This is a genomic window from Bradyrhizobium sp. AUGA SZCCT0431, assembly GCF_018131065.1.
Taxonomy (GTDB): domain Bacteria; phylum Pseudomonadota; class Alphaproteobacteria; order Rhizobiales; family Xanthobacteraceae; genus Bradyrhizobium.
Genome location: NZ_JAFCLR010000045.1, coordinates 1 through 54,636 on the forward strand (window position 1 = coordinate 1; position 54,636 = coordinate 54,636).

At 63.2% G+C, this 54,636-nt stretch carries 60 protein-coding genes and 1 other RNA gene (1 of these 61 only partly in view); 22 read left to right on the plus strand and 39 right to left on the minus strand.

What is annotated here, in order from left to right; translation table 11 throughout:
- Window positions 1-521 precede the first annotated feature (521 nt).
- A complete protein-coding gene (locus JQ567_RS31470) occupies window positions 522-1,289 on the minus strand; it encodes a serine acetyltransferase (RefSeq protein WP_212442433.1) in 768 nt (255 codons plus the stop codon).
- A 96-nt stretch (window positions 1,290-1,385) separates the two neighbouring features.
- The gene (locus JQ567_RS31475; RefSeq protein ID WP_212442434.1) at window positions 1,386-2,279 is read right to left on the minus strand and encodes a LysR family transcriptional regulator; all 894 of its coding nucleotides are present in this window, start codon (window positions 2,277-2,279) and stop codon (window positions 1,386-1,388) included.
- Between the two features lie 148 nt (window positions 2,280-2,427).
- Here JQ567_RS31475 and JQ567_RS31480 point away from each other — a divergent pair, with 148 nt between their 5' ends.
- Window positions 2,428-3,591 (plus strand): mandelate racemase/muconate lactonizing enzyme family protein, encoded by a 1,164-nt coding sequence (locus JQ567_RS31480; protein WP_212442435.1) that lies wholly within the window; start codon window positions 2,428-2,430, stop codon window positions 3,589-3,591.
- A gap of 124 nt (window positions 3,592-3,715) precedes the next feature.
- On the opposite strand, the gene JQ567_RS31485 is transcribed toward JQ567_RS31480, so the two are convergent.
- From JQ567_RS31485 to JQ567_RS31515, 7 genes are all read right to left on the minus strand, one after another.
- Window positions 3,716-4,201 carry a DUF2852 domain-containing protein gene (locus JQ567_RS31485; protein WP_211999528.1) on the minus strand — a complete coding sequence of 162 codons (486 nt, stop codon included), beginning with the start codon at window positions 4,199-4,201 and terminating at the stop codon, window positions 3,716-3,718.
- A gap of 107 nt (window positions 4,202-4,308) precedes the next feature.
- On the minus strand, window positions 4,309-5,037 hold the full coding sequence (locus JQ567_RS31490) for a TetR/AcrR family transcriptional regulator (protein ID WP_212442436.1): 729 nt from the start codon (window positions 5,035-5,037) through the stop codon (window positions 4,309-4,311).
- A 168-nt stretch (window positions 5,038-5,205) separates the two neighbouring features.
- Complete coding sequence (locus tag JQ567_RS31495; RefSeq protein WP_212442437.1) at window positions 5,206-5,631, minus strand: YciI family protein; 426 nt, start codon at window positions 5,629-5,631, stop codon at window positions 5,206-5,208.
- A gap of 146 nt (window positions 5,632-5,777) precedes the next feature.
- Complete coding sequence (locus tag JQ567_RS31500) at window positions 5,778-6,194, minus strand: YciI family protein (RefSeq protein ID WP_212265583.1); 417 nt, start codon at window positions 6,192-6,194, stop codon at window positions 5,778-5,780.
- A gap of 141 nt (window positions 6,195-6,335) precedes the next feature.
- Window positions 6,336-6,707, minus strand: a complete 372-nt coding sequence (locus JQ567_RS31505) for a nuclear transport factor 2 family protein (protein WP_212442438.1) — start codon at window positions 6,705-6,707, stop codon at window positions 6,336-6,338.
- Window positions 6,708-7,361: a glutathione S-transferase family protein gene (locus JQ567_RS31510; RefSeq protein ID WP_212442439.1), complete on the minus strand. Its 654-nt coding sequence runs from the start codon at window positions 7,359-7,361 to the stop codon at window positions 6,708-6,710.
- Between the two features lie 71 nt (window positions 7,362-7,432).
- The gene (locus tag JQ567_RS31515) at window positions 7,433-7,984 is read right to left on the minus strand and encodes a dihydrofolate reductase family protein (protein ID WP_212442440.1); all 552 of its coding nucleotides are present in this window, start codon (window positions 7,982-7,984) and stop codon (window positions 7,433-7,435) included.
- Window positions 7,985-8,076: 92 nt separating this feature from the next.
- Here JQ567_RS31515 and JQ567_RS31520 point away from each other — a divergent pair, with 92 nt between their 5' ends.
- Together JQ567_RS31520 and JQ567_RS31525 are read left to right on the plus strand one after the other, a co-directional pair.
- Window positions 8,077-8,571, plus strand: coding sequence for a helix-turn-helix domain-containing protein (locus tag JQ567_RS31520; RefSeq protein WP_212442441.1), 495 nt, complete (start codon window positions 8,077-8,079; stop codon window positions 8,569-8,571).
- 286 nt (window positions 8,572-8,857) lie between these two features.
- Entirely contained in the window at window positions 8,858-10,525 is a 1,668-nt protein-coding gene (locus tag JQ567_RS31525) for a PAS domain-containing methyl-accepting chemotaxis protein (protein WP_212442442.1), read from the plus strand.
- Between the two features lie 126 nt (window positions 10,526-10,651).
- Here JQ567_RS31525 and JQ567_RS31530 read toward each other — a convergent pair whose 3' ends face one another.
- Window positions 10,652-11,035 carry a cupin domain-containing protein gene (locus JQ567_RS31530; RefSeq protein ID WP_312017498.1) on the minus strand — a complete coding sequence of 128 codons (384 nt, stop codon included), beginning with the start codon at window positions 11,033-11,035 and terminating at the stop codon, window positions 10,652-10,654.
- Between the two features lie 153 nt (window positions 11,036-11,188).
- On the opposite strand from JQ567_RS31530, the gene JQ567_RS31535 reads away from it, so the two are divergent.
- Both JQ567_RS31535 and JQ567_RS31540 read left to right on the plus strand, forming a co-directional pair.
- Complete coding sequence (locus JQ567_RS31535) at window positions 11,189-11,977, plus strand: SDR family NAD(P)-dependent oxidoreductase (RefSeq protein ID WP_212442443.1); 789 nt, start codon at window positions 11,189-11,191, stop codon at window positions 11,975-11,977.
- A 69-nt stretch (window positions 11,978-12,046) separates the two neighbouring features.
- The gene (locus JQ567_RS31540) at window positions 12,047-12,478 is read left to right on the plus strand and encodes a hypothetical protein (protein ID WP_249165857.1); all 432 of its coding nucleotides are present in this window, start codon (window positions 12,047-12,049) and stop codon (window positions 12,476-12,478) included.
- Window positions 12,479-12,598: 120 nt separating this feature from the next.
- Here JQ567_RS31540 and JQ567_RS31545 read toward each other — a convergent pair whose 3' ends face one another.
- From JQ567_RS31545 to JQ567_RS31555, 3 genes are read right to left on the minus strand one after another with little or no spacing between them, the layout of a single operon-like run.
- Window positions 12,599-13,015 carry a VOC family protein gene (locus JQ567_RS31545; RefSeq protein ID WP_212442445.1) on the minus strand — a complete coding sequence of 139 codons (417 nt, stop codon included), beginning with the start codon at window positions 13,013-13,015 and terminating at the stop codon, window positions 12,599-12,601.
- A gap of 55 nt (window positions 13,016-13,070) precedes the next feature.
- Window positions 13,071-13,607 (minus strand): SRPBCC family protein, encoded by a 537-nt coding sequence (locus tag JQ567_RS31550; protein ID WP_212442446.1) that lies wholly within the window; start codon window positions 13,605-13,607, stop codon window positions 13,071-13,073.
- A gap of 23 nt (window positions 13,608-13,630) precedes the next feature.
- The gene (locus JQ567_RS31555) at window positions 13,631-14,056 is read right to left on the minus strand and encodes a DoxX family protein (RefSeq protein WP_212442487.1); all 426 of its coding nucleotides are present in this window, start codon (window positions 14,054-14,056) and stop codon (window positions 13,631-13,633) included.
- A gap of 697 nt (window positions 14,057-14,753) precedes the next feature.
- Here JQ567_RS31555 and JQ567_RS31560 point away from each other — a divergent pair.
- Together JQ567_RS31560 and JQ567_RS31565 are read left to right on the plus strand one after the other, a co-directional pair.
- Window positions 14,754-15,179, plus strand: a complete 426-nt coding sequence (locus JQ567_RS31560) for a globin family protein (RefSeq protein ID WP_212442447.1) — start codon at window positions 14,754-14,756, stop codon at window positions 15,177-15,179.
- 81 nt (window positions 15,180-15,260) lie between these two features.
- Window positions 15,261-15,557: a hypothetical protein gene (locus tag JQ567_RS31565; RefSeq protein WP_212442448.1), complete on the plus strand. Its 297-nt coding sequence runs from the start codon at window positions 15,261-15,263 to the stop codon at window positions 15,555-15,557.
- On the opposite strand, the gene JQ567_RS31570 is transcribed toward JQ567_RS31565, so the two are convergent.
- From JQ567_RS31570 to JQ567_RS31580, 3 genes are all read right to left on the minus strand, one after another.
- The gene (locus tag JQ567_RS31570; protein WP_212442449.1) at window positions 15,558-15,785 is read right to left on the minus strand and encodes a hypothetical protein; all 228 of its coding nucleotides are present in this window, start codon (window positions 15,783-15,785) and stop codon (window positions 15,558-15,560) included. It lies immediately after the preceding gene.
- Between the two features lie 86 nt (window positions 15,786-15,871).
- Entirely contained in the window at window positions 15,872-17,146 is a 1,275-nt protein-coding gene (locus JQ567_RS31575) for an RNA polymerase sigma factor (protein WP_212442450.1), read from the minus strand.
- Window positions 17,143-17,511, minus strand: coding sequence for a YciI family protein (locus JQ567_RS31580; protein ID WP_212442451.1), 369 nt, complete (start codon window positions 17,509-17,511; stop codon window positions 17,143-17,145). Before JQ567_RS31580 ends, JQ567_RS31575 begins: the two co-directional genes overlap by 4 nt.
- A 281-nt stretch (window positions 17,512-17,792) precedes the next feature.
- Between JQ567_RS31580 and JQ567_RS31585 the strand changes: the two genes are divergently transcribed.
- Entirely contained in the window at window positions 17,793-18,758 is a 966-nt protein-coding gene (locus JQ567_RS31585) for a glyoxylate/hydroxypyruvate reductase A (RefSeq protein WP_212442452.1), read from the plus strand.
- Between the two features lie 138 nt (window positions 18,759-18,896).
- On the opposite strand, the gene JQ567_RS31590 is transcribed toward JQ567_RS31585, so the two are convergent.
- The gene (locus JQ567_RS31590; RefSeq protein ID WP_212442453.1) at window positions 18,897-19,619 is read right to left on the minus strand and encodes a TetR/AcrR family transcriptional regulator; all 723 of its coding nucleotides are present in this window, start codon (window positions 19,617-19,619) and stop codon (window positions 18,897-18,899) included.
- A gap of 132 nt (window positions 19,620-19,751) precedes the next feature.
- Here JQ567_RS31590 and JQ567_RS31595 point away from each other — a divergent pair, with 132 nt between their 5' ends.
- Complete coding sequence (locus JQ567_RS31595) at window positions 19,752-20,396, plus strand: glutathione S-transferase family protein (RefSeq protein WP_212032922.1); 645 nt, start codon at window positions 19,752-19,754, stop codon at window positions 20,394-20,396.
- A 159-nt stretch (window positions 20,397-20,555) separates the two neighbouring features.
- Here the strand turns inward: JQ567_RS31595 and JQ567_RS31600 are convergent, their stop codons facing one another.
- The 11 genes from JQ567_RS31600 to JQ567_RS31650 form a co-directional block, all read right to left on the minus strand.
- Complete coding sequence (locus JQ567_RS31600) at window positions 20,556-21,116, minus strand: TetR/AcrR family transcriptional regulator (protein WP_212442454.1); 561 nt, start codon at window positions 21,114-21,116, stop codon at window positions 20,556-20,558.
- Window positions 21,117-21,123: 7 nt separating this feature from the next.
- Window positions 21,124-21,591, minus strand: a complete 468-nt coding sequence (locus JQ567_RS31605) for a nuclear transport factor 2 family protein (RefSeq protein WP_212442455.1) — start codon at window positions 21,589-21,591, stop codon at window positions 21,124-21,126.
- 71 nt (window positions 21,592-21,662) lie between these two features.
- Window positions 21,663-22,112, minus strand: coding sequence for a tol-pal system-associated acyl-CoA thioesterase (gene ybgC / locus JQ567_RS31610; protein WP_212442456.1), 450 nt, complete (start codon window positions 22,110-22,112; stop codon window positions 21,663-21,665).
- 78 nt (window positions 22,113-22,190) lie between these two features.
- Window positions 22,191-23,102: a metallophosphoesterase gene (locus tag JQ567_RS31615; protein WP_212442457.1), complete on the minus strand. Its 912-nt coding sequence runs from the start codon at window positions 23,100-23,102 to the stop codon at window positions 22,191-22,193.
- Window positions 23,103-23,193: 91 nt separating this feature from the next.
- Window positions 23,194-24,063, minus strand: a complete 870-nt coding sequence (locus tag JQ567_RS31620; RefSeq protein ID WP_212442458.1) for a DUF6869 domain-containing protein — start codon at window positions 24,061-24,063, stop codon at window positions 23,194-23,196.
- A 187-nt stretch (window positions 24,064-24,250) separates the two neighbouring features.
- Window positions 24,251-25,300, minus strand: a complete 1,050-nt coding sequence (gene ruvB / locus JQ567_RS31625; protein WP_212032928.1) for a Holliday junction branch migration DNA helicase RuvB — start codon at window positions 25,298-25,300, stop codon at window positions 24,251-24,253.
- Complete coding sequence (locus JQ567_RS31630; RefSeq protein WP_212442459.1) at window positions 25,297-25,851, minus strand: hypothetical protein; 555 nt, start codon at window positions 25,849-25,851, stop codon at window positions 25,297-25,299. The genes ruvB and JQ567_RS31630 overlap by 4 nt, the downstream gene beginning before the upstream one ends.
- Window positions 25,848-26,165, minus strand: a complete 318-nt coding sequence (locus JQ567_RS31635; RefSeq protein WP_212442460.1) for an NIPSNAP family protein — start codon at window positions 26,163-26,165, stop codon at window positions 25,848-25,850. Before JQ567_RS31635 ends, JQ567_RS31630 begins: the two co-directional genes overlap by 4 nt.
- Before the next feature lie 25 nt (window positions 26,166-26,190).
- Entirely contained in the window at window positions 26,191-26,808 is a 618-nt protein-coding gene (ruvA, locus tag JQ567_RS31640; RefSeq protein WP_209837862.1) for a Holliday junction branch migration protein RuvA, read from the minus strand.
- Complete coding sequence (ruvC, locus tag JQ567_RS31645; RefSeq protein WP_212442461.1) at window positions 26,805-27,332, minus strand: crossover junction endodeoxyribonuclease RuvC; 528 nt, start codon at window positions 27,330-27,332, stop codon at window positions 26,805-26,807. Before ruvC ends, ruvA begins: the two co-directional genes overlap by 4 nt.
- A gap of 209 nt (window positions 27,333-27,541) precedes the next feature.
- On the minus strand, window positions 27,542-28,288 hold the full coding sequence (locus tag JQ567_RS31650; protein WP_212213163.1) for a YebC/PmpR family DNA-binding transcriptional regulator: 747 nt from the start codon (window positions 28,286-28,288) through the stop codon (window positions 27,542-27,544).
- A gap of 217 nt (window positions 28,289-28,505) precedes the next feature.
- Here JQ567_RS31650 and JQ567_RS31655 point away from each other — a divergent pair, with 217 nt between their 5' ends.
- The 3 genes from JQ567_RS31655 (at window position 28,506) to ppk2 (ending at window position 32,899) form a co-directional block, all read left to right on the plus strand.
- Entirely contained in the window at window positions 28,506-30,284 is a 1,779-nt protein-coding gene (locus tag JQ567_RS31655) for a methyl-accepting chemotaxis protein (RefSeq protein ID WP_212442462.1), read from the plus strand.
- Window positions 30,285-30,437: 153 nt separating this feature from the next.
- Window positions 30,438-31,862 carry a methyl-accepting chemotaxis protein gene (locus JQ567_RS31660; RefSeq protein WP_212442463.1) on the plus strand — a complete coding sequence of 475 codons (1,425 nt, stop codon included), beginning with the start codon at window positions 30,438-30,440 and terminating at the stop codon, window positions 31,860-31,862.
- 116 nt (window positions 31,863-31,978) lie between these two features.
- Window positions 31,979-32,899, plus strand: coding sequence for a polyphosphate kinase 2 (gene ppk2 / locus JQ567_RS31665; RefSeq protein ID WP_212442464.1), 921 nt, complete (start codon window positions 31,979-31,981; stop codon window positions 32,897-32,899).
- A 29-nt stretch (window positions 32,900-32,928) separates the two neighbouring features.
- Here the strand turns inward: ppk2 and JQ567_RS31670 are convergent, their stop codons facing one another.
- The 7 genes from JQ567_RS31670 to JQ567_RS31700 form a co-directional block, all read right to left on the minus strand.
- Window positions 32,929-33,570 carry a hypothetical protein gene (locus JQ567_RS31670; RefSeq protein WP_212442465.1) on the minus strand — a complete coding sequence of 214 codons (642 nt, stop codon included), beginning with the start codon at window positions 33,568-33,570 and terminating at the stop codon, window positions 32,929-32,931.
- A gap of 21 nt (window positions 33,571-33,591) precedes the next feature.
- Window positions 33,592-34,419 carry a TIGR00282 family metallophosphoesterase gene (locus tag JQ567_RS31675; RefSeq protein WP_212442466.1) on the minus strand — a complete coding sequence of 276 codons (828 nt, stop codon included), beginning with the start codon at window positions 34,417-34,419 and terminating at the stop codon, window positions 33,592-33,594.
- Window positions 34,420-34,422: 3 nt separating this feature from the next.
- On the minus strand, window positions 34,423-34,998 hold the full coding sequence (locus tag JQ567_RS31680; RefSeq protein ID WP_212442467.1) for a 5-formyltetrahydrofolate cyclo-ligase: 576 nt from the start codon (window positions 34,996-34,998) through the stop codon (window positions 34,423-34,425).
- A gap of 117 nt (window positions 34,999-35,115) precedes the next feature.
- Window positions 35,116-35,276, minus strand: a non-coding RNA gene (gene ssrS / locus JQ567_RS31685) — 6S RNA.
- Between the two features lie 119 nt (window positions 35,277-35,395).
- Window positions 35,396-35,599, minus strand: a complete 204-nt coding sequence (locus JQ567_RS31690) for a hypothetical protein (protein ID WP_212442468.1) — start codon at window positions 35,597-35,599, stop codon at window positions 35,396-35,398.
- Between the two features lie 132 nt (window positions 35,600-35,731).
- Entirely contained in the window at window positions 35,732-36,115 is a 384-nt protein-coding gene (locus tag JQ567_RS31695) for a cell division protein ZapA (RefSeq protein ID WP_212442469.1), read from the minus strand.
- Window positions 36,112-36,432, minus strand: coding sequence for a DUF4164 domain-containing protein (locus tag JQ567_RS31700; protein WP_192736870.1), 321 nt, complete (start codon window positions 36,430-36,432; stop codon window positions 36,112-36,114). The genes JQ567_RS31695 and JQ567_RS31700 overlap by 4 nt, the downstream gene beginning before the upstream one ends.
- Before the next feature lie 284 nt (window positions 36,433-36,716).
- On the opposite strand from JQ567_RS31700, the gene tkt reads away from it, so the two are divergent.
- The 8 genes from tkt (at window position 36,717) to JQ567_RS31740 (ending at window position 46,506) form a co-directional block, all read left to right on the plus strand.
- Complete coding sequence (gene tkt, locus JQ567_RS31705) at window positions 36,717-38,699, plus strand: transketolase (protein ID WP_212442470.1); 1,983 nt, start codon at window positions 36,717-36,719, stop codon at window positions 38,697-38,699.
- Between the two features lie 423 nt (window positions 38,700-39,122).
- Window positions 39,123-40,130 carry a type I glyceraldehyde-3-phosphate dehydrogenase gene (gene gap, locus JQ567_RS31710; RefSeq protein WP_212442471.1) on the plus strand — a complete coding sequence of 336 codons (1,008 nt, stop codon included), beginning with the start codon at window positions 39,123-39,125 and terminating at the stop codon, window positions 40,128-40,130.
- A gap of 187 nt (window positions 40,131-40,317) precedes the next feature.
- Complete coding sequence (locus JQ567_RS31715; RefSeq protein ID WP_212442472.1) at window positions 40,318-41,514, plus strand: phosphoglycerate kinase; 1,197 nt, start codon at window positions 40,318-40,320, stop codon at window positions 41,512-41,514.
- Window positions 41,515-41,573: 59 nt separating this feature from the next.
- The gene (fba, locus tag JQ567_RS31720; protein ID WP_212442473.1) at window positions 41,574-42,641 is read left to right on the plus strand and encodes a class II fructose-bisphosphate aldolase; all 1,068 of its coding nucleotides are present in this window, start codon (window positions 41,574-41,576) and stop codon (window positions 42,639-42,641) included.
- A 110-nt stretch (window positions 42,642-42,751) separates the two neighbouring features.
- Window positions 42,752-43,777, plus strand: a complete 1,026-nt coding sequence (locus tag JQ567_RS31725; protein WP_212442474.1) for a class I fructose-bisphosphate aldolase — start codon at window positions 42,752-42,754, stop codon at window positions 43,775-43,777.
- 2 nt (window positions 43,778-43,779) lie between these two features.
- Entirely contained in the window at window positions 43,780-44,487 is a 708-nt protein-coding gene (locus JQ567_RS31730; protein ID WP_212442475.1) for a thiamine phosphate synthase, read from the plus strand.
- An 8-nt stretch (window positions 44,488-44,495) separates the two neighbouring features.
- Window positions 44,496-45,626: a tetratricopeptide repeat protein gene (locus tag JQ567_RS31735; RefSeq protein ID WP_212442476.1), complete on the plus strand. Its 1,131-nt coding sequence runs from the start codon at window positions 44,496-44,498 to the stop codon at window positions 45,624-45,626.
- 91 nt (window positions 45,627-45,717) lie between these two features.
- Window positions 45,718-46,506, plus strand: coding sequence for an inositol monophosphatase family protein (locus JQ567_RS31740; RefSeq protein ID WP_212391542.1), 789 nt, complete (start codon window positions 45,718-45,720; stop codon window positions 46,504-46,506).
- 79 nt (window positions 46,507-46,585) lie between these two features.
- Here JQ567_RS31740 and JQ567_RS31745 read toward each other — a convergent pair whose 3' ends face one another.
- The 4 genes from JQ567_RS31745 to JQ567_RS31760 form a co-directional block, all read right to left on the minus strand.
- Window positions 46,586-49,732 (minus strand): multidrug efflux RND transporter permease subunit, encoded by a 3,147-nt coding sequence (locus JQ567_RS31745; protein ID WP_212442477.1) that lies wholly within the window; start codon window positions 49,730-49,732, stop codon window positions 46,586-46,588.
- 5 nt (window positions 49,733-49,737) lie between these two features.
- Complete coding sequence (locus JQ567_RS31750; RefSeq protein ID WP_212442478.1) at window positions 49,738-50,943, minus strand: efflux RND transporter periplasmic adaptor subunit; 1,206 nt, start codon at window positions 50,941-50,943, stop codon at window positions 49,738-49,740.
- Between the two features lie 311 nt (window positions 50,944-51,254).
- Complete coding sequence (locus tag JQ567_RS31755; protein ID WP_212442479.1) at window positions 51,255-52,283, minus strand: cyclopropane-fatty-acyl-phospholipid synthase family protein; 1,029 nt, start codon at window positions 52,281-52,283, stop codon at window positions 51,255-51,257.
- Between the two features lie 32 nt (window positions 52,284-52,315).
- Complete coding sequence (locus JQ567_RS31760; RefSeq protein WP_212442480.1) at window positions 52,316-52,597, minus strand: hypothetical protein; 282 nt, start codon at window positions 52,595-52,597, stop codon at window positions 52,316-52,318.
- A gap of 175 nt (window positions 52,598-52,772) precedes the next feature.
- Here JQ567_RS31760 and JQ567_RS31765 point away from each other — a divergent pair, with 175 nt between their 5' ends.
- Entirely contained in the window at window positions 52,773-53,771 is a 999-nt protein-coding gene (locus JQ567_RS31765) for a flagellar motor protein MotA (protein ID WP_212442481.1), read from the plus strand.
- A 12-nt stretch (window positions 53,772-53,783) separates the two neighbouring features.
- Window positions 53,784-54,636: the 5' portion of a peptidoglycan -binding protein gene (locus JQ567_RS31770; RefSeq protein ID WP_192736884.1), read on the plus strand. The gene runs 179 nt beyond the window's last position; the window shows 853 of its 1,032 coding nt (coding positions 1-853); its start codon is at window positions 53,784-53,786; the stop codon falls past the right edge of the window.

Below are 54,636 nucleotides of genomic sequence, written 5' to 3' on the forward strand. Positions count from 1 at the left end.
AGGGAAGACCGGGTGCGCGCTGCACCCGCGGTCTCGCGTGCGGTTTGCACAAAACAAAATGCACACGAGCATACAGGTCCAGCGGAGAACACCCGGCCTTCCCTGCGCAATGGCTCTACGGCTTATATCGTGCTCTCCCTGGTGAACGGGCTTTCTTGCCACCATTGCCCGCAAGAAGCGTTTGGCTCCTCACGAACGTGACGCCAGCAACGGGGCGCCAGGACCACACGACTTCGCCGTACGCTTCAGTGCCGTTCGTCGCCAGCACTTCAGCGTCCACCGCAACCCGTCCAACGTCCGTGACGACGGCCGACGCCCTCTGAGTGGGACGGGACGGCGATATATGTGCCCCTGATTTGCCTTCGGGAAAAGCGAAATATTTTTGATTCTTGGGCTTGACACGATTTCCGGAAAACAGAACTGATTTGCCCGTCGGGTTGATTTGTCGCAGCCTCTGCACGAGATCGTGCTTGCGCGAGGAGCGACGCAGTTCCCAGCGCGTCCCTGCGCAAACGCTTTGCTCAGGCGGAAATCTTCGACGGCGGGCAGTTCGTCAATCGCACCGGCATGCCGACGGCGGTGCATCCGGCCGGAACGTCTTGCTCGATGAGCGCGCCGGCGCCGATCTTGGCGAAGTCGCCGATGCTGACGTCGCCCAGGATCGTGGCGCCGGTGCTGAGCAGCACGCCGCGGCCGATCCGCGGCGCGCGGCCCGGCAGCGCCTGCTTCCGGCCGATGGTGACGTTTTGCAGGATCGTCACCTCGTCGCCGATGACAGCGAATGCACCGACGATGATGCCGGTCGCGTGATCGAGAAACACCGAGGTGCCGATCGAGGCGGTGGGGTGAATGCTGACCTGAAGCGAATCCGACGACAGGCTTTGCAGCAACAAGGCGAGGTCGGTTCGCTCGTGACGCCAGAGCCAGTTGGACACGCGCCAGGCCTGCAGCGCGACGTAGCCCTTGAAGTTGAGCAGCGGCGGCAGCAGCCCTTTGGTCGCGGGATCGTGAACGGCGATGCTTTGCAGATCGAGGCTCGCTGCGTCGATCAGGTCGGGCGAAGCTTCAAATGCTTCGCGGGCGACGCGGGCGAACAGTTCGCGGTCAGCCGAATGTTTGCCGAGCCGTTCGCCGATCTGATAGGCGAGTGCGCTGCCGAAATCGGCATGATCGAAGATCGCTGATGACAGCGAGGCGCCGAACAGCGGATCATTGGCGAGGACGCTTTCGGCCTCCCGGCGAACGGATCGCCAGAGCTGGTCGACTGGTGCAATTGCGTTCTGGATCATCGCCATCACCTCGGGTGCGCCGGCCCGAAATATAGGTCGTCCGGGGGACTTCGCCAGCGCAAGCGGTGCACCAGAAGCAAACCGTTCGTCGAAACGTCAGGACTGTTCAAAGGCAGCCCACGCCGACTCGGCGGCCTGGCCTTGCCGCGCGATGGGGCGGAAAAGACGAATTTCGATAGGGATCTGCAAATCCGCAGCGCCCGCTTCAACCAGTCGTCCAGCAGAAATGTCCTCTTCGGCCAAAGTCCGCGGCAGCCATGCCACGCCGTCTCCAGCGCGCGCCATCGAAAGCAGGGTCGCAGCCAGATGGGAGGTAAAGATCGTTTCAAGCGCAAAGGCTCGATCTTTCGTTCCCCATTGGGCGGCCACGATGCGTCCCAATCCCGACGGCGCACTATAAGCAAGGTATTTGACCCGCTTGCTGCCGCGAAGCCGCCAGTGCGGAGCTCCGTTTTTGCCGGGCGCGCTGAGCGGAACGAGCGTATCGGATCCGACCACGATGCTCCTGAACTGGCGGGACTCGAGCCGGCTGCTCATTTGCCGGTGGTAGTGGCAAAGCAGAAACTGCGCATCGCCGCGCAGCATCATCTGCTCGCACGCCTGCATGCTGTCGGAAATCAGGTTGAGATTCCCAAGGGCCAGAACCCTTTCATTGCTGCGAACCCACTTTGGAAAAAAAGTGAAGGAGAGCGCGTGCGTCGCCGCGATCGACAGGAGCTTTGCACCGCGGCCGGAAACTTCGAGCGTGTCGCGGCGCAGTTGATTCAGCGCGCGGGTCAGTAGCTCCGCCTGATTGTGGAAATGTTCGCCCGCCGGGGTCAGCGCGACGCCATGCGTCGTGCGGGTGAACAAGTCAGCGCCGACCCAGCTTTCGAGCGCGCGAATCCTGCGGCTGAAGGCCGGCTGGGTGACGTGGCGTGCCTCGGCCGCCCTTGAGAAGTTCAGGGTTTCGGCAAGCGCCAGGTAGTCCTCGAACCAGGTCAGCTCCATTGGTAATGCCGTATCAACATAACCAGTTCAGGCAATAGCATTGGCCTTGAAGCAAATCCAGCCTTACTAGCCCTTCCGAACGGGCTTGCTGCTGTCGTTATCAGCATGACCAGCGCCTCCAAACAACGGCCGATGGAAGGAAAACATCATGCGTATCGTCGACGTCGTCGAAATCACCAAGCCGATCGCCTCTCCGATCCGCAACGCCTATATCGACTTCTCGAAAATGACGGCGAGCCTCGTCGCCGTGGTAACGGATGTCATGCGCGACGGTCGCCGCGTCGTCGGGTACGGCTTCAACTCCAATGGCCGCTATGGCCAGGGCGGTCTGATCCGGGAGCGCTTCCGCAATCGCATCGTCGAGGCCGAGCCTGCAAGCCTGCTCGACGACACCGGCACCAACCTCGACCCGCATCGCATCTGGGCGGCGATGATGTCCAACGAAAAGCCGGGCGGGCATGGCGAGCGCTCGGTGGCGGTGGGCACGCTCGACATGGCGGTCTGGGACGCCGTCGCGAAGATCGCCGGCAAGCCGCTGTTTCGTCTCCTCGCCGAAAAGAAGGGCCGTGAGGCCAATCCCCGTGTCTTCGTTTACGCGGCGGGCGGCTACTATTATCCGGGCAAGGACAATTCGGCGCTGCAAGCGGAGATGCGCGGCTATCTCAACCGAGGCTACAACGTGGTGAAGATGAAGATCGGCGGCGCGCCGATCGACGAGGACCGCGGACGGATCGAAGCCGTGTTGAAGGAGATTGGCTCGGAAGCGCGGCTTGCCGTCGACGCCAACGGACGTTTCGATCTCGAGACCGGTATAGCTTACGCGAAGATGCTGCGCGATTACCCACTGTTCTGGTACGAGGAGATCGGCGATCCGCTCGACTACGCGCTGCAAGCCGCCATGTCGGAATTCTATCCGGGTCCGATGGCGACCGGCGAAAATCTCTTCTCGCACCAGGACGCGCGCAATCTACTCCGCTATGGCGGCATGCGGCCGGATCGCGACTGGCTGCAGTTCGATTGCGCGCTGTCGTACGGGCTTGTCGAATATCTGCGGACGCTCGATGTCCTGGCACAGCATGGCTGGTCGCCGTCTCGCTGCATCCCCCATGGCGGGCACCAGATGTCGCTGAACATTGCGGCAGGTCTCGGCCTCGGCGGCAATGAGAGCTACCCGGACCTCTTTCAACCGTATGGCGGCTTTCCCGACTCCGTTCGCGTCCAGGACGGCCACATCGTCATGCCCGACCTTCCCGGCATCGGCTTTGAGGGCAAATCCGACCTGATCACGGTGATGCGCGAACTGGCTGAATAGTGAAACGCCGCATCACGCGCATAAAGCAAACCGCCCGTCTGTGCTGATCACAAACGGGCGGCTCGTTAGCCTTCAGGCGCTATGGGGGCACATCGCCCGAGGCGTTAGCTCACGACTTGAAGTTTCAGCTTTGCGGCTGATCGTTCGGCGGGGTCGGACGCGGCTTGTGCTGCGCCATGAACTGGTCGAACTCTTCCTTGTCCTTGGCGTGACGCAGGCGATCGAGGAAGTCGCGGAATTCGACCTGCTCTTCTTCGAGGCGCCGCAGCGTTTCGGTGCGGTATTCGTCGAAGGCGCGGTTACCGCTCGAGGGCGGGCCAAAACCGCCGAAGCCGAAACCACGGCGCTCCATGCGGCCGCGCATCCGGTCCATCTTGTACTGCATCCGCTCCATCTTGTTCTGCCAGCGATCCTGGTGACTCCAGCAACCCATTTTTCTGCTCCCGAGTGTGAAAAAGAGAAGGGCAAGCCCGATCGGCCACCAGATGATGAAGCCGAGGATGGTTACGGCGATCCAGCCAGGATGCCAGGGGCTATCCAGCATATGCGGGGGCCGACTGGTTTCTTCAGCGGGGCCGCGCCATCGATTGACATCTGCGGTGTAGGCCATTTCCCTCTCCATGATGGCGATCACGCCGTTGTGAATGTAAATAACATTTACATACCTAAGCCATCCACGTTTTTTGTCAAGCGGGCGGCAAGCGGGCGTCGTTAAAATTATTTTGGAGAGCCCCAAGGACCCGCCGGCGGAACCGGCGGCGGACCGGACGGCTTCTCGCTCGCCGGCTCCTTCGCGGCAGGCCTGCGATCGGTCGGGAAGCCGAGACCGCGCAGATAAATCAGCACTTCGGCTTCCAGGAGATCCTCGGCCGACATCGGCAGCTTGCGGCGCGCCGCATCGCCCCGCGCAAACAGCGACGCCACGCCGTGCGACATCGACCAGATGTGCAGCGCCATCATCATCGCCGGCGGCCGCGGCATGCCCGGCGGCACCAGCGCAGCAAGACGCTCGGCTGCCGCCCTGATCACGGCGAAGGCGCGTTCGCTCGCCGCCTGCAATGTGGGGCTAAGATCGACCGGAAGGCCGGATTCAAACATCGCCGAGTAGAACGCCGGCTCATTGCGCGCGAAGGCCAGATAGGCTTTGCCGAGCCGCTCGAACGCCGTGACGGTGTCGGGACGGCCGTCGTCCCAGGCCTGCAGCAGGAGCGCCTCGAACTGCTCGAAGCCGCGCTGCGCGATCGAGGACAGCAATTCATCGCGGTCGCGAAAATGCCGGTAAGGCGCCGCCGGGCTGACGCCGGCCATGCGCGCGGCGTCGGCAAAGGTGAAACCGGCCGCGCCCTTTTCGGCGATCAGGCCGAGCGCCGCCTGCAGCAACGCCTCTTTCAGATTGCCATGATGGTAGCCGCGCTCGGCGCGGCGCTCTTCCTTGCGCCAACTCATGTGAAAGGCTTTTACATGAGTTGGCTATAAACGTCACTTATTTTGCGCGTTCAGGAAGGTTAACGGGCGGAAATGCGTGGGCCCAAGCTGCTCCACCGCCTCAAACGGCGCGCTTCGCTCGTAAAGGACGCAAAGGAGCGCGCGCAAGCCGGGAGAGGTTCCCGTGCCTCACCGCGCTTTGTTCGCATTTGCCTTCTGCAGTTCCTCAAACCCTTTGGCGGCCTGCTGCACTTCCTCCGACCAATCGGACATCTCCTGCACCTGGCGGATTTCGATGATCTCGTTCTCGGAAGCCGGGCATTTCTTGGCCCAGGCGATCGCCTCCTCGCGCGACGCGACGTCGATCATCCAGTAGCCGCCAAGCACTTCCTTGGACTCGGTGAAGGGACCGTCGGTGACGACAGGCTTGCCGCTCGCGAACGACACCCGCGCGCCCATCGACGGCGGGTGCAACCCGTCGAGCGCGATCAGGACTCCGGCTTCACTCAGCGCCTCATTGTATTTCATCATCGCCGTGACGCGCTCGGGATCGAGTTGCACGTCCGGCGCCGCGGTCTCATAGCCCAGGGGGATCATCAGCATCATGAATCGCATGGTGGGATTTCCTTGGTTTGGCGTCATTCCGGGGCAGCCCGCAGGGCTGAACCCGGAATCTCGCGCAACAATCTCCGGATTCCCCGATGTGCAATAGCACATCTGAGGTTCGCGCTTCGCGCGCCCCGGAATGACGGTGGTGAGATTTATTTCTTTCCGGCCTGCGCGCGCAGGCGATCTTCCTGCTCGCGCAGTTCGGGGGTGAAGGCTTCGCCAAAATCCTCGGCCGCGAACACCTGGCGGATTTCGATCTCGGCGCCGCCGTCGAACGGCGCGCGCTTCATCCACGCGATCGCCTCATCGAGCGATTTGGCGTTGATCAGCCAGAAGCCGGCGACGAGATCGCTGGTCAGGGGGAACGGCCCCTTGGCGGCACTGCCCTCTCCGCCCTGGTATTTGACCCGCGCGCCCTTTGAAGACGGATGCAGGCCCTCGCCCGCCTCCATCATGCCGGCCTTGACCAGTTCCTCGTTGAACTTGCCCATCGCGGTCAGCATTTCCGTGCTCGGCATGACACCGGCTTCGGTATCCTTGCTGGCCTTCACAATCACCATGAATCGCATCGTTTCGCTCCGTTTGTCTGTCTGGCCGGTCGGCCGGTACCATCGCTCGTCAAGATGACGAACCGGGTTTTGCGGCACCGACATGGCTTGCGAAATTATTTTGGAGGCCATTTTCCTCGGACCAGATGGGACCGGAGGGACTTAGCTGTCGCCCTGGCGAACGAAGACGCCGTTTTCATAGGTCGCGCCGAAATAGACGTCGATGCGCCTGATCCTGTCGTCCGCAAATGCGAAGAACTCCGTATTGCGGAAACTCTTGCCTTCCTTGGCGACACATCGATAGGTCACAAACGCCGCCTCGCCCTCGACCATGATCGTTTCGAGATCCTGCCGTTCGATCCAGTCGCTGTTCTTCCAGCACCGCTCGAAATAGGTCGCCTTGTCGATTTCGTCGTCATAGGGGCTTGTGAAACGGAAATCGTCGGTGAAGGCGGCTTCAACTGCCTGGCGGTCATTCGACAGATAGGCGGCGAACAGGTTGCGGATGATTTCGGTCTTGCCGGTTGAGGTCATTCAGCGCTCCTTCGGCACCATGCCAAAATAGGGCTCGGCCTCCTTCAGCACGCGCGCAAACGACGGCCGGGCCTTCAGGCGCCCGAAATAAGCAGCAAGGTTGCTCTGGTCCTCGCCGAACGGCACCACCATGCTGCCATAGAACAGCGACGGCGCCGCGGCGCAGTCGGCGAGGCTGAAATCATCGCCCATCGCCCAGATGCCGCTGATCATTTGGTGCTCGATCATCGCGTATGAAGTGCGCAGCTGCGCCCGCGCCTCCTCGACCCCGTGGGGGTCCTTCCTCCCTTCAGGGCGAAGCCGGTCGATCATGATCTTCTGCATCGGCAGATGCACATAGAGATCGAAGAAGCGGTCGCGCAGCCGGGTCTGCAGGGCTTTGTCAGCGTCAGCCGGAATCAATCGCGTGCGTCCGGGATAATGGCGGTCGAGATATTCGATCACGATGCTCGATTCCGGGACAATCTCGCCTCTCGCATCGTCCTGCAGCACCGGAAATTTTCCGATCGGCCACAGTTGCAGCAGTGCAGCGCGTTCGGCCGGATTTCCGAGATCGACCAGCTTCGGCGTGAATGGGATGTCGTTCTCATAGAGCGCAATCAGCGCCTTCCAGCAGAACGACGCCAGCGGGTGGAAATGCAGGGTCAGTGACATCTGGGCTCCGGAGTGTTTTGGGCACGTCAGCAAGACGAACCAGGTTTTGGCCAACCGACATTTGCGGCGAATTACTTCGTAGCTGCCGGCGCGTAGCGCAGGATCACGATCCCGGTCGACAACGCCCGGCTGTCCAGCAGCTTCAGCTTGATCCGCGGGCCCTGTTTGAACAACGGCGTTCCGCCGCCAAGGAAGATCGGATTCACCGCGATGCGGAACTCGTCGATCAGGCCGTGCGGGATCAGATGCGACGCCAGATCGGCGCTGCCGAACAGAAAGATATCCTTCGGCGCATCGCGCTTCAGTTTCGCGACGGTATCAGCCACATCGTCCGCGAACACCCGCGTGTTGTTCCAACCGGATTGTTTCAGCGTGCGCGAGAACACGTATTTCGGCGCCGCGTTCATGAAGTCGGCGACTTCGCCGGTCGCATTCGGCCAATGGTTCGCCATCAGCTCATAGGTGACGCGGCCGAACAGCAATCCGCCGGCGGCGTTGAGTTGCTCGATCGACAATCGCTCCAGCTCCTCGCCCCAGACGTCTTCATGCCAGGAGATGTCCCGGTTCGGCCCTTCGACGAAGCCGTCCAGGGTCATCAGGTTCCACATGATCAGCTTTGCCATCTCGGCGCTCCCTTAACTGATTGCGATTTGCAACTGGTTGTATCCTGAGACAACCGGTGCAATATTGCAAGCAGTTTTTCGGAGACGCTTCCATGACCGACGACCAACGCTCCGGCTGCCCTATCAACCTCACGCTGGAAGTGGTCGGCGACAAATGGAGCCTGCTGATCATCCGCGACATGATGTTCGGCAACCGGCGGCATTTCCGCGAGCTCCTGACCAAGTCCGAGGAAGGCATCTCCTCCAACATCCTCGCCGACCGGCTGAAGACGTTGCTCGACGCCGACATCATCACCCGCGAGGACGATCCCAGCCACAAGCAGAAGGGAATCTATTCGTTGACCGAACAGGGCATCGAACTGCTGCCGGTCCTCGCGCAGATGGCGGCCTGGGGTTACAAATATCTCCCGGTTTCCGAAGAACTCGGCATCCGCGCCAGGCTGCTCAGCGAGGGCGGGCCTAAAATGTGGGCAGAGTTCATGGACGAGTTGCGCGAGACGCATCTCGGCGTTGCCAGACGCAAGAAGGGGCCGTCAGTCGGTGAACGGCTCCAGGCGGCGTATGAGAGTGTCGTAAACCGGACATAACGTTCAAAAAGCTCAAGAATTCGCTCCGTATGAATACGTAGGCCAGCAGGCATGGTCGGCGGCATTCACTCCGCCCATCAAGGTGCGCACGCGACAAATTATCGCGGTGGATGAGACACATAGGAAATTCACACCCGACCAGCGCGTCGCGCGATTTTCATCAGGCGAAACATTCGCGGGCGACATGGTTTACGGTTGCTAAACCGGTCTCTGCAACTTTTTCCCGAGTTTGGATTCGTTCATCAATTTCATCGTTCCGTTTTGGAACCAGCGCGTGGAGCCCGACGTGTTCAATCTGCAAAGAAAAACAACTGTTCAAAGTGCAGTCGCCCAAGCCGCCGCCATCAACAAGTCGCAGGCCGTGATCGAGTTCAAGCTCGACGGCACCATCGTCACCGCGAACCCGAATTTTCTCGGCGCCGTGGGCTACACGCTGGCCGAAATCCAGGGCAAGCATCACAGCATGTTTGTCGATCCGGCCGAACGCGAGAGCGCGGCCTATCGCGAATTCTGGGCGCAGCTGAACCGGGGTGAATTCCAGGCGTCGCAATACAAGCGGTTCGGCAAGGGCGGCCGCGAGATCTGGATCCAGGCGTCCTACAATCCCATCCTCGATAGCGGCGGCAAGCCGGTCGGGGTCATCAAGTTCGCGACCGACATTACGGCGCAAAAGATCCACACCATTGAGGACGCCGGCAAGATCGCCGCGATCAGCCGGGCCCAGGCCGTGATCGAATTCAACATGGACGGCACCATCGTCACCGCCAACGAGAATTTCCTCGGCGCGGTCGGTTACGCGCTCGATGAGATCCAGGGCAAGCACCACAGCATGTTCGTGGCCCCGGAGGATCGCGACAGCGCGGCCTACCGCGAGTTCTGGGCGCGGCTGAACCGCGGCCAGTACGAAGCCGCCGAATACAAGCGCCTCGGCAAGGGCGGCAAGGAAATCTGGATCCTCGCCAGCTACAATCCGATCCTCAACGAGGCCGGCAAGCCGTTCAAGGTGGTCAAGTTCGCCACCGACGTCACCGCGCAAAAGCTGAAAGCCGCCGACAATGACGGCCAGATCGCCGCGATCGTAAAATCGCAGGCCGTGATCGAATTCAACATGGACGGCACCATCCGCACCGCCAATCCGAATTTCTGCGCCGCGCTCGGCTATTCGCTGCCGGAAATCCAGGGCAAGCATCACGGCATGTTCGTCGATCCGAACGAGCGTAACGCACCGGCGTATCGCGAATTCTGGGAAAATCTCAACCGCGGCCAGTACCAGGCGGCGGAATACAAGCGGATCGCCAAGGGCGGCCGCGAAATCTGGATCCAGGCGTCCTACAATCCGATCCTCGACCTCAACGGCAAGCCGTTCAAGGTGGTGAAATACGCAACCGACATCACCGCCCAGGCGATCGCGCGCAAGAAGGCCGAGAACGCCCGCGGCCTGATCGAGTCGGTGGCGGCGGGCAGCGAGGAGATGAGCGCCTCGATCCGCGAAATCTCCGAGACCATGACCAAGTCCAAGGCGAATGCCGCTAACGCGACCGCCCGGGTCGAAGCCGCGGACGCGCAAGCCGTGAAACTCAGCGCCGCTTCGCAGGCCATGAGCGGGATCGTCGAACTGATCGGCAACATCACCGGACAGATCAACCTTCTGGCGCTGAACGCCACCATCGAATCGGCCCGTGCCGGCGAAGCGGGCCGCGGCTTTGCCGTGGTGGCCTCCGAGGTCAAGAACCTCGCCAATCAGGCCAAGCACGCCACCGACACGATCTCGAAGGAGATCGAACAGCTCAACGGCGTCGCCAGCGAGGTCGTGGGCTCGCTCACGGCCATCAAGGAGGCGATCGCCAGCGTCAACGAGTTCATCGCCTCCACGGCTGCTGCCGTGGAAGAGCAGAGCGCCGTCACATCGGACATGTCGTCCAACATGCAGCGCGCCTCCGCCGAATTGGCCTGATACGGGATAGCCCACTCGTATCGGTTCAATCAGCCTTCGGGAGCCATTCCGAAGGCGAGCTTAACCGGCACCGCAGGCGCAGAAGCGCGGCGGTGCCGGACTTTTTTTCTGGGCATCGGCGTTCGCTCAGACCTGGTCCCACCGCCGCGTCACTTCCGTCGCGCCCTCCAGCGTGGCTTCGAACACCGGCGACGCCAGTACGGCGTGGATGTGCAGCATGGTGGTGCCGGAATTGCGGAAGCCGTGCAGTTGCCCGGCCGGCACGATCAGGGATTGCCCCGATGTGACGATGCTGCGTTCCCCGCCGATCCACATCTCGGCCTCGCCTTCGCGCACGGTGAGCACCTCCTCTACGGGGTGGGAATGCGTCGGGGCGCCGGCGCCGGGCGCGATCCATTGCTCGAAGATGCACAAATGCTTGGCGCCGTTGCGTGCTGAAACCAGCATGCGGGTTTCCACGCCCAGCCGCCATTGCTCCGGTGGCATATCCCTGACGTCGACCACCATCATTGCCGGACCCTTTCGGTTGCCGTGACCTCGCGTGGTTTGAGAACGTGCGCCGGATGCGGCGCAGCATGCAAGCGCGGGCTACCGGCAGGTTCGAGACACAATGAACGGCGTAGGGTATAGAGCCAAGGAATCAATCACCAGCGGACCCCCTCCATGCCTCCTTCCCTATCAAAAGTCGCACTTGTCACCGGCGCCGCGCGCGGTATCGGGCTTGCGACCGCAAAACGCTTTCTCGCCGATGGCTGGCGGGTGGCGCTGCTCGACATCGAGGGCGAATTGCTGCGTGGCGCGGTCGCGGCGCTGGCCAATCCCGACAACGCGCTGGCGCTGCATTGCGACGTCAGCGATGCCGGCGCGGTGGCCTCCGCGATGGCGACCGTGAGCCAGCGCTTCGGCCGGCTCGATGCGCTGGTCAACAACGCAGGTGTCGCGGTGTTTGCACCCCTGCTCGAGACATCGGACGAGGACTGGAACCGGATACTCGCGGTCAATCTCACCGGGCCATTCATCTGCACCAAGGCTGCCGCCCCCCTGATGCGCGAACATGGCGGCGGCGCAGTGGTGAACATCACGTCGATCTCGGCGGTGCGCGCCTCCACGCTGCGTTCGGCCTACGGCACCAGCAAAGCGGGGCTTGCGCATTTGACAAAGCAGCTCGCGGTCGAACTGGCTTCGCTCGGCATCCGCGTCAACGCCGTCGCGCCCGGCCCGGTCGAGACCGCGATGGCAAAGGCGGTTCACACCCCGGAAATCCGCGCCGATTATCACGACGCCATTCCGCTCAACCGTTACGGCCTTGAAGAAGAACTGGCGGAAGCGGTGTTCTTCCTGTGCAGCGACCGTTCCAGCTATATCACCGGGCAGGTCCTGGCCGTCGACGGCGGTTTTGATGCCGCCGGCATCGGCTTGCCGACGCTGCGCGGCGAGCGGCGGAATGGCTGACGAAGCCTTGCCGGCCGCGCCGAGGTTGACTAGTTCAACAGGTCCGGGACGAAGGAGCCGCACATGCGAATGGCGCTCATCAAGGCAATTGTTGTTGCGGCGGCGCTGTGCGCTGCGGTTTCATCTGTTCGTGCCGAGGTGCGCATCCTCGCCAGTCCCGGCGGACGGGTCGGCCCGTTTCTCGACCTGTTCGAGCGCCTCCGCGCGTCCGGCGAGCGCGTCGTGATCGACGGGCCATGCCTGTCGGCCTGCACGCTGGTGCTGAGCACGGTGCCGAACGAACGCATCTGCGTGACGCGCCGCGCGGTGCTCGGCTTCCACGGCGCGCGGTCGATCGACCGCCGCGGCCGGATGTATGCCGAACCGGAAGCGTCGCAGGCGGTGCTGGAAGCCTATCCGGAGCCGGTCCGTAACTGGATCAGCCGCCGCGGCGGATTGACGTCGCGGATGTTATTGCTGCGCGGGCGCGAACTCGCCGCGATTTACCCGTCGTGCAGGTGAAGGATTTCCGGCCTTGTAGGGTGGGCAAAGGCGCGCTGGCGCCGTGCCCACCATCTTTGTCGCACGTTAGTTGGTGGGCACGCTTCGCTTTGCCCACCCTACGAAGTCAAATACCCACCGTCATGACGACATCTCCGCCGGGCAGTTGACCATCCAGGGCGTGCCGAACTTGTCGACGCACATGCCGAAACCATTGGAGAAAAAGGTCTTGGCAAACGGCATCTTCACGGTGCCGCCATCGGCCAGTGCCTTGAAGCGGCGTTCGGCGTCGGCGGGATCATCGACCTGCAGCGCGACGGCAAAACCCTGCGGCTGATGGAAGTCGCCGGGAAATGCGTCGGAGGCCATCACCACCTCGCCGTCGACCGTGAAACTGGCGTGCATGATCTTCTTCTTCCATTCCGCCGGGGTCGGCATGTCGGCCGGTCCGCCTTCATAGGGCATCATCGCGTCAATCTTGGCGCCGAGCACTTTTTCATAATACTTCAGTGCTTCTTCGCAATTTCCGTTGAAGAACAGATAGGGATTGACCTGCATCGTTGGCTCCTTGGGTGAACAGATTTCGCGTGAACGAATTTGCGGTGAACGTGCGCTACTTCTCGGTGAGCTTTTTCAGATTGGCAAGACCAGTCTCGAAATCCCTGCCGATCATGCGGTCCAGGTTCATGAACACCTGCATCACCTTGGACAGGAACACGGCGGGCCCGGTCATCGTCCAGGTCAGATGGGTAGCATCGCCCTGCGGCAGCATTGTGAATTCGGCGGTGTTGTGACCTTCGAACGGCTTGAAGAAATCGAGCTTGATGAGGATCCTCGAGGGCACTGACGTTTCGAGGATTTCCATGCGGCCGGACCCGACATTCTTGTTGCCGTCCCAGGCATAGACCGCGCCCTTGCCGCTGTCGGCGCCGCCATAGGTGCGCTTCAGCGCGGGATCCCTGTCCTCGTAGGGCGACCAGCTGCGCCATTGGTGAAAATCGTTGATCAGCGGAAATATCCTGTCCGCCGGCGCCTTGATGCTGATGGCGCGCTGGACCTGGAACGTATCCGGCTTGGTCGCGGCTGTTATCAGCACGGCGGCGATGGCAATCGCCAGTACGACGGCGACGATGGCAATGATGTCGAGCATGTCAGGCTCCGTACGGCTGGTGATTATGATGCAAGTCGGCGGCGGAAAGGAATGAAATTGCGCAAGGCCGGATCGCGCAGCCACAGCCCGCCCCATACCATCAGGCCGAGATAAAGCCCGAACAGCGTGTGGGTGAACAGCGGGCTGTCGATCCGGACATGGGATGCCATCGCGCCGCCGAGATAACCGGTCAGCAGGATGGCGCCGAGGATCGATGTCGGCGGCACCGAATACAGCACGGTGCAGACGATGGTGATGATGCCGAGGCTGCGCGCCAGCGTTTCGCTCGAACCATAACCCATCTTGTCCATCGTTTCCGTGACGACCGGCCACGGCACCAGCTTGATGGCGCCGTCGAACAGCAGGAACACGATGACCAGGCCGGAGAGAATACGGCCGGTCCAGCGGGCGGTTTTGCCGACCGGCGCGGTTTCGGCGGTCGCAGACATGGTGGACATGGCTTTCTCCTGTCATTTGCACAATTCCAGGACGAACGAGCCTGACGCAAACAGACAGGTGGGAAGAACTTTTTCACGGGCAGCCAGCGACGGGCACTCACGCCATACAGGCGGCATGACGAGCGCCACATGAAGCGGCGCGCGCCAGGCCAACCCGGCCTCTGACAAAGACATCTCAGATCGAGATGGCACACATCACCATGGTCGATTTCATGCTTGAAACAAGCGGTGCGCGTTTGAATTAACCGCGCGCTTCGCACGAACCTTTCATCGGCAAGGCGCGACTAACGGCTGTCCATTGAGACCGCCACCCCGGCAAAACCTATCCATTCTGGAGCATGACCAATGTCCTGTGAACAAAAGACGCTTGTCAAAACCAATCGGGACTCGGCGCTCCCGAATGCCGGCCTTGGCGAGCCGCCTGCACTTGAAAACTCGATGTCCTACGCCATGATCGTCATCGGCGGCGGTGTCGGAACTCTCGCGGCAGCAATTTATTCTGCTGTTGCATACGGCCTGCGCGCCCTCGCTGCGCAAGCGCCGTTGAGGGAACGCCGGCTCCCGGACGCGTACTCTCAGCGGGGTTAATTGAGGGCCGCAGCTCACGCGCGGCCTTTCACAGCGAAGTGCGACCAACGCCAATTTCATTGAAGACCCTCATTTAAATCATTCATTGCGGAGCACGGCCATGACCCCCGAACAGAAAGCGCTTGTCAAAATGACCTGGGACCTGGTGGTCCCGATCGCCGATACCGCCGCGAAATTGTTCTACGGCCGGCTGTTCGAAATCGACCCCTCGACGCGCCCTATGTTCAAGAGCACCGATATGCCAGAGCAGCGCAAGAAGCTGATGCAGGCGCTGGCGACCGTGATCGCGGGTCTCGATAACCTCGCGCCGCTGATCCCGGTGCTGGAAACGCTCGGCAAGAAACATGTCGCTTACGGCGTCCTCGACAAGCATTACGACTCGGTCGGCGCCGCCTTGCTGTGGACGCTCGAACAAGGCTTGCAAACCGCCTGGACGCCGCCTGTGCAGGACGCCTGGATCGCGGCATACACAGCGGTCGCCGGCGTGATGCGCAATGCGGCGAAGACGGTTCCGAACGCCGCCTGATCGTCGCCGCCGGTGCTTGTCGAACCTCACGCGAGGTAGAAGCGACATAGGTCCGTTCATCTCGAACGAGAGTGGAAGGACATGGATCCGCAATTAGAGCTTGATTCGATCCTGGACGCTCTGCAGGGCGCAAGCCTCGAGGAGCAAGCGGAGATCGGCCGGGGCGATCTGGCGTCCCTGCTTCATGTCGCGCCGCCGCAACTGGTCGACAAGATCATCAAGATGGCGCGGCGCGACAACCGGGTCAGGTGCGCGCTCGCCGCGTCACGGTATTATTGCGGCCTTGGAAAGACGATTTGCGACAAGATTGATTCCGTTGTGAGCGCGCCATTTCCGGCGGCGCTTCAGCCCAGGCGGAAACCGTCCTCCAGGCGTTAGCTATCGATCCTGTTTTCCAATTCCATCCACGCAATCAGACCAGGCCACGCAGAACACCGTCCACACAAACATGTTCCAGCTTGGCTGGATGTCGGCCCACGCCGCAACGAAAGGAATGGGTAAAGCGAACAGAAGCGGCCGCGCGATCCAGCGCAGGCAGAAAAATCTGGCGCTGGCAGGCTCGCCGAAAGCGACTTTTCGCAAAGTATCGATCATCACCAGGCCCATGCTCCACCTTTGCCGGTTAGTCGCGGGCGTCTGGGCGTGGTTCAAATCCGGGAGGCCGGATGCCTGTTGCCGCGTGAAGCAGAGGTCTACTTCCCCGTCTTGACGCCGCGCGGCTTGCTGTCGCGCATCAGGCGGTCGAGATGCATGCGGATATGGGCGGCCTCGGCCGAGGTATTGGCCAGCGCGATGGCGCGGTCGAAGGCGACACGGGCTTCGTCATTGCGCCCGAGCTGCATCAGGAAGGCGCCGCGCACGCCGAAGTAATGAAAATAATTCGACAGCCGCGCCGCCAGCGGCTCGATCATGTCGAGCGCAGCTTCGGGACCTTTCACCTTCGAAACGGCGACCGCGCGATTCAGCGTCACGACGGGCGACGGCTGCATGATTTCGAGCGCGCCATACAGCAGATCGATCTGGGTCCAGTCGGTATCCTCAGGCTTTTCGGCGCGGGCATGCAGGGCAGATATCGCCGCCTGAATTTGATAGGGCCCGCTGCGGCGATGGCGCATCGCCTTGTCGATCAGCGCCAGCCCCTCGGCGATCATCTTACTATTCCACAGCGTACGATCCTGATCGTCGAGCAGGATCACCGCGCCGTCGGCATCGAACCGCGCCGCGGCGCGCGCGTGCTGCAGCAACAGCAGCGCGGTCAGTCCCATGATCTCGGGCTCGCTCTGGAACAGCCGCAGCAACAGCCGCGCCAGCCGGATCGCCTCCTCGCACAGCGGGCTGCGGATCTCGGCGGTATCGCCGCTCGCCGAATAGCCCTCGTTGAAGATCAGATAGATCATCGCGGCGACCGCAGCCAGCCGCTCGGTGCGCTCCACCGCGCCCGGCGTCTCGAACGGCACATCGGCGTCCGCGACGCGGGCTTTTGCACGCGTGATGCGCTGCTCCATCGCGGCTTCCGAAACCAGGAAGGCGCGCGCGATCTGTTTGACGGAGAGGCCCGAGACGATGCGCAGCGCCAGCGCGATCTGCTGCGTCGCCGGCAAATCCGGATGGCAGCAGATGAACAGCAGCCGCAGAATGTCATCACGGTAATGCGAGCCGTCGAGCCGCTCGGCGAGCTGCTCCTCGGCATCGTCGGTATCCGAGATCGCGTGATCGTCCTCGGGCAGCGGCTCCTGCTTGCGGCCTCGCCTGATGTCGTCGATCGCGACGTTGCGCCCGACCATGATCAGCCACGCCGCGGGGTCGCGCGGCGGGCCGTTCTGCGGCCAGCTCTTCAACGCCCGCAGGCAGGCGTTCTGGAAGGCTTCCTCGGCGGTGTCGAGATTGCGGAAATAGCGCAGCAGCGCGCCGACCGCCTGGGGACGCGCCGAGGTCAGCGCGCTATCGATCCAGGCGGTGTCGGTCATGTCGTTACACTCCCCGGCGTGAACATGCCGACCGGACGGATCTCATAGGCGCCGCCGGGATTGGCCTTGCCGAGATCGCGCGCGACATCGAGCGCCTCGTCGAGGTTCTTGCAATCGACGACATAGAAGCCGAGCAATTGCTCCTTGGTCTCGGCATAGGGGCCGTCGATCACGACCGGAGGATCGTCCTTGCGCAAGGTGGTCGCCGCCGTGGTCGGCAACAGCCGCGCCACCGGACCGAGCCGGCCCTGCTTGGAGAGCTTGTCCTGCACGACCCGCAGTTTGGTCATGACCGCGGCGTCCTGTTCCTTGGTCCAGGAACCCGTAAAATCTTCGTCGTGATAGCAAAGGATGGCGTACAGCATGCGACCGGCATCTCCGTTCGTTAGTATGACGAACGATTATGCCCGCTGCCGACAGGGGAGCGAAAGAAATTTTCGAGTGTTCCGTGCCCCGTCAGAGACCGACAATCGGCGCCGGCGGCGGATTGAAATGCCGGTAGGTGCATGACAGCCATGACCACAGCCGGAATCAGATGAATTTGGCCATTTGGTATCTCCCTTGCTTGAAGAAAGGAGGTTAGAGGAAGGGTTCAATCCATCGGAAGGTACCGGTCACACAGCGTGGCGATACGAAGGGAAAATCAATGAAAAAGGAGGCGCTCGCGCTGCTGGTGCGTGGCGGGACTGATAACTGGGCAGCGTCGCGGTGGATGAAGCGGTTTGGCGACGTCTGCCCGGACCGCCTCGTGGTGGAGATGCCGGATCCATCGTTCGACCCGGCCGAGGTCCATTATGCCGCGGTGTGGAAGCCGAAGCCGGGGGAGCTCGCCGCTTTCAGGAATTTGCGTATCATCTTCAATCTCGGCGCTGGCGTCGACGCACTGATGGTGGATTCTACGCTGCCCGACGTGCCGCTGGTGCGGGTCGCGGTCCCCGATTTGACCGAGCGGATGACGGAATATGTCGTGCTGCACGCGCTGATGCATCACCGGCAGGAGCTTTATCTGCGCGAGAGCCAGCGGGTGAAACGCTGGTCGCCGCAGCCGCAATGGGCGGCGGGCGCGATCACCGTCGGCATCATGGGATTGGGCGCGCTGGGCGCCCATGCCGCCGGCGTCCTCAAGCACGTCGGCTTCAAGGTCGTCGGCTGGAGCCGGAGCCCCAAGGAAATCGCCGGCGTCCCCTGCTTTCACGGCGAGCCGCAACTGGAAGCGTTTTTGCGCCAAACCGACATCCTGGTCTGCCTGCTGCCGCTGACGGCGGATACGCGAAACATCCTCAACCGCGGGATGTTCGAAAAACTCAACCGCAGCAGCCCGATGGGCGCGCCGGTTTTGATCAATGCGGGCCGCGGCGGCTTGCAGAACGAAGCCGACATTTTGAGCTGCCTGGAAGACGGCACGCTCGGCGGCGCCTCGCTCGACGTCTACGTGACCGAACCGCTGCCCGCCGATAGCCCGTTCTGGACCCATCCGAAGGTGGTGCTGACCCCGCACAACGCCGCCGACACCGATCCTGAGGAAATCTCGAAATATGTCGCGCGCCAGATCGAACGCTTTGAAGCCGGCGGCGCACTCGACAATGTAGTGGATCGCGGGCGGGGGTATTGATTCAGATGTCGTCCCGGCGAAGGCCGGGACCCATAGCCACCAGCGATTGTTGGTTTGCACACTGATCGTTGCCTTTCATATCCGACAACATCCGCCGCGGCGTATGGGTCCCGGCTCAAGGCCGGGACGACACCGGTGCTACCCCCGCACCATCACATCGACCGCGCCGTTGACGAGCGCTTCCAGTTCCGCGCGCGGCATCTGGGCGCGGGCGCGGATTGCGATGGAGTGGATCGTCGCCGACGCCAGGCTCGCCAGCACTTGCGGATCGGCGGAGGCCGGCAGTTCGCCGCGCTCCTGTGCGATCTTGAACAGGCGGGCGAAGAAGCGGTCCATCTCGACGAGGCCGCTGACCACCAGGGCGCGGATGTCAGGGTCGAACACCGCTTCCGAGGTCGCGGTCATCACAGTGAAACAGCCGCGCGGGCCGCCCTCGCCCGACAGATACATGTCGAGCGCGATGCCGTAGATGCGAAGCAGCATCGGCCGCAGCGGCATGTCGGCCGCGAAGGCTTCGCCCATCCGCGCGCGGGCGCGGTTGCGGTAGCTCTCATAGGTCTTCTTGTAGAGTTCGCGCTTGTCGCCGAACGCGCCATAGAGGCTCGGCCGGTTCATGCCGGTGGCGGCGCTGAGATCGTCGAGCGAGGTCGCGGCAAATCCGTCCTTCCAGAACACATCTAGCGCGCGGGACAGCGCCACGTCGGGCTCATAGGCGCGCGGCCGGCCGCGGCGTTTTGGTGGGACGCCGCCAGACGGCGGCTGCGGTTTCGCAGACCGAGGCTTTGGAGGCTCGGTCTTTGAAGACTCCGTCCTGGCCTTGGTCTGGGCCCGCGGCGCCGGCGGTTTCCTTTTTTGTACCATCCTGCAAATAATCCTTGACGCTTATTTATACGAAGCGGTACATAAATCAAGCTCAGCCGTCGCGACCGCCTGAACCCAGTGCCCAACCCCAGGACTGAAACTCAAGACCGAAACCCCAAGGGAGATTCGACCATGGACCTTTATTTCTCGCCCCTCGCCTGCTCGATGGCAACCAGGATCGCGCTGTATGAGGCCGGCAGCCAGGCCAACTTCATCGAGGTCGACCCCAAGACCAAACGCGTGTTGAAGGACGATTCGGATTTCTACGCGGTCAATCCGCTCGGCCTCGTGCCCGTGGTGCGGACCGACGATGGCGTGACGCTGACCGAGAACGCCGCGATCCTGCAGCACGTCGCCGAGCGGTTGTCCGATTCCAATATCGGCGCCAGACCCGGCATTGAACGCTCGAAGCTGCAGCAATGGCTGTGCTTCATCGGTACCGAACTGCACAAGGGCCTGTTCACGCCGCTGCTCGGCAAGACCGTGCCGGCGGAGGTCAAGGCCTATACGCTGGAGCGGTATCTTTCGCGCCTCGACTACCTCAACAAATATCTCGAGGGGCGTGAATTCGTGCTCGATCATTTCAGCGTGGCGGACGCCTATCTCACCACCGTGCTGAACTGGAGCATCGCCACCCCGATGATCGACTTTTCGAAATATCCGGCCGTGAAGGACTATCTCGAGCGGATGAAGAAGCGGCCAAGCGTGGCGAAAGCGCTGGCCGAGGAGTTCGACCTCTACAAGGCTGAGATCGCGCGCCACAAGGCGGCGGCGTAAGGCACTATCTCACCACGAGTCGTCCCGGCGAAGGCCGGGACCCACACCGCGAAATCTTTCGGTTGGGCAGTTTGGTTGACGCCTTTCGCAAAACCGCTCCCTGTGGTTATGGGTCCCGGCTCAAGGCCGGGACGACGCGGATGGTGAGTTGCACCAATCTCATTTCGCCAGCAAACGCGCCTTCATATCCGCCATCGCCTGCCCGAACACTTTGGCATCGTCGAGCGCCCGCGCCAGCACCAGCGCGCCCTGAATGGTCAGCAGCGCATCGGCGGAGCGCCGCCGCGCAACGCCTGCACTGAAGCCAGCGCGCCGCAGCGTCTGCGCCAGCGCATCGTTCCAGCGGCTGAAATAATCCTGCACCTGCGAGCTGAAAATATCCCGCGATGCCCCCAGCGCAATCACGCCGACCAGGCAGACGCGGTGGCCCGAGCGGAAATAGCGGTCGACCCCCGCAATCATTTCAGCAATCGCAAGTGCCGGATCATCGGACTTGCGCAGGACTGCAAAGATATTGACCTCGAACCAGTGATCGATCTCGGCCAATACTTCCGCCGCCATCTGCGCTTTGCCGTCGGGGAAGAAATGATAGAGGCTGCCCTTACCAAGGCCGGTGGCCTTACTGATCAACGCCAGCGTCGCGCCCTCGTAACCGTGGCTACGAAAGACCTCGCCCAGCAGCGGCAACAGATCGGCGCGTTCGGAAACGGTTTTGGCCATGGCTCCGCTAGAACGGGCTCTCGCTCAAGCCCGCGACATCCGCCGGACGCGGTCCAGGCGCGGCCCAATGAAAGCGGCGGTCTTTCTCGGCAATCTCGACATCGTTGATGCTGGCCTCGCGCCGGCGCATCAGGCCGTGCTCGTCGAACTCCCATTGCTCGTTGCCGTAGGAGCGGTGCCACTGCCCGGCAGCGTCGTGCCATTCATACTGAAAGCGCACCGCGATGCGGTTGGCATCGAAGGCCCAGAGGTCCTTGATCAGGCGGTATTCGTGCTCCTTCGCCCATTTACGGGTGAGGAAAGCGACGATCGCGGCGCGGCCTTCGAAAAATTCGGCGCGGTTACGCCAGCGGCTGTCCTCGGTATAGGCCAGCGCCACGCGCTCCGGATCGCGCGAATTCCAGGCGTCCTCCGCCATGCGGGCTTTCTGGGCGGCGGTCTCTCGCGTGAACGGCGGCAATGGCGGACGCGACATCGGGTATCTCCAGCTTCGAACAGAGCCGGAGACTGTACCGATCGGTACAGCGAGTCAAGTATTCGGCGAAATCAATCCAGATCGGCCTTCAGCAGCTGCCGCAGCGATTTCGGGATCGGCTGCGCCCGCCCCTCGCAGATGAACGCGACGCGCACCTTGGCAGTGACCAGCGCCTCTTCGCCGCGCCGCACTTCCTGCGCCAGCGTGATCGAGGCGCCCTTCACCGCGATCGGCCAGGTCACCACGTCGAGCAGATCGTCCATCCGCGCCGGGCGCAGGAAATCGATCTCCATCGAGCGGACCACGAAGGCAAAGCCCGGCGTCTCCGCTTGCGCCTGCTCGAACAGCGCATGCTGATCGGCGCCCATCAGCCGCAGATGGTTGGTGCGGCCGCGCTCCATGAAGCGCAGATAATTGGCGTGATAGACGATGCCGGAGAAATCCGTATCCTCGTAATAGACGCGGACCTGCATGTGATGGCGGCCGTCGCGGACCGCGCCGTCGATGTGGGGTAAAGTCAATTGCGGCCCTCGATCGCCTGGAAAGCCATCGTTTTGCGCAAAATCCGCCTGCCGCGCAAGCGTAACGCCTGCGGCGGATTACGCTACCACCGGGCCCTGCCCGCCCAGCGTCACCAGCACGATCTCCGGGGGAACGCCGATGCGGAACGGCATGATGCTGCAGCCAAGGCCACCGGAGACGACGATGTCGTGCTTCATGCGGATGTGGCCATAAGAGAGCCGCTGGCCGGACGGTGCGACTGGCGACCAGCCCAGCAAACGCACCTGACCGCCATGGGTATGGCCGGAGAGCTGCAGGGACACCCGCGACGGCACGCGCTTGGCGATGTCGGGCTCATGCGCCAGCAGAATGATCGGCGCGTCATCGGTGACCTTCGCCAGCGTAGCCCCGAGATCGTCAACGCCGATACGCCGCACCGGGCGGAAACGGCGTGCCGGGAAATAGGCCAGTTGATCGCCAAGGCCAGCCAACCAGAACGAACGCCCGTCCTTGGTGAGACGCCTGGCGTCGTTGTCGTAAACCGGAATACCTGACGCCTCCAGCGCGCGGCGGGCGAAGGTGTGCCCCTTGCCTTCGCGCTGCACTTCCTTGTCATCCCACCAATCATGATTGCCGAGAATGGCGTGCACGCCGAGCGGGGCCTTCAGCCCGGCCAGCACCGGCGCCCATTCATCGGCCGGGATGAAGCGCGTCACCTTGCGGTGCCCGGCCACGTAGTCGCCGAGCATGACGATGACGTCGGCCTTCAGTGCGTTGGCTCGCTCGACGATCCCCTGGATGCGGTCGAGCGACATCCAGGGATCGCAGGCGTGCAGATCGGTGATGACGGCGATCTTGAGCTTGAGATCGGTGGGCCATTGCGGCGGCGCAAGGTTGTAGCGCGTGACGCGAAGCTGCAGCGCGGGTTCGGAGAATCCGTAGGCCGTGGTCGTGACGCCGAGGGCGCCCAATCCACCAAAGAGTCGAAAGAAATGTCGGCGTGAAATCATGGCGGGTCAATCGTGATGCATCGCAAACATGGGCGGGTATTGAGCCGGAATTGGGGTGCGTTTGTGCAGATCGTCAGCAGTCGCATTAAGGTTACCACCTGTTCTCTCCGACCAGCGCGTCGAGCCGGGCCCTCAATTCGTCGGAGGCGCGATAGTACCAGACGCCGCCCAAAAGATCTCGAAAACGGTCGCTGGCCTGCGCCTCGCGCTCGATACGGTCGATGGTTTCCATGCTGATGACATCCTCGAGCGGACCGGCGGCGAGCAGCGAAAGCAGCGCCGGGTTGGTCTCGATCTCGAGGATCGCGACGATCAGATCAATCGCCCTGTCAGGATCCTCACCACGCAATTCGCTCTCATAATCCATCATCGCAAAGAAATTGTCATCGCGGTTGCGGTCGGATTTTGAATGTTGCTCGACCCAGGCGCGAGCCAACTCCGGCAGCGTCATGGCTTCGCAATCGAGCGGCTGTTTTGGGGTCCGTCGCGCGATGTCGTCGGCCTTCCAGCCCTTGAGGTCGGCGACCGCCAGGATGCGTTGCTTCAACGGCTCGTTTGGACCGAGCAGAATGCCGCCGAGCAGCCAGCGCAGCCGGGCGTTATCCTTCGCCTCGGCCTCGATCCGGTCGATCACGCTTTCGCCGTGGGCATACATCAGCGACATCATGAACTTTTCATTGAGCTGCATCACGGTCGGCTTGTCGGATTCACTGCGCAGCACTTCAAGCGCAAGATCGAGCGCGCGATCCGGCTTGCGGTGCGGCAGATGATCGAAATAGAGCTTGGCCGCCCAGGCGCCGGAGGTCTGGTCGCGCTTGCTCAGCCGCTGCAGCACAGCCCACAATGAGGCCAGTTCGTCGACAGGCATCGCGTTGAGGAAGGTGTCGGTATCGTCGGGCGTGCCCAGTTCCGGCGCCGCCGCGACAACGGCCAGCACCTTGGCGTCTTCGGTCGATTTCATCTGGCACTCCACGGCAAAAACAGCCGGTCCCGCGCGATGCGCGCGCCGCCGGCTTGTTGATATTCTCTGTTAGTGCGTGATTGGGCCGATCCGGTTCGAACGAGCATAATCCGGAAAAGTGGGGACCGGTTTTCCCTCGCGACAAACGCAAGGCGTTTGCGCGGAGATTATGCTCAAATCAAAGAGTTCAGTCGTCGCTGTCGCCACCGCCGAACAAGCCGAACTGCGCCGGATCGCGGGCGGGTTCGGCGAGGCCGAGATGTTTGAAGGCGTGCGAGGTCAACAGCCGGCCGCGCGGGGTGCGCTGCAGGTAACCACACTGGATCAGGAACGGCTCGATGATGTCCTCGATCGCATCGCGCGGCTCCGACAGCGCCGCCGCCATGGTCTCGACGCCGACCGGACCGCCGCCATAGTTCAGCGCGATGGTCGAGAGATAGCGCCGGTCCATCGCATCGAGGCCGGCGGCATCGACTTCCAGCGCGCTCAGCGCATGGTCGGCGATGGCGCGGTCGACAGAGCTGGCATCCGCGGCGGACGCAAAATCCCGCACCCGGCGCAGCAGCCGACCGGCGATGCGCGGCGTGCCGCGGGCGCGGCGCGCGATCTCGTTGGCGCCGTCAGGCGTCATGCCGATGTTGAGCACACGGGCGCCGCGGGTGACAATCTTCTCCAGCTCTTCCACGGTGTAGAAATTCAGCCGCACCGGAATGCCGAAGCGGTCGCGCAGCGGATTGGTGAGCAGGCCCGCGCGCGTCGTGGCGCCGACGAGGGTGAATTTCGCCAGCTCGATTTTTACCGATCGCGCCGCCGGCCCCTCACCGATGATGAGATCGAGCTGAAAGTCCTCCATCGCAGGATAGAGCACTTCCTCCACCGCCGGGCTGAGGCGATGGATTTCGTCGATGAACAGCACGTCGCGCTCTTCGAGATTGGTCAGCAGCGCTGCGAGGTCGCCGGCCTTGGCGATCACGGGACCGGAAGTGGCGCGAAAGCCGACGCCGAGTTCGCGCGCCACGATCTGCGCCAGCGTGGTCTTGCCGAGGCCGGGAGGGCCGACGAACAGCACGTGATCGAGTGCCTCGCCGCGCTTGCGCGCCGCCTCGATGAAGATCGAAAGGTTCTTGCGCGCCTGCGCCTGGCCTACGAATTCGGACAGCAATTGCGGACGCAGCGCGGTGTCGCCGACATCGTCGCTGCGGCGTTCGGGGGTGACGATGCGGGAGGGCGTGTTCATGCGGCAGTTCTAGCACGATGCAGGGGTTTCGCGAGCCACCAGCACAGGCTGGCCGGAATGACCGCCAGCACAGCGAGGATCGCTGACAGCGACAGCGCCTGTCGTGCAGACCGGACGTCCGGCAAGATCACGGCCGATGATTCCGAGGGCACCATGAAGGTGCCGAATACGACGAAACCGGCGACGGCAATGGCCGCAGCGAGCCACGCCATCCAGATCATGTTGATACCGCCATAGACCGCAGCCAATGCGAATATCAGGCCGGCAGCAACCGATGGCAGAAACGCCGCGAGCATCGTGACAAGGGCAAGCAGCACGATCGCGACAGAGGCCAGGGTGCGCAGCGCTTCGAGTTCGAGAAGTGCGAGAAACATCTGCAGCAGCGCGGCTCCGAATGCGACCACGATCAATGAAATCAGCGCCGCAATCGTCAGCGGTCCTGCAACGGAGAAAATCAGGACGATGCCGATCGCGCGCGCGAAACGCCCGGCAACGGCGCCTGCCGAATAGTCGCGACGTTCGGCTGTGACGTTGCGGGAGGGCGTGTTCATGCGGCCGTTTTCGGAAACAATGGCCGGAAAAACGACCGTTCATAACGGATGAAGCAGCGCGTCCGCTGTGCGAAGGCGACCGCCTTCTGGCAGTCGGGATCGGTGCTGGCATCCTTGCGGTATTGTTCGTAGGCCGCGAGGCTTGGAAAGCTGAACATCGCCAACGCGACGTCGCTCTCGCCTTCGGATGGCAGAAAGTAGCCGTGATGGACGCCGCCGAACCGCGGCAGCAGCTCAAGCCACATCGCGCCGTAAGCCTCGAAGTCGGCGAGCTTGTCCGGATCGAGCTGGTAACGCAGATAACACGTAATCATTTTGTAATACTCCAGCTCAGTTCACTCACTTCGCGAGTTCCTTCAGCCCCAGCCGAATGAGCTGCGCGGTCTCGGCATTCTCGCCGGCGCTGCGCGAGGCGGAGGCGATCGCCGCCGCCGCCTGCGGCTGACCATAGCCGAGATTGACCAGCGCCGAGATCGCGTCGGTGACCGGGCGCGGCGCGCGGTCATTGTCGATGGCCCCGGAGAGATGCACCAGCGCCGGATCGACGTTGGCGAATGCCGGCGCCTTGTCCTTCAATTCGGTGACGATGCGTTCGGCGACTTTCGGCCCGACGCCGGGCGTGCGCGTCACCGCGGCCTTGTCGCGCAGCGCGATCGCATTCGCAAGCTCGGCCGGCGGCAGCGTCGAGAGCACTGCCAGCGCCACCTTGGCGCCGACGCCCTGCACGGTCTGCAGCAGGCGGAACCATTCGCGCTCGATGTCGCCGCGGAAACCAAAAAGCTTGATCTGGTCTTCGCGCACATAGGTCTCGATCGAGAGCACCGCGGCCTCGCCGGGCGCGGGAAGCGCCTGCAGCGTGCGCGACGAGCAATGCACCTGATAGCCGACGCCGCCGACGTCGAGGATCACGTAGTCCTCGCCGTAGGAGTCGATCAGGCCTTTCAGTTTACCGATCATAGGCCTGCCACCTTCAGCCGCAGCGCCGTGCCGGCGCGGTGATGGGCGTGCGTGATCGCGATCGCCAGCGCGTCGGCGGCGTCGGCGGATTTCGGCTCGGCCTTCGGCAGCAGGATCTTGAGCATGACAGCGATCTGGTTCTTGTCGGCATGACCGGCGCCGACCACGGTCTTCTTGACCTGGTTGGGCGCGTATTCGGCAACCGATATGCCGAACATCGCCGGCCCCAGCATGGCGACGCCGCGCGCCTGCCCGAGTTTTAGCGTCGCGACGCCGTCCTTGTTCACAAAGGTCTGTTCGACCGCAGCCTCCATGGGGCTGTAGTCGCCGAGCACGGCGGCGAGGCCTTCGTGGATCGCGAGCAGCCGGCTCGCCAGCGGCAGATCGTCCGGCGGCTCTACCGAGCCGCAGCCGATGAAGGTCAGCCGGTTACCCTCGGTCTCGATCACGCCCCAGCCGGTGCGGCGCAGGCCGGGGTCGATGCCGATAATCCGGACGGGTTGGCGAATCGGAGGAGATGTCATGGCCTGTGATAACGCCAGAGCACCGTGAACGAAACATAAAGAGAACAGTCATCCCCTGCCGTGGCGGCAAGACCCGCGTTGTCATCCCCGCGAAGGCGGGGATCCAGTATTCCAGAGACGGCTGTGAAAGAGCCGAGAGGCCGCGGCGTACTGGATCGCCCGGTCAAGGCCGGGCGACGACCGTTGAAAATGGGGCGGCAATCGAGATGCTACCCGCCCATCTTCGCCATCAGCGCGTCCGAGACCTCGAAATTGGCGTAGACGTTCTGCACGTCGTCGTGCTCGTTCAAATGGTCGATCAGCTTGAGCAGCTTCTCGCCGGTCTCATCGTCGACCGGCACTGTGTTCTGCGGCTTCCAGGTCAGCGCTGCCTTGCGGGCCTCGCCGAATTTCGCTTCCAGCGCCTTGGCGACCTCGCGAAACGTTTCCTTGGAGGCATAGATTTCGTGGCCGTTCTCGCTCGAAATCACGTCGTCGGCGCCGGCTTCGATCGCCGCATCCAGCATCGCATCGTCGGAGGCGACCTTGGCGTCGTATTCAATGATGCCGGTGTGATCGAACATGAAGGAAACCGATCCGGTTTCGCCGAGGTTGCCGCCGGACTTGGTGAAGTAGGAGCGGATATCGGAGGCCGCGCGGTTGCGGTTGTCGGTCAGCGCCTCGACGATCACGGCGACGCCGCCGGGGCCATAGCCCTCGTAGCGGATCTCGTCATAATTCTCGCCCTCGCCGCCGCTCGCCTTCTTCACGGCGCGCTCAATCGAATCCTTCGACATGTTTTCCTGGCGAGCGGAAATGATCGCCGCGCGCAGCCGGGCGTTCATCGCCGGATCGGGCTGGCCCATCTTGGCCGCGACCGTGATTTCCCGCGCCAGCTTGCCGAACAGTTTCGACTTCTGGGCATCCTGCCGCCCCTTGCGGTGCATGATGTTCTTGAATTGGGAATGGCCGGCCATGCGGGGTCTCTTGGATTCGTTCGTGAGCGGATTGGATGAAAACGCGGCCTTATAGGCCGACAACCGGCCAAAATCAAAGATTCACGGCCGTTTTGGTACTTAAGTAGTGCCCGTATGCCGGAATATCAGGCAGTTGTTAACCATGACTTCATGCCCGGATGAGAGGATGCGCCGCACCTACTCAACTTTTAAGAGACCCCAACCGTTAAGAGAGCCCATGGCGTTCGGTTTGTTTCGAAAGCGAGTGCCGGAGGCGGCCGCGCCTGCCGTTGAACCCAAGAATCCGGTAGCTAATCCGGGTGCGGTTCCGACGGCAGCAGCCGCGACCGACGGCACCCCTGAAGGCGATTCGGCCAAGGAAATCCTTGAACTGCTGGAACTCGAACTCGGCGGCATGATCCGCCAGCTCGAGCGCGCGGCCCATTCGGTCGCCGGCGGCGCCGAGGCCACCGCGGCGACGCTGACCACCATCCGCCACCGCACCGATGCCCTGACCGGCCGCACCACCGCAGCCCAGAGCACCGCAACCACTTTCGCGCAGGCCGCCGACAAATTCACCCATTCGGCCCAGGGCATCGGCGAGCAGGTGCGCGATGCCGGCAAGCTCGCCGACCAGGCCAGCGAGGCCGCACGCGAAGCCAGCGCCAATGTGGACCGCTTACGCGAATCGTCCGCGGCGATCGGCAATGTCGTCAATCTGATCGCGCAGATCGCAAGGCAGACCACGCTGCTGGCGCTCAATTCCACCATCGAGGCCGCACGTGCCGGCGAAGCCGGGCGCGGTTTTGCGGTCGTCGCCACCGAGGTAAAGGCGCTCGCGGTGCAGACCCAGAACGCCACCGAGGAAATCACCAAGAAGATCGAAGCGCTGCAGCGCGACGCCGCCGGCTCGGTCGACGCCGTGCATCGGATTTCGCAGGCGATCGAATTGATCCGGCCGGTGTTCGACAACGTCAACGGCGCAGTTGCCGAGCAAAGCCAGACCACCGGCGAAATGTCCGACAATGCCGCCTCCGCCTCGCGCTTCATCGTCTCGGTCGGCGAAAGCGCCACCGAGATCGATATTGCGACCAAGGAAGCCGAAGCCCATGGCGAAAGCGTCGCCAATGCCGGCCGCGCGGTCACGACCTTTGCGCAGAAGCTCAAATCGCGCTGCGCGGTGCTGCTGCGCCAAAGCGAGCGCCAGGGCCAGCGCAAACAGGAAAAGCTGCCCTGCAGCCTCAAGGTCGAAATCCAGACCCCGCGCGGCCTGATCACCGCAACGGTTTACGAGATTTCGATCGACGGCATTCTGATCAGCGGTCCCGACGCGGAAAAGTTGGCGCCAAACCAAAGCCTCGACGCCACGCTGCCGGATATCGGCGCCTGCAAAATTCGCGTCAGTGAACGTTCCAAGGCCGGCGCGCAGGCGCAGTTCGAGCGGCCGGATGCCGCTTTGCGCGAGGCGATCGAAGACAAATTGTGGGCGATCCACGACGAGAACACCGAGTTCGTCACCCGCGCCATGGAAGCAGGCGCGGCGCTGACCAGGATTTTCGAGCAGGGCGTCGCCAGCGGCGCGATCTCGATGGAAGACATGTTCGACACCAACTATGTCGAAATATCAGGCAGCAACCCGATGCAGTACCGCACCAAAATTCTGGACTGGGCTGACCGCGCGCTGCCGCCGTTCCAGGAGGCCTTCCTCGCCAGGGACAAGCGCATGGCGTTCTGCGCGATGATCGACACCAACGGCTATCTGCCGGTTCACAACAAGATCTATTCACACCCGCAGCGGCCCGGCGACGTCACCTGGAACACCGCCAACAGCCGCAACCGCCGCATCTTCAACGATCCCGCGGGCCTTGCCGCCGGCCGCAACCAGCGCGCCTATCTGGTGCAGAGCTACGCCCGCGACATGGGCAACGGCAACACCGTGATGATGCGCGAGATCGACGTGCCGATCCGCGTCAAGGGCCGGCACTGGGGCGGCTTCCGGACGGCCTACAGGCTCTAGAGCCTTTGGTTTCCGATGGACATGCTTCGCTGGAAAACGCTCTAGTTCGCTCTCAGGCAAGACTGCAAGGCGCGAATCGCGTTCTAGACTTGGAATTGGAATGCGCTCGCCGCGGTGGGCCGATCATCGGCTCTGACTGGAGAAAGCTCGAGCATGTCCTTTGTGCAGCGTGCAGTCCTGGACACTCAATCCAACCACACACTGGCCGAACGGCTCATTGACCAGCTCGCCGACCGCATCGGCGGGCTCGGCGTGGAGCTTGCCGATATCGCCGGCAACGTCCAGGAGGTCGCAAGCCGCGTCGCGAACCAGTCGGACCGGTTCCACCACTTGCAGAAGACGGCCCAGACGATGGTCTCGGCCAACCGCGACATCGCCAATGCATCGCAGGCGGTGCAATCGACCACGTCCGCAGCCGTCGTTGAGATCGTTCAGTCGCGCAGCGCGGTGGATACGGCCGTCAATCACATCGCCGAACTCGTCGAAGCGGTCGGCCGCATCGAGGCCCGGCTCAGCGCCGTCGGCTCGGCCCTGTCGCAGGTTGCAAAAGTTTCCGGCTCGATCGAGGCGATTGCGAAGCAGACTAACCTTTTGGCGCTCAATGCCACGATCGAGGCGGCGCGCGCCGGAACCGCCGGCCGCGGCTTTGCCGTGGTCGCGAACGAAGTGAAGAGCCTGGCGGAAGGAACTCGCCAGGCCACGCAGCAGATTTCCGATACCATGCGCGATCTCGACGGCCAGATCGGCAGCCTGATCGGCGAGAGCAGCGACGCCTCGCTCCGCGCCAAGAGCGCTGGTGAAGGCGCACAGCAGATCAGCGGCATCATCGCGCGCGTGCATCAGGGCATCGCGTCCGTAGGCCACGAGATCGACGGCGTCGCCAAAGCCGCGACGTCCAATCTCGGCCATTGCGACCGCGTGATCGAGGAACTCGGCCAGCTTGCCCAAGGCGTCGATTTGTCTTCCAGCGAGCTGAAGCAGGCCGACGGACGGGTGGCGAAACTGCTCGAACTGTCGGAAGGCCTGATCGTGCTGATCGCCGACAGCGGCGTCGAGACGGCGGATGCGCCGTTGATCCGCGTGGTGATGGATACCGCAAAGCAGATTTCCGACGCGTTTGAGGCCGCCGTCGCGTGCGGCGAGATCACGGTCGATCAGTTGATGGACGAGAAATACCGCGAAATATCCGGTACTGATCCGAAGCAATATCTGACCGACTATGTCGCCTTCACCGACCGCGTCCTGCCTTCCATCCAGGATCCGATCCAGAAGAGCGATCCGCGCATCGTGTTCTGCGTCGCCTGGGCCAAGGGCGGCTATCTGCCGACCCACAATCCGAACTACCGCCTGCCGCAGGGGCCCGATCCCGTCTGGAACAACGCCAATTGCCGCAACCGCCGCCTGTTCAGCGATCGCGCGGTGAAGAAGGTGGCCGCGAGCACAAAACCGTTCCTGCTGCAGACCTATCGCCGCGACATGGGCGGCGGCAATTTCGTGCTGATGAAAGACCTCTCCTCGCCCATCCACGTGCGCGGCAGCCATTGGGGCGCTTTCCGCATGGGCTTCCGGCAATCCTGAACGACAGACGTCAAAACGCTTTGCCCGGCGTGCACTGTCACACCACTGACATGCGCATTTGAAACTAACGGTGATGCCGTGCATTTCCTTTGCGCTTCCCTGGGCGGAGTATCTCGATGACCGAAAAACCACTCAATGGCTCGATCCATGATCGCATCCACGCGGAAATGATGGACAGTTTCGACGAGGAACTGGAACTAGAGATCGACGACGATCGCCTCGACGCACTGACCAACGAATTCGAGGGCCATACGTCAGAGGAAACCGTCGACCGAAGGCTTTATTTCAAGGAACTGTTCCGCCTGCAGGGCGAGCTGGTGAAGCTGCAAAGCTGGGTGCAGCACCAGAAGCTGAAAGTGGTCGTGATCTTCGAGGGACGCGATTCCGCCGGCAAGGGCGGCGTCATCAAGCGCATCACGCAGCGGCTGAACCCGCGGGTCTGCCGCGTCGCCGCACTGCCGGCGCCGAACGAGCGCGAACGCACCCAATGGTATTTCCAGCGTTACGTCTCGCATCTGCCGGCCGGCGGCGAGATCGTGCTGTTCGACCGCAGCTGGTACAACCGCGCCGGCGTCGAGCGCGTGATGGGATTTTGCAGCGAAGCCGACGTCGAGGAGTTTTTCCGCTCGGTGCCGGAATTCGAACGCATGCTGGTGCGCTCCGGCATCATCCTGATCAAATACTGGTTCTCGATCACCGACGAGGTACAGCATCTGCGTTTCACGATGCGGATCCACGATCCCCTGAAGCAGTGGAAGCTGAGCCCGATGGACGTGGAAGCGCGCAGCCGCTGGGAGCAATACACCAAGGCCAAGGAAGCGATGCTGGAGCGCACCCATATTGCCGAAGCGCCGTGGCACCTGGTCGAGGCCGTCGACAAGAAGAAGGCGCGGCTGAACTGCATCGCCCATCTGCTTGAACAGATTCCCTACAACGAGGTCCCGCAGGCCCCCGTCATCCTGCCAGCGCGCGTGCGCAATCCGGATTACCAGCGCGGTCCGGTCCCGGCGGAGATGTACGTGCCGGCGCGCTACTGAGCGCGTAGCCAATGTAGCAGGCCGCGCAGCTAGCGCAGGCCTGCGGGCAATTCGAAGCCCTTGTACTCGCGCAGCAGCATCGCCTTGAGCACCGGCGTTTCCGGCTTGGCGTCGGGCCCGGGCACCGGATTGCTGTCCGCCTTGATGAAATCCGGCGGCGTCCCCGGCAATTTGTAGAGATTGAAGCCGTTCCGCCGCACCGCGAAATCGGCCTGCAGATAGCCGTCCGCCATCATGGTGCCGGCAGGCGCGAGGTAGAAGCCGTCCTCACGATAGGGCCCGAGCATCGAATAGGTCTTCGAGCCTTTCCGGACGCCGCTGAGCTGGCTGCTCAACCTGACCAATTCGGTTTCGCGGCCGTCGATGTTCACATAGACCCGGCGCAGCGGGAGCTCGGCCGAGTCCTGCGTCACCACGCTGACGAGCACGAGCACATGCTTGGCGAGCGCGCGGTATTCTTCCGCACTGGAAGCCCAGGAGAAATCCACCGAGGATCCTCTTGCCGCGCCCTTCGGCGCGACCTTCGCCGTGTTGATCGCGGACTTCTCCAGCCGCCCGGTCATGTCTTCCAGCGACACCGGGTTCTGCGATACCGGGCGCTGGGTGAGCTTTTGCGCGGACGCCGGCTGCGACAGCAGCAACGCCAGCAAGACGACTAGAAACCTTTGCATCACACCTTCTCGCACGCCCGTTCAGTGGCCGGTCCAAAATCCCGGCACCGCCGGCTCCAGCCTGCCGCCCGCCCGCACCGGCGCGATTCGCAGCGCCAGCCCGGTGGCATCGTCGGTTTCGACCGCGACGCCGCTTAGTGTCGCCACACCGAACGCCGGTTCGAATCGGCCGGAGGGAATGCCGGTGACGAAGCGGTGCAGCGGCTCTTCCTTCTGCATGCCGATGATCGAATCATAATCGCCGGTCATGCCGGCGTCGCTCATATAGGCGGTGCCGCCGGGCAGCACCTGATGATCGGCGGTCGGAACGTGGGTGTGGGTGCCGACCACGAGACTGGCGCGGCCGTCGCAGAAAAATCCCATGCCCTGTTTCTCGCTGGTCGCCTCGCCGTGGAAATCGACCACGATGGCGTCGGCCGCTTCACGCAGCGGACAGGCGTCGAGCTCCTTGCCGACCGCGTTGAACGGATCGTTGAGCGGCTCCATGAAGACGCGGCCCATGGCGTTGATGACCAGCGCGCGCTTGCCGTTCTTGGTGTCGATCAGCGCGGCGCCGCGGCCCGGCGTATGGCGCGGAAAGTTCAAGGGGCGGATCAGGCGCGGCGCGCGCTCGATGAACACCAGCGCCTCCTTCTGATTCCAGGCGTGGTTGCCGAGCGTGACCGCATCCGCACCGGCGTCGAGGAGATCCTGATAGATCGCCTCGGTGATCCCGAAGCCACCGGCTGCGTTCTCGCCGTTGACGATGACGAGATCGAGCGACCAGTCTCTGACCATGCCGGGGAGATGCTCGGAAATAGCGGTGCGGCCGGTCTTGCCGACGACGTCACCGATGAAGAGGATGCGCAAAATTCAGCTCCGGAAATCGAACACTTTCTTTTCCGTTAGCACAAAATCCAGTGCCACGTCGTGCGGCTGCGCCGGAACCGCCTTTATTTGCTGCACGGCAAACGCAGTGCCGACGGCGATAATGGCTTTCGCCTTGCGCAAATGCTCCAGCGTGAAATCGTAATGTCCGGCGCCATAGCCGATCCGGTGCCCCGCGGCGTCGAACGCCGCCAGCGGCACCAGCAAGATGTCGGGAATGAGTTCAGCGGCCGCCGGCGACGGTTCGAGAATGCCGAGCGGCCCTAACATCAGCCGGTCGCTCGGGGACCACGCCCGGAACGCCAGCGACTTGCCGCGCGCCATCACCGCCGGCAGCGCCAGCCTGGCGCCCGCTTCCGCGAGCTTGCGCATCAACGGCGTCGGGTCGATCTCGCTGCGGATCGGAGAATAGCCGGAGACAACCGTGCCCGACGTGATCTCGAACGGCGGGCCGCGCTTGGCGAGGGCTTGCGCCGCGTCGGCGCGCTGCTCGTCGCTCAATGCATCGCGCTTTGCCAAAGCGGCAGCGCGAAGGTCTGCTTTCGAAGCACTTGCCGTCATGCAGCGTTCTGTTCCGCCGAACATCGCCCGCGAAGACGGACGAAGCGAAAGTTGCAGGGCCTAGGTGGTGAAGCCGGTAGAGTAAAAGCTCGACGCAAAAATCAACCGAAACAAAAGTGCGAAGCCGCAGAGGCCGTTGAAGCGCTCGATCCCGGAGTTCCCTACGAAAGTAGGTGGGCACCATATGACCGGATCCACGGACCCGGCCAGGGACAGTTCCCTGAAGGATCGATAAGGCCCCGGGGATATATGGCTCCTGACGCGCAACGCAGCTTCGCCCACCCAATGTAGGCGTTAAAGGTCCAATCCGCCAGCGCTAAGGCGCGATACACAAGCGGGAGCGACTCTTCACCCTCCCCTGGAGGGGAATTATATACCTGACAAGTATAACAGTGGCCTAGTTTGTGCTTTTCCGGACTAGGGCCATAGCCCTAACCAACAGAAGGGTGATGCTGGCGATGGCCGCAATTGCTGCGAACAAAATGGTCAGCCCATAGGCTTTTCCAAAGGAGTCCGAATCCAGCAATGAGCGCGGCAAGTTGTTAGTGTTCAGCGTCAAAAGAAAATAGCCGACCGCCGCGCTGACCAGCAGCGTTGCCAAGGGTCGAATTAAAGACCTCATACCTTCACCATCGGCGTACCTACTTGGCGGCCTTCATTTGCGGTCTGCCTTGCGCGGCTCCGGTTTCATCTTCGCCAGCCGCGCCCCTCCAGGGGAGGGTAAGAACTTTCATCAACCGATCGCGACGCCGCCACCGATGGTGCGGTTCAGCATCTGCGTGGTCTTTTCGATGCGGTCGGCGGCGGCATTGAGCGCGTTGGCGACCGCGGTCTGCGTCGTCCGGGCGCGATCGGTGGCTGCGACGCGCACATTGCGCAAGGCTTCGAGTTCTTCCTCGAGCGCACGGATGCGATGGTTGGCGTCGAGCAGTTCGTCGCACACGGTCAGCGCCGCCATCACGGTAAGTCGCGCATCGCCGATCTCGCCGAACTTGCCGCGCAGCGATTCGACGCGCGCTTCGAGGTTCTCGGCGAGCTTGAGCAGACGCACTTCCTGCCCTTCCTCGCAGGCCATGCGGTACTGCCGGCCGTTGATGGTGACGTTGATGTGGCTCATGAGCTTTCTCCGGCGTCCAGCACGGCGCGGATGGTGCCGATCGCGGCATCGAGTTTTTCCGATATCTCGCGGTTGGTGCGCTCCAGTCGGCGGGTCTTCACCAGCGAGCCGTCGAGTTCGTCGGCGAGGCGCGAGCGGTCGGCGCCGAGTGCCTGGATCCGGCTCGCAAGTTCATTCTCGTCACGGTCGGCATCGCGCCGCCGCTCGGCCGCAGCTTCGAGCGCATCCAGCGCCGCCATCAGCCGCCTTGTTGCAGCGTCGATGTCGGCAAAGGCGAGCTCGGGGTTGCCGGCCCCGTTGGCGGGACGATCGCTCATGAGAGACAGCGCGCACCTTCGGTTAAGCCGGCCGCTCAGCAAAATCTGCGGTTCGGCAAGCGGTTAGGCCGCTAAATTTACGTGGCAAGCGAGGACAGCGCAACGCCCGCGCGAAGCTATGCACCGCTAAGCAACCTTTCGCACCGAAAGCGCGTTTCCTTGCCTTGGACTCCGGGAATTGAGGTGCTATCCAGCCCAGACTTCCCTAGCCAAAGCCCTCGTATCGCGGCCCTTCCCGGTACGCACCCCGCAACCAAGCACCTCATTTCAGGCGGATTTTCATCATGACGCAGGTCGATCATTCCCGTATGGCCAATGCGATCCGTGGCCTCGCCATGGATGCCGTCGAGAAGGCGAAATCCGGCCATCCCGGCCTGCCGATGGGCGCCGCCGACATCGCGACCGTGCTGTTCACCCAGTTCCTGAAATTCGACGCCGCCGAGCCAAAGTGGCCGGACCGCGACCGTTTCGTTCTCTCGGCCGGGCACGGCTCGATGCTGCTGTATGCGTTGCTGTACCTGACCGGCAACAAGGACATGACGCTCGACCAGATCAAGAATTTCCGCGCATTGGGATCGCTGACGCCGGGTCACCCCGAGAACTTCCACACCAAGGGTATCGAGACCACGACGGGTCCGCTCGGCCAGGGCATCGCGACGTCGGTCGGCATGGCGCTGGCGGAGAAGATGCTTGCCGCCGAGTTCGGCAAGAAGGTGGTCGGCCATCACACCTATGTGCTCGCCTCCGACGGCGACCTGATGGAAGGCGTGTCGCAGGAAGCGATCGCGATGGCCGGGCACTGGAAGCTCAACAAGCTGATCGTGCTGTATGACGACAACGGCATTTCGATCGACGGCCCGACTTCGATCGCCGATTCCGTCGACCAGGTGAAGCGCTTCAAGTCGGCCGGCTGGGCCGCCGAACTGATCGACGGCCACGATCCGAAGGCGATCGCCGCCGCCATCACCCGCGCCCAGAAATCCAACAAGCCGTCGCTGATCGCCTGCAAGACCACGATCGGCTTCGGCGCGCCGACCCGCGCCGGCACCGCAAAAGCCCATGGCGAAGCGCTCGGCGCCGAAGAACTGAAGGGTGCCAAGGAAAAGCTCGGCATCTCGCTCGAGCCGTTCTCGGTGCCCGATGACGTCCTGAAGGCGTGGCGCGCCGCCGGCAGCCGCGGCGCCGCTGCGCGCCAGGAATGGGAAGGCGTGTTTGGCGAACTGGGTCCGCGCAAGCGCGCCGAATTCGAGCGCCGGCTGCGCCATGAGCGCCCGGCCTCGCTCGCCAAGGCGCTGCGCGACCACAAGAAGAAGCTGCTCGAGACGCCGCAGAACGTCGCGACCCGCAAATCCTCGGAATCGGCGATCGAGGCGATCGCCGGTGCAATGCCGATGGAATTCCTCGCCGGCTCGGCGGATCTCACCGGCTCCAACAACAACAAGGCGAAATCGGCCGTGGCGTTTTCCGCCAAGACGCCAAAAGGCCGCTTCATCCATTACGGCGTCCGCGAGCACGGCATGGCCGCGGCCATGAACGGCGTCTTCCTGCATGGCGGTTTTGCGCCCAACGGCGCCACCTTCCTGGTGTTCACCGATTACGCGCGTCCTGCGATGCGGCTCGCGGCGGTGATGGGCGCGGGCGTCGTGTATGTCATGACCCATGATTCGATCGGGCTTGGCGAAGACGGACCGACGCATCAGCCGGTCGAGCATCTGGCGGCGCTGCGGGCGATTCCCAACATGCGCGTGTTCCGGCCCTGCGACGCCGTTGAGGTCGCCGAATGCTGGGAGCTCGCGCTCAACCGCATCGACGGCCCGACGGTGCTGGCGCTGACCCGCCAGAACCTGCCGCAATTGCGCACCACTGCCCCGAACGACAATCCCTGCAGCCACGGCGCCTATGAACTGGTCGCGGCGCAAGGCGAGGCAAAGGTCTCGATGTTCGCCTCCGGATCCGAGGTCGAGATCGCGGTCGCCGCCCAGAAGCAGTTGGCCGAACGCGGCATCGCGTCGCGGGTGGTTTCGGTGCCCTCGCTCGAATTGCTGCTGGCGCAGCCGGCGGACCGCCAGAAGGCCGTTATCGGCAACGCGCCGGTCAAGATTGCGATCGAGGCCGCGGTGCGCTGGGGCTGGGACGCCGTGATCGGCCAGGATGGTGAATTCATAGGCATGCACGGTTTCGGCGCCAGCGCGCCCGCCAAGGACCTTTACAAGCACTTCGGCATTACAGCCGAGGCTGCGGTTAACGCTGCCCTGAAGCGCCTCTAGAGCCTTATCGGTTCTGATTGAATCAGAACCGAAGCTCTAGACTCTTGTTTTGACGCGTTTTCCTTGCGCGGACCGGTATCCACCCCCGGATCAGGTCCGAGGACATGCTTCGCTCGAAAACGCTCCAGTGCCCGTTTCCGAAGTTCGCGCGCCATTTGCGGCCCTGCGAACTTCGGACACAAAAGGGCAGTAGACGACAGTTAACTTTGGTGTGCCGCTTATCGAAGTTCCTGACCGTGCTCTCGGCGACCATTGCAGGAACTTCAACTCGGCGCGCTGCTGACGGTTGAGCTTGTTGGCAAAAAGGTCTACCTAAAAGCTCATCTTGACCGTTCTCGCCCGGCCGAACCGGGCGATCCGCCGTAAGCACCGCCGTGGAACCATTCCACGGGGGTGACACCAGCTATTAAAGGAGAAACGAGCATGGCAATCCGGGTCGCGATCAACGGATTTGGCCGCATCGGCCGCAACATCTTGCGGGCGATTGCGGAATCCGGCCGCAAGGATATCGAAGTCGTAGGGATCAACGATCTCGGCCCGGTCGAGACCAATGCCCATCTGCTGCGTTTCGATTCCGTGCATGGCCGTTTCCCCGGCACCGTGACCGTCGATGGCGATTCGATCAGCCTCGGCAGCGGCAAGATCAAGGTTTCCTCCGAGCGCGATCCCTCGAAGCTGCCGTGGAAGGAACTCGGCGTCGACATCGCGATGGAATGTACCGGCATCTTCAGCGCCAAGGCCAAGGCCACTGCGCACCTGACCGCCGGCGCCAAGCGCGTGCTGGTTTCCGCGCCGTCGGACGGCGCCGACGCCACGATCGTCTACGGCGTCAATCACGACAAGCTGACCCGCGACCATCTCGTGGTCTCCAACGGTTCCTGCACCACCAACTGCCTGGCCCCGATCGCCAAGGTCTTGAACGACACCGTCGGTATCGAAACCGGTTTCATGACCACGATCCACGCCTATACCGGCGACCAGCCGACGCTCGACACCCTGCACAGCGACCTCTATCGCGGCCGTGCCGCAGCGATGTCGATGATCCCGACCTCCACCGGTGCGGCCAAGGCGATCGGCCTCGTGCTGCCCGAGCTTCAGGGCAAACTCGACGGCGTCGCGATCCGCGTGCCGACCCCGAACGTCTCGGTGGTCGATCTCAAGATCGTCGCCAAGCGCGCCACCGACGTGAAGGAAATCAACGCGGCGATGAAGCGCGCCTCCGAGCAGGAGCTGAAGGGCATCTTGGGCTACACCACCGCGCCCAACGTCTCGATCGACTTCAACCACGATCCGCACTCGTCCACCTTCCATGTGGACCAGACCAAGGTGCAGAACGGCACGCTGGTGCGGGTGATGTCCTGGTACGACAATGAATGGGGTTTCTCCAACCGCATGGGCGACACCGCCGTGGCGATGGGGAAGCTGCTCTAAACCAAGTCTCGTGTCCCGGACGCGGTGCAGCGCTCTTGGCGCTGCTCCGCAGAGCCGGGACCCATTTGCACCGCGACCACAGCCCCACCATGGGTCCCGGTTCTGCACAGCGGCGCCATAGCGTGTCGAAGACGCGCGTAAACGCACTTATGGCGCCGCAGTGCGCCCGGGACAAGAGACAGCTCCAATGACAAAATCATTCCGCACCCTCGATGACGTCGACGTAAAGGGCAAACGCGTGCTGTTGCGCGTCGACCTCAACGTCCCCACCGACAATGGCCGCGTTACCGATGCCACACGCCTGGAGCGCATCGCCCCCACCGTGATCGAGATTTCCAGCAAGGGCGGCAAGCTCATCCTGCTGGCGCATTTCGGCAGGCCGAAGGGACGCGACGCCAAGGAGTCGCTGAAGCCCGTCGCGGCGGCACTGTCGGAGGTCATCAAGAAGCCGGTCGGTTTTGCCGATGACTGCATTGGCGAGGCCGCGGCGAACGCGGTTGCCGCGATGAAGGATGGCGACATCCTCTGCCTGGAAAACACCCGCTTCCACAAAGAAGAAGAGAAGAACGATCCGGCGTTTGTCGGCGAACTGGCAAAGCTCGGCGACATCTGGGTCAACGACGCGTTCTCCGCAGCACACCGCGCCCATGCCTCGACCGAGGGCCTCGGCCACAAGCTGCCGGCCTATGCCGGCCGCACCATGCAGGCCGAACTCGACGCGCTCGGCAAGGCGCTGGAAGCGCCGACCAAGCCCGTGATCGCGATCATCGGCGGCGCGAAAGTATCGACCAAGATCGATCTGTTGGAAAACCTCGTCAGCAAGGTCGACGCGCTCGTCATCGGCGGCGGCATGGCCAACACCTTCCTGCACGCGCAAGGCGTCGGCGTCGGCAAATCGCTGGCGGAAAAAGATCTGGCGGCGACCGCGCTGCGGATCATGGAAAAGGCCGAGGCCGCCAACTGCGCCATCATCCTCCCCGTGGACGCCGTGGTCGCCTATCATTTCGCGGCCAATTCGCCCTCGCATGCCTATGGCCTCGACGCCATTCCGGCCGACGGCATGATCCTCGACGTCGGCCCGCAATCGATCGCGCGGATCCATGCCGCGATCGACGACGCCGCGACGCTGGTCTGGAACGGCCCGCTCGGCGCCTTCGAAATGACGCCATTCGACCGCGGCACCATGGTATCGGCCAGGCACGCCGCCGAGCGCACCAAGGCCAAGAAGCTGATCTCGGTCGCGGGCGGCGGCGACACCGTCGCGGCCCTGAACCAGGCCGGCGTGGCCGGCGATTTTTCCTATGTTTCGACCGCGGGCGGCGCGTTTCTTGAATGGATGGAGGGGAAACCCTTACCGGGTGTCGAAGTTCTAAAAATTCGCTAGTACCTTCAACTGACAGCAGATCGAGCGCTTAGGGCGCTGTAAATACAAGGAGAATTCGGATGGCTCGGATTACGTTGCGTCAATTGCTCGACCACGCGGCGGAGCATGATTACGGCGTGCCGGCCTTCAACATCAACAATATGGAGCAGGCGCTCGCGATCATGGAGGCGGCCTCCAGCCTCGATGCCCCCGTCATCATCCAGGCCTCGCGCGGCGCGCGCTCCTACGCCAACGACATCATGCTCAAGCACATGATGGACGCCGTCACCGAAATCTATCCGCATATCCCGGTCTGCGTGCATCTCGATCACGGCAATGCTCCCGACACCTGCATGACCGCGATCCAGGCCGGCTTCACCTCGGTCATGATGGACGGTTCGCTGAAGGCCGACGGCAAGACGCCCGGCGATTGGGATTACAATGTCGGCGTCACCAAGACCGTCACCGGCATGGCCCATCTCGGCGGCATCTCGGTGGAAGGCGAGCTCGGCGTGCTCGGCTCGCTCGAAACCGGCATGGGCGACAAGGAAGACGGCCACGGCGCCGAAGGTAAATTGTCGCACGACCAGCTGCTGACCAACCCGGACGAGGCGGTCAAATTCGTCCAGGAGACCAAGGTCGACGCCCTGGCGATCGCAATGGGCACCTCGCACGGCGCCTACAAGTTCACCCGCAAGCCCGACGGTGACATCCTTGCCATGAACGTGATCGAGGAGATCCATCGCAAGCTGCCGAACACGCATCTGGTGATGCATGGTTCGTCCTCGGTGCCGCAGGACCTGCAGGAAATCATCAACGCCAACGGCGGCAAGATGAAGCCGACCTGGGGCGTGCCGGTTTCCGAGATCCAGCGCGGCATCAAGCATGGCGTGCGCAAGATCAACATCGACACCGACAACCGCATGGCGATGACCGGGCAGATCCGCAAGGTTCTGAAGGACAATCCGGAAGAGTTCGACCCGCGCAAATATCTCAAGCCGGCGATGGAAGCGATGACCAAACTGTGCAAGCAGCGGCTGCAGGAATTCAACACCGCGGGCCAGGCCAGCAAGATCAAGAAGGTGCTGACCACGGCCGAAATGGCCAAGCGCTACAGCAAGGGCGAGCTCGACCCGAAGGTTGCCTGACCCCGCGCCATCGCGCCGCGGAGGCTGCCGGCCGCGACGAACGTTTTCTAGGCAATTGCCCGAGAACCGCCTATTTTGGTTTGCAAGGCAGGTGTCTGGAGAACGGTACAATGAATCTCGCTGACCTCAACAAGGTCGCCCTCGCCATGGTCACGCCGGGCAAGGGCGTACTCGCCGCCGACGAATCCTCAGGCACGATCAAGAAGCGCTTCGACGCCATCAGCGTCGAATCGACCGAGGAGACGCGCCGCGACTACCGGGAAATGCTGTTTCGCTCGCAGGAGGCGATGAGCAAATACGTCTCGGGCGTCATCCTCTATGACGAAACCATCTGGCAGAATGCCAAGGACGGCACGCCGCTGGTCAAGCTGATCGAACAGTCCGGCGCCATCCCCGGCATCAAGGTAGATGAAGGAACCCAGGGCTTGCCGGGCTGCCCCGGCGAATTGATCACGGCCGGGCTCGACAAGCTCGCCGAGCGCCTGAAGAAATATTACGAGCGCGGCGCACGGTTCGCCAAATGGCGGGCGGTGATCGACATCGGACAGAATATCCCCACCATGACCGCGATCCATGTCAACGCGCATGCGCTCGCCCGCTACGCCGCGCTGTGCCAGCAGGCGCAGATCGTGCCGATCGTCGAGCCGGAAGTGTTGATGGACGGCGATCACGACATCGACCGCTGCTACGAAGTATCCCAGCGCGTCCTGAACAAGACGTTTCAGGAATTGCGGATCCAGCGCGTCGCGCTGGAGGGCATGATCCTGAAACCCAACATGGCGATCGCAGGCAAGAAAAGCGCAAAGCCATCGCCCGTTGAAGAGGTCGCGGAGAAGACCATCCGGTTGCTGAAGGCTTGCGTTCCGGCAGCAGTCCCCGGCATCGCCTTCCTCTCCGGCGGACAATCCGACGAGGATGCGACCGCGCATCTCAATGCCATGAACCGGATCGGCGGCCTCCCCTGGCGGCTGACCTTCTCCTATGGCCGCGCGCTGCAGGCGGCGCCGCAAAAGGCGTGGTCGGGCAAGGCCGAGAACGTCGCGGCCGGCCAGCGCGCATTCACGCACCGGGCGCGGATGAATGCGCTGGCGAGCAAGGGTGAGTGGGAAGCCGGCCTGGAAAAGAAGGTTGCATAGCATTGGCCGCTAAACCCGTTCCGCAGCGCCCGGTGCCGCGCCTCTATCTCGCGACATCAGTGGTGGACGATCCGTCGCAGCTCATAGCCAGCCTCCCCGGCCTGCTCGCCGCGGCCGACGTCGCCGCGGTGCTGCTGCGGCTGCGCGAGACCGACCAGCGCACCATGATCTCGCGGATCAAGGCGCTGGCGGCCCCGGTTCAGGACCGCGGCGCGGCGCTGCTGCTGGATGGCCATGTCGAGCTGGTGGCCCGTGGCGGCGCCGATGGCGCGCATCTGACCGGGATCGCTGCCATCGAAGACGCCTTCCCGTCCCTGAAGCCCGATCGCATCGCCGGCGTCGGCGGCCTCGCCACGCGGCACGATTCGATGGCCGCGGGCGAAGCGGGTGCGGACTACGTGCTGTTCGGTGAGCCCGACGCCAAGGGCGAGCGGCCCTCGGCGGAAGCGATCGCCGAGCGCCTGCAATGGTGGGATGAATTGTTCGAACCGCCCTGCGTCGGCTATGCGGCTTCGCGCGAGGAGGCCCGCGAATTTGCCGCCGCGGGCGCGGATTTCGTGCTTGTCGGCGATTTCATCTGGGCCGATCCGCGCGGGCCCGAGGCGGCGCTGATCGATATCGAGCAGGCGATCACGCAAGCGCACGCCGACGCGTTTGGAAAAAACAAGAGCACGGACAACACCACCGAGCAGACGACCGGACGGAGATAGCGCCGGACATGAGACTGCTGCGTCCGATATTGATCCTTGGCTGCTGCCTGATGGCGGCGGCCGGCGCATCGGCGCAGATCTCGCTGACGCCGCCCGCAGCGCAGCCGCCCGCGCCTGCCAGCAAGCCGGCCGCGAAGAAAGAGGCGCCCAAAGCGACGACCAAAGAGACTTCCAAGGATACTTCCAAGGAGGCCTCGAAGCCGAAGGCGCCCACTGTCGCCAAGAAGCCTGCGGCCACGCCCAAACCGGCCACGTCGCCCACTCCGACAGCTTCACCCACACCCAGCTTTGACGATCCCAATGTCGATCTCGTCTACGGCGCCTATCAGCGCGGTCTCTACAAGACCGCACTCGATCTGGCGCTGACGCGGGCGCAATATGCCGGCGACGCCAAGGCGATGACGATGATCGGCGAGCTCTACTCCGGCGCCCTCGGCGTCAAGCGCGACTACGCGAAAGCCATCGAATGGTACCAGCGCGCCGCCGACGCCGGCGACCGCGAGGGCATGTTTGCGCTGGCGATGATGAAGCTTTCCGGCCGCGGCGGCCCGGTCAACCGCGAGCAAGCGGTCAAGCTGCTGGCCTCCGCCGCCAAGCTCGGCAATCCGAAGGCGGCGTATAACCTGGCGCTGCTGTATCTCGACGGGCAGACACTGCCGCAGGATATGAAACGCTCCGCCGAATTGCTGCGGATCGCGGCCGACGCCGGCAACCCGGAAGCGCAATACGCGCTCGCGACCTTCTACAAGGAAGGCACCGGCGTGCCCAAGGACATCGACAAGGCGGTGCGCCTGCTGCAAGCCGCGTCGCTGGCCGACAATGTCGATGCCGAGGTCGAATACGCGATCGCGCTCTATAACGGCACCGGCACGCCGAAGAACGAAGCCGCCGGTGTGGCGCTGCTCCGCAAGGCGGCCCGGCAAAACAGCCCGATTGCACAGAACCGCCTCGCCCGCGTGCTCGTCAGTGGACAGGGCGTGCCGGTGGACAAGGTCGAGGCCCTGAAATGGCACATTGTCGCCAAAACCGCCGGCAAGGGCGATCCGATGCTGGACGATGCGCTGGCGGGCCTCAGTCCCGAGGACCGCGCCAAGGCCCAGGAAGCCGCCCGCAAATGGATCGGCAACGACAAGAAATGACGCCTTGACGGCGACACATCGTCAGGGCACCCAGTCCCTCCAACCCCCGGCGGCATTGTCCGTTTTCCCCCTAACCCATAAGCCTCGCATCATGCTGCATTCAGCCCTTATCAACGTCATGGTGAAAGCCGCGCGCCACGCCGGCCGCAGCCTCAAGCGCGACCTCGGCGAGGTCGAGCATCTGCAGGTGTCGCTGAAGGGGCCTGCGAATTTCGTCACCATGGCCGACAAGCGCGCCGAGGAACTGCTCTATGCGGATCTGACCAAGTCGCGGCCGGGTTACGGCTTCATCGGCGAGGAAGGCGGCACGCGCGAAGGCGCCGACAAGAGCCATACCTGGATCGTCGATCCCCTGGACGGCACGACGAACTTCCTGCACGGCATTCCGCAATTCGCGATCTCGATCGGCCTGCAGCGCGAAGGCACCATCATCGCCGGCGTGATCTACAATCCGGCCAATGACGAACTCTACATCGCCGAGCGCGGCAAGGGCGCGTTCCTCAACGACCAGCGGCTGCGCGTCGCCGGACGACGCCAGCTCGACGAATGCGTGGTCGGCTGCGGCCTGCCACATATCGGACGCGGCGATCATGCTCAGTCGCGGCTGGAAATGACCGCGATCCAGGAGCGGGTTGCAGGCCTTCGAAGGTTTGGCGCCGCCTCGCTCGACATGGCCTTCGTCGCCGCCGGCCGCCTCGACGGCTATTGGGAGCGCAATCTGCAGCCATGGGACATGGCGGCCGGACAGATCATGATCCGCGAAGCCGGCGGCGTCGTGTCAGGCATGGCGGGCGACGACGATCCGCTCACGACCGGACACCTGATCTGCGGCAACGAGTTCGTGCACAAAGAGCTGGTGAAGATTCTGAAGCCGCTGTGACGGCGCAGCGATGAGCCGCCGCCACGGCCATGCCAGGAGCTTGCCGGTCGATGCGGCAGGCCGGTGCGGTGAATGATCGCTACTCCGCGGGTCTCGGCGCCGTCTGCGGCGGCTTCGCTTCCGCCACCACTTCCCGGTCCCCCGCAAAGAACCTTTGCACCACGACGAAGAACACCGGCACCATCAGCAGCGCCAGGATCACCACCGCGATCATGCCGCCCATCACGCTGGTGCCGAGTGCCTGCTGGCTGGCGCCGCCGGCGCCGGTCGCGATCACCATCGGCAGCACGCCGCAAACGAAGGCGAGACCGGTCATCAGGATCGGGCGGAAACGCAGGGTACAGGCTTCGATCGTCGCTTCGACCAGCGGCTTGCCTTGCGCGCGCAGCTCCTTGGCAAACTCGATGATCAGAATGGCATCTTTCGCAGCCAGTCCGATGATGGTGATCAGGGCGACAGTGAAGTAAACGTCGTTCGGCAGGCCGCGCAACGACGCGGCCAGCACCGAACCGCAGATGCCGAGCGGCACCGTCAGCAGCACGGCGAGCGGAATGGTCCAGCTTTCATAGAGGGCCGCCAGACACAGGAACACCACCAGCGCCGACAGGCCAAGCAGGAACGGCGCCTGCGAGCCCGAGAGCTTTTCCTGCAGCGATTGTCCGGTCCACTCATAGCCGAAGCCGCGCGGCAGCTTGCCCGCGAGCCGCTCCATCTCGGCGATGGCATCGCCCGAGGTAAAGCCGGGTTTGGCTTCTCCGCTGATGCGCACCGCGGGATAATAATTGAAGCCGGCGATCTGCGTCGGCCCCTTCGACCATTCGACGGAGGCGAACGAAGACAGCGGCACCAGCTGGCCGCGGCTGTTCTTGACGTTGTAGTTCAGGATGTCGTCGGCATTCATGCGGCTGCCGCGGTCGGCCTGCACGATCACGCGCTGCATCCGGCCCCGGTTCGGGAAATCGTTGATGTAGTTCGAGCCGAGATTGGTCGAGATGGTGTTGTTGATGTCCTCGAAGGTGACGCCGAACGCGCCGGCCTTCTCGCGGTCGATCATCAGGTTGACCTGCGGACCCGGCGGCAAGCCCTCGACATAGACCTTTTGCAGCACGCGGCTGGCATTGGCTTCCGCGATCAGCTGCTCGGCGGCGCTGACCAGCGCCGGATAACCCTTCTGGCCGCGGTCCTGCAGGCGGAACGAGAAGCCCGAGGAGTTGCCGAGATTGTCGATCGGCGGCGGCTGCAGCGCGGAAATCCGGGCGTCACGGATCGACGACAGATCGCGGTTGATGTCGTTGACGATCGAGGCGGCCGAATCCTTCGGCCCGCGTTCCGACCAGTCCTTCAGCGTGATGAAGGCCTGCGCGGTGTTGATGCCCTGGCCGAGGAAGCTGAAGCCGGTGAGGAAGGTGACGTTCTCGACGCCGGAACGCTTGGCCAGATATTGCTCGACCTTCTCGACCGCCGCCTCGGTGCGGGCGTAGGAAGAGTCCGCCGGTGTTTGCACGTCGGTGGTGATGAAGCCCTGGTCGTCGACCGGCAGGAAGCCGCCGGGCAAGCGAATAAAGGCCCAGCTCAGCCCGACGATCAGCGCCGCATAGATCAGCATCAGTCGGCCGGTTCGCTTCAGCGAATGTCCGACGACGCGCGTATAACCGTCCTTGGTGCCGTCGAGCGCGCGGTTGAACCAGCCGAACACGCCCTTCCTGGCATGGCCGTGGCCGGCCGCGACCGGCTTCAGCAAGGTCGCGCACAGCGCCGGCGTCAGCGACATCGCCAGCAGCGCGGAGAACGCGATCGCCGCGACCATCGTTACCGAGAACTGCCGGTAGATGACGCCGACCGATCCCGGAAAGAACGCCATCGGCACGAACACCGCGATCAGCACCAGCGTAATGCCGATGATGGCGCCTGTGATCTGCGACATCGCCTTGCGGGTGGCCTCCTTCGGCGGCAGGCCCTCTTCGGCCATGATACGCTCGACGTTCTCGACCACCACGATAGCGTCGTCGACGAGGATGCCGACCGCCAGCACCATGCCGAACATCGTCAACATGTTGATAGAGTAGCCGGCCGCCAGCAGGATCGCGCAGGTGCCGAGCAGCGCCACCGGCACCACGATGGTCGGAATGATGGTGTAGCGGATGTTCTGCAGGAAAAGGAACATCACGACGAAGACCAGCACGATGGCTTCGACCAGCGTCATCAGCACCTTCTCGATCGAGGCCTTCACGACAGGTGTGATGTTGTAGGGAATCTCATAGGCGATGTTGGCCGGGAAGAAGCGCGACAGCTCCTTCATCTTGGCTTCGACCGCGCTTGCGGTCGCCAGCGCGTTGCCGGTCGGCGACATCAGCACCGACAGACCCGCCGTCGGTTTGCCGTTAAGCCGCGTGTTGAACTGATAGCTTAATCCGCCGATCTCGATCCGGGCCACGTCGCGCAAACGCACCGTCGAGCCGTCCGCATTGGCACGCAGGATAATCGCGCCGAATTCGTCCGGCGACGAGAGCTGTCCCTTGACCAGCACCAGCGCCGAAATCTTCTGGTCATCCGTGCTCGGCTCGGCGCCGATGCTGCCGGAGGCTACTTGCGCGTTCTGCGCCGTGATCGCCTTGTTGACGTCGTCGGCCGTCAGCCCATAGCCGACCAGCTTGGCCGGATCGACCCAGATACGCAGACTGCGTTCGGTGGAATAGAGCGTGGCGCGGCCGACACCGGGAATGCGCCTGATTTCGCCGAGAACACTGCGAATCATGAAGTCGCCGAGGCCGACCTCGTCGAGGCTGCCGTCGGTCGAGCGCAGCGTGATGATCTGCAGCACGGCGCTGGAGGCTTCCTCGATCAGGATACCTTGCTGGATCACCGCGCGCGGCAGCCGCGCCTCGACGCGCTTGATGCGGTTCTGCACTTCCACCGACGCCGTGCCGGTGTCGGTGCCCGGCACAAAATTGGCGATGATCTCGACCTGGCCCAGCGAGTCGCTGGTGGATTCGAAGTTCAGGATGCCATTGGCACCGTTGAGCTCTTCCTCGATCAGCCGCGTGACGCTGTTGTAGAGGTTTTCCGGCGACGCGCCGGGATAGCTGGTCGAGATCGAGATCGAGGGCGGTGCGATGATCGGATACTGCGCGATCGCCAGCAGCGGGATCGAGATCGCGCCGATCAGACAGATGAAAAGCGCGACGACCCAGGCGAAGATCGGCCTGTCGATGAAGAAACTCGGCATCGAATCTACCGTGTGGCTTGCGCGGACGGCCTGGCACCGGCGAAATCGGCGGACGCGTCGGCCTCGGTCAGCAGCTGCGGCCGGACCTTATCGCCGGCGGCAAACTTCTGGAAGCCCTCGACGATGACCCTGTCACCGGCCTTCAAGCCCTCGGTGACGAACCACTGGCCGCCCTGCAGCGAGCCGGTGCGTACCGGCTGGACGGCGACGAGGTTGTCGCTCTTGACCACGAACACTTCGCTGCCGCCGCCGCCATTGCGCTGGATCGCCTGCTGCGGCACCGCGATGGCGTCGGTATCGATGCCCTGCTCGATCAGCACGCGGACATACATGCCCGGCAGCAATTCGCGCCTCGGATTGGGAAACTCGCCGCGCAACGTCACCTGCCCGGTATGGGCATCGACCTTGGCGTCCGAGAACAGCAATCTGCCGGCAATCGGATAAACCGAGCCATCGTCCAGCACCAGGCGAACCTTCATGGCGTCAGGCGCGATACGGTCGAGATCGCCGCTCTCCACCGCCCGGCGCAGCTGATTGAGCTCGTTCACCGATTGGGTGAAATCGGCATAGATCGGATCGAGTTGCTGGATGGTCGCAAGGCTCGTGCTTTCGTTCTGCACGACCAGCGCCCCTTCGCTCACCAGCGCGGCGCCGACGACGCCGTCGATCGGAGCACGGATGGTGGCATAATCAAGATTGAGCTTGGCGCGGGCGACGTCGGCCTTGCGGCCCTCGACGTCGGCAGCCGCCTGACGCTCGGCCGAGATGGCTTTTTCGTTCTCGGCTTCGGGGGCAGCGCGTTGGCTGGTCAGCGTGGCGATGCGGCGCGCGTGCGACGCGGCCTGATCGAGCGTTGCGCTGGCGCGCGCCAGCGCCGCTTCGGTCGATTGCACCTCGACCTCGAACGGCCGCGGATCGATCCTGTACAGGGCGTCGCCGGCCTTGACCTCGCTACCCTGGTGGAACAGGCGCTCGACCACGATGCCGGACACGCGCGGACGCACTTCGGAAACCCGGGTCGGCGCGATACGGCCCGGCAACTCGCGGACGATCGCACGCGCCTGCGGTCTCACGGTGACGACGCTGACATCTGGCTCGGAGGAAGGCGGCACGGCGGCCGTTGCAGCTGTCGGCTCTTTGCATCCGGCCAACAGCGGCGCCATCGCAACGAGCATCAGCGCGATGCATGATTGCGCACGAATTCCAGACATCAGAAATATCGCCCCTTTAGTCGAGTTGAAGCGCAAACATCTGTTTGCGCGATATGTCGCGAAGACACCGCGTTCTTGTTGAGACAAGGATAGGATGAGTTTGCTGCGATGCAATGCGCATTCGCGGCGGCCCAATGTCACACGACGCTATCGCACTGAACAAACAGCGGTTTTGTTGACTCACCGGATTGTGACAACGTCACGCTTCAGCACGTCGGAATGGAACGCAACAAGTGTGAGCGGGAACCAGCGCTCAGAAAGCGGCATCCGGCGAATTTGCGGAAAACTGCCGCGAATCACCTGCTGCCCCGTTAACCAGCCGCCTTCATCCGGTAGTGGCTGATGCCCCATTCGCTGCCGTCGGCGTAACCGAACAGGCCTGACGTCGCGAGAAAGAACCAGCGCCAGCGCCGCATCCACAACGCGGTTTCGCCGCCATAGACGGGACGCAACACCGCTTCGATCTCCTCGCGGTGCAGATCGAAATTGGCCAGCCAATCCTGCGCGGTGCGGTGATAATGCAGCCCGCTCCAGCGCCATTCCTTTTCGATTTCGAGCAGATCGGAATATTGCCGGATCAGATGGTGGCTCGGCATCATGCCGCCGGTGAAGAAATGCTGCGCGACCCAGTCCTCGCCATCGGCGCGGTCGAACAGATAGGCGCCCGAGCGATGGGTGAAGATGTGCATGAAGAAGCGACCGTCGGGCTTCAGCCACGAACGTATCCGCGACATCAATTCGCGCCAGTTCAACAGGTGCTCGAACATCTCGACGGAGACAATGCGGTCGAACTGCATCTGCGGGTCGAACAAATTCATCTCCGCGGTAACCACACGCAGATTCTTCAATCCGCGCTTGCGGGCTTCGCCCTCGATGAATTCGCGTTGTGAGGCGGAGTTCGATACTGCCATCACCTCCGAATGCGGGAACTGCCGCGCCATCCACAGCGACAGCGAACCCCAGCCGCAGCCGAATTCGAGAATCGATTGGCCGTCGGCGATATCGGCATGCCCGACGGTCTGACGCAGCGCCTCCTCTTCGGCCTCCTGCAATGTCGTGGCCGGCTCCCGGTAGAAGCACGAGGAATATTTGCGGTGTGGCCCGAGGACAAGCGCGAAGAACGCCGACGGCACCTCGTGATGCTGCGCGGTGGCCTCGTCGCTGTATTCGGCGATGGCGCGCGCGGCCATCTCGTCGGCAAACCAGGCGTCGCTTTCGGTGTTGCCGATGGCGAGCCTTGTTGCGGTGCGCGAACACAGCCGGTGGATCGCGGCGCGGATGATGACGTCAGGCAGCGGCACCCGCTCAGCGGTGCCGATGATCGTGGAAACAAAGCTCATGTGACCACTCCCTTTCTTGAGCACGATTCTATCTAGAAAACCGGCCTCCACCTTCGGGGATCATCTTGCGGCGGCAGCGAGAAGAACTGACGGGCACGCAACTGACAGTCGCGATAGCGGTCATCGCGCGAGCGCAGCAGCTGCGGCTCCAGCGTCGGAATGCCGGTTACGCGGGCCAAACCGGGCGAAACGGTCCAGATTGTATCCACCCAGCCGCCATTGCCGGTGCGTGGCTGCACCATCCAGGTGCCCGCCATCCGGACCGAGAGCAAAACGGCCATCGCCGCCAGCGCTTCAAGATACAAGGCCGTCATGAAAAATCCCGGTTGGACAAAGAACGTTTCCAAAATACGCTCAAGTCAAAGCCCAGTTTCGGCGTGAAGTTCCCCTTCGTCTGCCTGAAACAGCGCTTTTCCGATCTTTTTTCTCAGCCGCGCTGTGCCATATTGGCCTCCCAAACGCGGCTTTTCGCAACGGAAGACCCCCGCAATGCCCTCAGGCCCCTCCGCCCGCTCCGAAATGGAGATCGAGCTCACCAAATTGTCGTCTCCACAGATTTTTCTGGTGCGGATGCTGGTGTTCCTGGTGCTGTGCGGCCTGGTCATGACCGTGCTCTACAAGCAGATCGTCACCGCGTTCTTCGCCAATCCCGGCCTCAACGCCCTGATCGGCGCGGTGCTTCTGATCGGCATCATCCTGTCGTTCCGGCAGGTGATCCGGCTCTACCCGGAAGTCTCCTGGGTCAACAATTTCCGCATCGCCGATCCCGGTCTCGCCATCGACCGGCGCCCCACGCTGCTGGCACCGATGGCGGCGATACTCGGCGGCGAGCGCACCGGGCGGATGTCGATCTCGCAGCAGACCATGCGGCATTTGCTGGATTCGATCGCAACAAGGCTGGACGAAGCCCGCGACATCTCCCGCTACATGACGGGCTTGCTCGTCTTTCTCGGCCTGCTCGGCACCTTCTGGGGCCTGATCGAAACCGTAGGCTCCGTCGGCCAGGTGATCGAGGGGCTGAAGGTTGGTGGTGATTCGGGCTCGCTGTTCGATACCCTGAAGGAGGGTCTGGCGGCGCCGCTCAAGGGCATGGGCATCTCGTTTTCGTCCTCGCTGTTCGGCCTCGCCGGATCGCTGATCCTGGGTTTCCTCGACCTGCAATCGAGCCAGGCGCAGAACCGCTTCTATACCGACCTGGAAGACTGGCTCGCCTCGACTGTGCGCGAGTATTCAGGCGACGGCACCACCGGCGTTTCCGGCGAGCTGCAGCACGCGATGGAGCGGCTGCGTGCGGTGGTCGAGGAAGGCGGCAGCAGCCGCAGCACCACGGCGGCGATGGCCAATCTCGCCGAAGCCATTCAGGGCCTGGTCGCGCATATGCGCACCGAGCAGCAGATGATCCGCGAATGGGCCGACGGCCAGGGCGAACAGAATCGCGAGATCAAGAAGCTGCTCGAGCGGATCGCGCGCCAACCCGAGAAAAGTTGAGGTATTTAGCCGATGGCCCTCGCGCGTGCACGCCGCAACGAATCGGGAATGAACTACTGGCCGGGCTTCGTCGACGCGCTGTCGACGCTGGTGCTCTCGATCGTGTTCCTGCTCTCGGTGTTCCTCGTCGTGCAGTTCTTCCTGTCGCAGGAAGTCACCGGCAAGGACAAGGCGCTGGAGGCGCTCAACGCCAAGATCGCGCAGTTGAACGACCTGCTGTCGCTGGAAAAACTCACCGGATTGAACCTCAGCGACCAGCTCTCGCAGGCGCGCGCCGGATTGACATCGGTGGAAGCGGAGCGCGACCGCATCAAGGGCCTTTATGAGGGGCTCGCCGGCGCCGGCAACGACGCCCAGGGCCGTGCCAACGAACTCAACAAGGCGCTGGATTCCGAGAAGGCGGTGACGTCGCGCGCGCTGGCGCAGATCGAGGTGCTGAACCAGCAGATCAGCGCGCTGCGCCGGCAGCTCGCCGCGCTCGAAGAAGCGCTCGACGCCTCCGAAAAGCGCGACAAGGAATCGCAGGGCCGCATTGCCGATCTCGGCCAGCGCCTCAACGTGGCGCTGGCGCAGCGGGTGCAGGAACTGACGCGTTACCGTTCCGAGTTCTTCGGGCGGCTGCGTGCCATTCTCGGCAATCGGCCGGACGTCCGGATCGTCGGCGATCGCTTCGTGTTCCAATCCGAAGTGTTCTTCGACACCGGACAGGCCTTGCTGCTGCCCGAAGGCCGCGCCGAGCTCGACAAGCTTGCTTCCGCGCTGGTTGATCTCGACAAGCAGATCCCGAGCGAAATCGCCTGGGTGCTGCGGGTCGACGGCCACACCGACGTGCGGCCGATCATGAACAGCCCGGTGTTCAAGTCGA

Bases quoted from the DNA above. Each gene is read 5' to 3' on its own strand.
- JQ567_RS31470 (WP_212442433.1), bottom strand. From the start codon at position 1,289: ATGATCCAGAACGCAATTGCACCAGTCGACCAGCTCTGGCGATCCGTT.
- JQ567_RS31475 (WP_212442434.1), bottom strand. From the start codon at position 2,279: ATGGAGCTGACCTGGTTCGAGGACTACCTGGCGCTTGCCGAAACCCTG.
- JQ567_RS31480 (WP_212442435.1), top strand. From the start codon at position 2,428: ATGCGTATCGTCGACGTCGTCGAAATCACCAAGCCGATCGCCTCTCCG.
- JQ567_RS31485 (WP_211999528.1), bottom strand. From the start codon at position 4,201: ATGGCCTACACCGCAGATGTCAATCGATGGCGCGGCCCCGCTGAAGAA.
- JQ567_RS31490 (WP_212442436.1), bottom strand. From the start codon at position 5,037: ATGAGTTGGCGCAAGGAAGAGCGCCGCGCCGAGCGCGGCTACCATCAT.
- JQ567_RS31495 (WP_212442437.1), bottom strand. From the start codon at position 5,631: ATGCGATTCATGATGCTGATGATCCCCCTGGGCTATGAGACCGCGGCG.
- JQ567_RS31500 (WP_212265583.1), bottom strand. From the start codon at position 6,194: ATGCGATTCATGGTGATTGTGAAGGCCAGCAAGGATACCGAAGCCGGT.
- JQ567_RS31505 (WP_212442438.1), bottom strand. From the start codon at position 6,707: ATGACCTCAACCGGCAAGACCGAAATCATCCGCAACCTGTTCGCCGCC.
- JQ567_RS31510 (WP_212442439.1), bottom strand. From the start codon at position 7,361: ATGTCACTGACCCTGCATTTCCACCCGCTGGCGTCGTTCTGCTGGAAG.
- JQ567_RS31515 (WP_212442440.1), bottom strand. From the start codon at position 7,984: ATGGCAAAGCTGATCATGTGGAACCTGATGACCCTGGACGGCTTCGTC.
- JQ567_RS31520 (WP_212442441.1), top strand. From the start codon at position 8,077: ATGACCGACGACCAACGCTCCGGCTGCCCTATCAACCTCACGCTGGAA.
- JQ567_RS31530 (WP_312017498.1), bottom strand. From the start codon at position 11,035: ATGATGGTGGTCGACGTCAGGGATATGCCACCGGAGCAATGGCGGCTG.
- JQ567_RS31535 (WP_212442443.1), top strand. From the start codon at position 11,189: ATGCCTCCTTCCCTATCAAAAGTCGCACTTGTCACCGGCGCCGCGCGC.
- JQ567_RS31540 (WP_249165857.1), top strand. From the start codon at position 12,047: ATGGCGCTCATCAAGGCAATTGTTGTTGCGGCGGCGCTGTGCGCTGCG.
- JQ567_RS31545 (WP_212442445.1), bottom strand. From the start codon at position 13,015: ATGCAGGTCAATCCCTATCTGTTCTTCAACGGAAATTGCGAAGAAGCA.
- JQ567_RS31550 (WP_212442446.1), bottom strand. From the start codon at position 13,607: ATGCTCGACATCATTGCCATCGTCGCCGTCGTACTGGCGATTGCCATC.
- JQ567_RS31555 (WP_212442487.1), bottom strand. From the start codon at position 14,056: ATGTCTGCGACCGCCGAAACCGCGCCGGTCGGCAAAACCGCCCGCTGG.
- JQ567_RS31560 (WP_212442447.1), top strand. From the start codon at position 14,754: ATGACCCCCGAACAGAAAGCGCTTGTCAAAATGACCTGGGACCTGGTG.
- JQ567_RS31565 (WP_212442448.1), top strand. From the start codon at position 15,261: ATGGATCCGCAATTAGAGCTTGATTCGATCCTGGACGCTCTGCAGGGC.
- JQ567_RS31570 (WP_212442449.1), bottom strand. From the start codon at position 15,785: ATGGGCCTGGTGATGATCGATACTTTGCGAAAAGTCGCTTTCGGCGAG.
- JQ567_RS31575 (WP_212442450.1), bottom strand. From the start codon at position 17,146: ATGACCGACACCGCCTGGATCGATAGCGCGCTGACCTCGGCGCGTCCC.
- JQ567_RS31580 (WP_212442451.1), bottom strand. From the start codon at position 17,511: ATGCTGTACGCCATCCTTTGCTATCACGACGAAGATTTTACGGGTTCC.
- JQ567_RS31585 (WP_212442452.1), top strand. From the start codon at position 17,793: ATGAAAAAGGAGGCGCTCGCGCTGCTGGTGCGTGGCGGGACTGATAAC.
- JQ567_RS31590 (WP_212442453.1), bottom strand. From the start codon at position 19,619: ATGGTACAAAAAAGGAAACCGCCGGCGCCGCGGGCCCAGACCAAGGCC.
- JQ567_RS31595 (WP_212032922.1), top strand. From the start codon at position 19,752: ATGGACCTTTATTTCTCGCCCCTCGCCTGCTCGATGGCAACCAGGATC.
- JQ567_RS31600 (WP_212442454.1), bottom strand. From the start codon at position 21,116: ATGGCCAAAACCGTTTCCGAACGCGCCGATCTGTTGCCGCTGCTGGGC.
- JQ567_RS31605 (WP_212442455.1), bottom strand. From the start codon at position 21,591: ATGTCGCGTCCGCCATTGCCGCCGTTCACGCGAGAGACCGCCGCCCAG.
- JQ567_RS31615 (WP_212442457.1), bottom strand. From the start codon at position 23,102: ATGATTTCACGCCGACATTTCTTTCGACTCTTTGGTGGATTGGGCGCC.
- JQ567_RS31620 (WP_212442458.1), bottom strand. From the start codon at position 24,063: ATGAAATCGACCGAAGACGCCAAGGTGCTGGCCGTTGTCGCGGCGGCG.
- ruvB (WP_212032928.1), bottom strand. From the start codon at position 25,300: ATGAACACGCCCTCCCGCATCGTCACCCCCGAACGCCGCAGCGACGAT.
- JQ567_RS31630 (WP_212442459.1), bottom strand. From the start codon at position 25,851: ATGAACACGCCCTCCCGCAACGTCACAGCCGAACGTCGCGACTATTCG.
- JQ567_RS31635 (WP_212442460.1), bottom strand. From the start codon at position 26,165: ATGATTACGTGTTATCTGCGTTACCAGCTCGATCCGGACAAGCTCGCC.
- ruvA (WP_209837862.1), bottom strand. From the start codon at position 26,808: ATGATCGGTAAACTGAAAGGCCTGATCGACTCCTACGGCGAGGACTAC.
- ruvC (WP_212442461.1), bottom strand. From the start codon at position 27,332: ATGACATCTCCTCCGATTCGCCAACCCGTCCGGATTATCGGCATCGAC.
- JQ567_RS31650 (WP_212213163.1), bottom strand. From the start codon at position 28,288: ATGGCCGGCCATTCCCAATTCAAGAACATCATGCACCGCAAGGGGCGG.
- JQ567_RS31655 (WP_212442462.1), top strand. From the start codon at position 28,506: ATGGCGTTCGGTTTGTTTCGAAAGCGAGTGCCGGAGGCGGCCGCGCCT.
- JQ567_RS31660 (WP_212442463.1), top strand. From the start codon at position 30,438: ATGTCCTTTGTGCAGCGTGCAGTCCTGGACACTCAATCCAACCACACA.
- ppk2 (WP_212442464.1), top strand. From the start codon at position 31,979: ATGACCGAAAAACCACTCAATGGCTCGATCCATGATCGCATCCACGCG.
- JQ567_RS31670 (WP_212442465.1), bottom strand. From the start codon at position 33,570: ATGCAAAGGTTTCTAGTCGTCTTGCTGGCGTTGCTGCTGTCGCAGCCG.
- JQ567_RS31680 (WP_212442467.1), bottom strand. From the start codon at position 34,998: ATGACGGCAAGTGCTTCGAAAGCAGACCTTCGCGCTGCCGCTTTGGCA.
- JQ567_RS31695 (WP_212442469.1), bottom strand. From the start codon at position 36,115: ATGAGCCACATCAACGTCACCATCAACGGCCGGCAGTACCGCATGGCC.
- JQ567_RS31700 (WP_192736870.1), bottom strand. From the start codon at position 36,432: ATGAGCGATCGTCCCGCCAACGGGGCCGGCAACCCCGAGCTCGCCTTT.
- tkt (WP_212442470.1), top strand. From the start codon at position 36,717: ATGACGCAGGTCGATCATTCCCGTATGGCCAATGCGATCCGTGGCCTC.
- gap (WP_212442471.1), top strand. From the start codon at position 39,123: ATGGCAATCCGGGTCGCGATCAACGGATTTGGCCGCATCGGCCGCAAC.
- JQ567_RS31715 (WP_212442472.1), top strand. From the start codon at position 40,318: ATGACAAAATCATTCCGCACCCTCGATGACGTCGACGTAAAGGGCAAA.
- fba (WP_212442473.1), top strand. From the start codon at position 41,574: ATGGCTCGGATTACGTTGCGTCAATTGCTCGACCACGCGGCGGAGCAT.
- JQ567_RS31725 (WP_212442474.1), top strand. From the start codon at position 42,752: ATGAATCTCGCTGACCTCAACAAGGTCGCCCTCGCCATGGTCACGCCG.
- JQ567_RS31735 (WP_212442476.1), top strand. From the start codon at position 44,496: ATGAGACTGCTGCGTCCGATATTGATCCTTGGCTGCTGCCTGATGGCG.
- JQ567_RS31740 (WP_212391542.1), top strand. From the start codon at position 45,718: ATGCTGCATTCAGCCCTTATCAACGTCATGGTGAAAGCCGCGCGCCAC.
- JQ567_RS31745 (WP_212442477.1), bottom strand. From the start codon at position 49,732: ATGCCGAGTTTCTTCATCGACAGGCCGATCTTCGCCTGGGTCGTCGCG.
- JQ567_RS31750 (WP_212442478.1), bottom strand. From the start codon at position 50,943: ATGTCTGGAATTCGTGCGCAATCATGCATCGCGCTGATGCTCGTTGCG.
- JQ567_RS31755 (WP_212442479.1), bottom strand. From the start codon at position 52,283: ATGAGCTTTGTTTCCACGATCATCGGCACCGCTGAGCGGGTGCCGCTG.
- JQ567_RS31760 (WP_212442480.1), bottom strand. From the start codon at position 52,597: ATGACGGCCTTGTATCTTGAAGCGCTGGCGGCGATGGCCGTTTTGCTC.
- JQ567_RS31765 (WP_212442481.1), top strand. From the start codon at position 52,773: ATGCCCTCAGGCCCCTCCGCCCGCTCCGAAATGGAGATCGAGCTCACC.